Origin of the sequence: Propionivibrio limicola (assembly GCF_009469695.1) — a bacterium.
In the GTDB taxonomy this organism is placed as follows: domain Bacteria; phylum Pseudomonadota; class Gammaproteobacteria; order Burkholderiales; family Rhodocyclaceae; genus Propionivibrio; species Propionivibrio limicola.
The window spans coordinates 1-53,683 of record NZ_SSSR01000021.1 but is presented as its reverse complement, the minus strand read 5'-3'; the positions used below and the strand labels follow the sequence as shown (position 1 = coordinate 53,683).

Sequence of the window (53,683 nt, the reverse complement as noted above, 5' to 3'; positions counted from 1 at the left end):
GCCGAACATCCGGTCAATCGTGTCGACGAACTCCTGCCTTGGGCCGTGGCAACGCAGATCGCCTCGCCTGACAACGCTTCAGCCTGATTCCGGTTTCAATTTCAAGACGGCGTTGGCAGAACGCTTACCCGGCGCCTTGTTTACTTCAGGTTTTTCCCGAAGAAATCCGCCATTTTGTCGAACGGGATCTTGCCCGCCTTGTCGTCATACAAGTCAATGTGATTGGCGCCCTTGACGATCAGCAGTTCCTTCGGTTGCGCGGCGGCCGCATAAGCAGTTTCGCTGAAGTAGCGCGAATGCGCGTTCTCGCCATGGATCAACAACAAGGGCCGCGGCGAGATCTCCTTGATGTAGCTGAGGATGGGCATGTTCATGAAGGACAGCGGCGTGGTCTGCGTCCAGGCGTTGCCGGAGTTGACCGCACGCGGGTGGTAGCCGCGCGGTGTCATGTAGTAGTCGTGGTAATCAACCATGAACTGCGCTTCGCCGCCCTTCAGTTTGTTGTAGGGCGGCTGGTAGGCCGGGGCGCCCTTTTCCGCATCCTGCCAGCGCTGCCGGCTCAGTTGCTCCAGCGCTTGCGTGCGCTGTTCGAGCGTCACGCTGTCGTTGTAGCCCTTGGACATGACGCGGGTCATGTCGTACATGGTGCTGGCGACGACGGCCTTGATGCGCTTGTCCACGGCCGTGGCATTCAAGGCCATGCCACCCCAGCCGCAAATGCCGATGATGCCGATGCGTTCGCGGTCAACCGAAGCCTGCAGGCCAAGGAAGTCCACGGCCGCGCTAAAGTCTTCGGTGTTGATGTCCGGCGAGGCGACATTTCGCGGCTCGCCGCCGCTCTCGCCGGTGTAGGACGCGTCGAAGGCAAGCGTGACAAAGCCGCGCTCGGCCATCGTCTGCGCATACAGGCCGGAGGATTGCTCCTTTACCGCACCGAAGGGGCCACCCACGGCCAGCGCGGCCAGCCGTTGACTGCCACGGTTCTTCGGCAGATACAGATCGGCGGCCAGGGTGATGCCGTAGCGGTTTTTGAAGGTGACCTTCTGATGGTCGACCTTGTCGCTTCTGGGGAAGGTCTTGTCCCATTCCTGGGTCAGGTTCAGGGTATTGCCCGGGTTTGAAGCAGGATTGGTCTGCGCCAGAACGGCGGGGGCGCTGACGCACATCGCGACACAGGCGACGATGGCGCTTTGGAGGAATCTCTTGCGGGAAAGCAGCGTACTCATTTGGATTTCCTTCTGTCTTTCACGAATGGTGGTTACAGCGCATTTTTGAGAACGGCCATCACCACGTCCGGGGTATAGGTCTCGGCGATGCCGAAGATGCGCACATTCTTCTGTACGTTCTCGACGATGGCCGCCAGGTCGGTCTCCTTGATGCCCAGTTGCGACAGACACGTCGGCGTGCCGATCTTGTCGTACCACGCCTGCAGCGCGGCAATGCCCTGTTCGCCGCTTTCAACGCCAAACACGTTCCGGGCAAAGCGTTCGAACTGCGCCGGGTTGCGCTCACGGAACCACTTCATCCAGGCCGGGACGACTACCGACAAGCCAGCGCCGTGCGGCACGTTGAACAAGGCGGAGAGCGAGTGCTCGATGGCGTGGTTGGGATAGCTGAAACCGGCGGCGCCCGAGTAGGTCAGGCCGTTCAGCGCCAAGGTGGCCGCCCAGGCGAACTGACTGCGGGCGTCATAGTCCGCCGGGTCAGCCAGCAACGCCTCGGTCGTTTCGATCACGGTGTTGATCAGCGATTCGACCAGGCGCGATGGCAGCGTCGGATGCACAGTCGCGGTGAAATACGATTCGATCAGATGGGCGATGACATCCGACGCCGAATACACGAGATAGTCGCGCGACACGCCCTGCATCAGCGCCGGATTGACGATCGACACCTTGGGGAACAGGGGCGCGGCCGAGATGAAAAACTTTTCCTGGGTCTCATCGTTGGTAACCACCGCCGACGGGTTCATTTCGCTGCCGGTCGCGGCCAGCGTCAGGATGGCGAACAACGGCAGCGCCGATTCGACACGGGCCTTGCCGACAAACAGATCCCACACGTCGCCGTCGTAAAGAACTCCGGCGGCAATCGCCTTGACGCTGTCGAGTACCGAGCCGCCGCCCACGCTCAGGATGGCATCGACCTGATGCGCACGCGCCAGGGCAATGCCTTCGCGTACTTTCGAGAGAACGGGATTGCTGACGATGCCGCCGAACTCGACGAGTTCGATACCTTTACCAGCAAGACTCTGGCTGACAACATCGAACAGCCCCTCGCGCTTGATGCGCTCGCTGCCGTAGCAGAGCAGCACTTTCCTGATGCTGTGCTCAGCCAGATGCGGGCCGATCAACTGTTCCTTGCCGGTGCCGAATTCGATTTTGGTCGGATTGAAGAAGGTGAAGTTTTCCATGGGGCGGTCCTCAGTAAATGCAGGGAAGCATTTTTCGCGATCCAGACCGCGCATCGATAGATAAATCCGCCGCATTTCTTGCCTGATCCTCCACGGCCGAGGTTTTCTGGTTGGAATCAGCACTTCGAGCGGATATTCTTCGGACAGGATGTGTTTGGAGATTGCCATGCCGAATCAGGAACAGGCTGAACGCCACGAAGCCGGAACGCTCGACGCGCTGCGCGCAGCGATGGTCGACAGCATCGGGGGCCGGACGGTCGGCAACACCGACAGCCCGACCGCGATTCCACACCTCAGCCTCTTCCGGCGCGAGATGCCGATGGCTCCGTGCACTTGCCTCGTGGAAGCGAGCATCGTGCTTGTCGTGCAAGGGGAAAAACAGATGCTGGTGGGCGGCGAGGCCTACCCGTACAACATCAATCGCCTCCTGATCACGTCGCTTGATCTTCCCGCCAATTCGCAGATCGTATCGGCCAGCCCGGATCAGCCGTGTTTGGGACTGGTCCTGAAGCTCGATCTGCGCATCATGGCGGAGCTGATCGCGCAAGGCGGTTTGCCCTTACCGGCGGCGCATGCCAACGAGCGGGGCGTCGGCATCGGGCTTGGCGCCGTCACCCCTGTTTTGCTGGAAGCCTTCAAACGCCTGCTCGATTTGCTCGACGAGCCCGACACGATCCCGGTGCTGGCACCGCTGATCGAGCGGGAAATCCACTATCGCCTGCTCAAAAGCGACCAGGCCGCGCGCCTGTGGCAGATCGCCTCGGTGGGAAGCCAGGGGCATCGCGTCGCCAAGGCCATCGACTGGCTGAAAACGAACTACACCGCCCCGTTGCGGATCGAAGACCTCGCTGCCCATGTGCAGATGAGCCCGTCGAGCCTGCATCAGCACTTTCGCCAGCTCACCGCCATGAGCCCGTTGCAGTATCAGAAGTGGCTGCGACTAAGTGAAGCACGCCGCCTGATGCTGAATGAGAATCTGGATGCAGCGAGCGCCGCCTTCGAGGTCGGCTACGAGAGCCCATCGCAATTCAGCCGCGAATACACCCGGCTTTTCGGCGCGCCGCCCAAGCGGGATATCGGAGAACTGCGGGACAAGGCAAACAGCCCTCGCCCCGTTGTAACAAGCCAGTCCAATTGATCTGATGTAAAACGACGGCAACGTGATGCTGTGCCAATGCACCTGCGACCGAATGCAGCGACGAGCGCATAATCCGCACTCCCGAATCTTTCCGTTGCAACACGCATGAACATCACTCGCGCCCTCCTTTCCCTTGCAATTGCTCTTCTTGCGGGCAAAGCCATGGCTTTTCAGGTTTCTGAAACAGTCGTGAACCAGCTTGTTCAGAAACGGATCGCCGAGAAAAACCGGAAGAACCTGCAGTTGCTCAACCCGAAGCTGACGCTGCTCGATGGGTACGCCACTTTCTGTGCGGCAGCGCGATCGAAGCTGATCACGACAGACGTGGCGTTTTGCGCCAACCTGACGCCGAAATGGCAGGCGGAAAGCGGTGCCTTGCTGGCGACCAACCTCTCCCTGCTATCGCTTGAGGCGCCCGGCTATTCGCCAGCCGAAACCGAGTTGTTCCGCGCGTTCCTCAACAAAGCGGTGCTGCCGGGCATCGAAGGGATCGAGCTCTATCGGGCGGAAAACCAGATCGGAAAACAGATCAAGGACGTCAAAGTCCTGCCGGGGAAAATCGACCTCGATTTTTGACGCGAAACAAAGACTCCGCAGACTCGCGCTGCCTACCGTCCCGCCGTCAGTCTCTTCCGCAGCCAGCGCATGAGGCAGCCGATGACCGGCAGCTTCATGTACAACTCCTCGGCCGCATCCCAATAGTCGCGGTGGTAATTCACCCGGCCGGCCGCGTCGAATTTCAGATGCGAGACACCGCGCACGACCTGCGCCTCGCCGCGCCCCGTCCCCCGCCCCCACCCGCGCGGGCGAAAGCGGAATTCCCAGACGAGCATGGCGTTGTTCGCGTCGGCGAGGTGTTCGATGACGACAAAGCGCGGCGCATCCACCTGCCGGAACATGTGCGCGAAGATGCGCTGAATGGCCTCGACCCCGCGCACCTCGTTGAACGGGTCCTTGAAATAGGCGTCGGCGCTGTAGAACTCGGGGAAGCGCCCGACACTCTCCGGCGTCAGGTCGTGGAAGAAGGCAATCAAGCGGTCGAGATCCATTTCAGCCACCGGTCACGCGGCGAATCAGCGGGAAATACAGACGGTAGGGCAGCAGCGACAAAAACTTCAGCACGCGCGTAAACCGCTTGGGGAAATGGATCTCGAAACATCCTGTCCGGAAGCCATCCACCACCGCCACAGCCGCCTGTGCCGGGGTCAGCAGCGCCGGCATGGCGAAATCGTTCTGCGCCGTCAGCCGGGTCTGCACGAAGCCCGGATTGATCACCCATACGCCGATCCCCTGCGGCTCCAGATCGAGATGCAGGCACTCGGCAAAATGGATCAACGCCGCCTTGCCCGGCCCGTAGCAGAGCGCCTTGGGCAGGCCGCGATAACCGGCCACGCTGGCCACGAAGGCGATACCGCCGCCCGCGTGCAGGTCGGGCAGCACAGCAGCGGCGAGACGCATCGCGCCGTTGAAATTGACGGCGATGACCTGCTCGGCGCGCGCCAGATCGAAATCCTGCGCCCGCATCGGCACGTAATCGCCGGCCAGATACACCACCAGATCGACGCCGCCCCACGCCGCCAGCAAAGCCTGACGCGCGCCGCCCAGACTCGCCGCATTGGTGGCATCGCACGGCAGCATAAGGGCGTGATCGATGCCAAGCGCCTGCAATTTATCGAGCGACCGCGCGGAAAGCGCCAGCCGGGCGCCGCGCCGGGCAAGCTCCTGCGCCAGCGCCGCACCGATGCCGCTCGAAGCGCCGACCAGCCAGACGCGCCGGCCTTGCCAATCCACGATTTTCGGGTTCATCGCCAACTCCTTTCCGGCACTTCAGCGCTTGACGAAGGTGAGCGTCACTTCGCCGAGGCGGAATCCCCACTTCGACATGTAGGAACGATTGAGCATCACCTTGTCGTCCATCAGGAACATCCAGTCGTCGAAATCGACATGCCAGGTCCTGCCATCCACCGGCAACGCCAGCACATAGCGCCAGCGCAACGCATTGCCGGCCAGTTCGCCCACCGCCTCGCCGATCACATCGTCGGCCGTGCCGCGATAGGTGCCGTCCGGCTGCCGTTTCAGCGTCCACACCCGGCGCGATGTCGTGCCGTCGGACCACGCGAAATGCTCGTCGAGCACGCCGGTATCGCCGTCCCATTTGGCGTCGATGACGACGTGGAAACGCTTCTTCACTTCGCCGGAACGCCCTTGAAACATCCCCCACCCGTCGAGCGTGCCGTTCAGGTAGTGCTTGAGGTCGAGCACCGGTTGCTCGGCCTGGTATTGCTCGACGCCGGTCGAGGCGCAGGCGGAGAGGCCGAGGGCAAACAGGGTTGCGGTCAGCATTTTCATGATCGTATCTCCAGTGAATCGCGCCAGCGCCAGAGCAAACCGGCCGCCAGCAGCTTGAAGCCCAACGGCAGCAAGGCATAGGCAAAGACCAAGGCGCCCAGCCCGTGCTCACCGTAATCGACACCTTCGCCGCCCGGCTGGTAGCCGAGCACATCAAGCAGCGGCAGCGCCAGACCGGCGGCCAGCGCCAGATTGAGCTTGGCGACGAGATTCCACACGCCGAAACAAGCTCCGGACTGGCCTTGGCGCTCGCCCAGATCGGCGGCCATGGCCGCCGGCAACGCCAAATCGGCCCCCAACGCCAGCCCGGAGGCAAGACAAATCACCGCGAAGGCCGCCACATCGCCCCTGCCGAGCAAACCGGCACCGCCGAACGCCAACATGGCGACCACCATCGCCACGCCCCAAGCGCGCACCCGCCCGACGCGCCCGGCCAGTTTCACCCACAGCGGCAGCGAGGCGGCCCCGGCGACGAAATACAGGGCCAGCAAGGGGCCGCTCGCCGAAGACGCGCCCAGCACATCGGCGACAAAAAACAGGAACAGCGTGGCCGGCAGCGCCGCGGCAATGCCGTTGGCGACGAAAACGCCGAGCAGATGACGAAAATCGGCGTCGCTCAGCGCGCGACGCAAGCTCCGGCCGATCGGCTGGCCCGACGCCGGAACAAACCGGCCTCGCCCCACCAGCGAGAAAGTCGCGGCCGCGGCAACGAGCAACAACGGCGGTAACACCCACGCCAGACGCGCCGTGCCAACGCTCAGATCGCTGGCCAACACACCGGGCAAGGCCGCCGCCAGCACGACGCCAACCAGACCGAATCCCTCGCGCGCTGCCGTCAGCCGGGTGCGCTCCGCCGAGTCGGCACCGACGGCGGCGCCCCACGCCTGATAGGCCACCGAGGCCGCCGAAAAGCCGAGGTAAGTCAGCCCCAACGAGCCGAGCAGCCAGAGCGCGGAAAACTCGCGTGGCAGGTTGAACAAGGCGATAAAGCCGAGCGCGAACGGCGGCAGGGAGATCGCCAGCATCGGGCGGCGCGGCACCCGGTCCGCCAGCCAGCCGAGCCACGGATCGATGAAAGCATCGAACAAGCGGGCAACGAGCAGGATTGCGCCGAGCAGCGCCAGTTCCATGCCGACCGTTTCGGCGTAGTAGCGCGGCACATGGACATAGATCGGCAGCGCGGCAAAGGCGAGCGGCAGGCCCAGCGCCCCGTAAGCCAGCACCTTGCCGTTCGACATTTCACGCCTCCTTGCGCCCAAGCAGCGCCGAACGCAACTCCGGCGCGCTCGTCCGCGCATCGAGCCAGATGGCGAAGAAGGCGGCGGCAAATCCCGGCGAATCGATGACCCCGATCAGGCGATCACCCTGATAAAAGAGCGCCTCATCCGGCCGATCAACGATGCGCAAGTTCAAACTGGACGACATCGATATTTCCGGCTAGAAAGCCGGCCTCGCAGTAGGAAAGATAAAAGCGCCACAAACGACGGAAGGCATCGTCAAAACCCAGCTCCACAATCCGTGGCCAGTTGGCGTCGAAGGCGGCGCGCCATTCGGCGAGCGTGCGCGCGTAATCAAGGCCGAAGGCGAATTCGTCGACAACCTGCAACCCCTGCCGCCCGGCGGCCTGCCGGAAGGCGCTGCGCGACGGCAACATGCCGCCGGGAAAAACGTATTGCTGGATGAAATCGGTACCGCGCCGATAGGCGGCAAACAGATCGTCGCGCAGGGTGATGCACTGGATCACCGCCCGGCCGCCCGGCTTGAGCGCCCGAGCGACCCGGGCGAAATACGTCGGCCACCAGCGTTCGCCGACCGCCTCGAACATCTCGATCGACACCACATGGTCAAAGCGCTCACGCATGTCGCGGTAATCCTGCAGGCGCAGATCGGCCTGCGGCACGCGCGCTCGTGCCCACGCGAGCTGGGCCGGCGACAGGGTGAGCCCCGTCACATCGAGCCCATGCCGCACCGCCATTTCGGCAAACCCGCCCCAGCCACAGCCGATCTCCAGCACTTTTTCGCCCGGCGCGGCCTGCAAGCGGTCGAGGATGCGCCGGTACTTGGCGTGCTGCGCGGCGAGCAGCGAGCCGTCGTCCTCCGCCCGGAAAATCGCCGACGAATAGCTCATGCTCGGGTCAAGCCAAAGGCGGTAAAAGTCGTTGCCCAGATCGTAGTGCGCCATGATGTTGCGCTTGCTGCCGGCGCGGCTGTTGCGGTTGAACCAGTGGCGAAGACGGGCCGCCAGCAGTTGCCGCCAGGAACCGTAGATCGCCTTGGACAGCACAGCGCGATTGCGGGCGAGCAACGCGAGCAACCCGGTAACGTCGGACGAATCCCACTGGCCGTCGAGATAGGCCTCAGCCAGCCCGATGTCGCCACGCGCCAGCACACGGCCGAACATCCGCTCGTCGTGCACCTGCAGGGTGACGCCGCTCTCCCCCTCGCCGAACAGCACGCCGGAGCCATCCGGCAGACGGACTTCAAGCAGGCCGCCGGTCACTTTTTCGAGCAGGCCGAAAACGGTACGGGTGTCGCGCGCCAGCGATTCGGCGCCGCGCAGAACCTGTGCATGATTGATCGTCTGATTCATTTTGGCGATTCCTGTTGGGGACGGGAAACGGAGTTCGAAGAAGCGGGGGCCACACCGAGGAACGGCACGCCCTTGATCCAGAGCTTGAACGCCTGCCAGTGGATGCGAACCATGACGCCGAGCGTCAGGAATGGCATGCGCAGAAAAGCGGCAAGCAACGCACCGACCGACCATGGCCGCGGCTTGCCGGAAATGCAGGTGAGCAGCAGCTCGCCCTTGCCGTCCTCGTAGTCGATGTGTGCCCTCTGGACAGCGCAGTCGAGCTGGAAGCGGAAGCGGTAGCCGCCTTCGACGGTGTTGAAGGGCGACACATGAAAGACCTTTTCGGCACGCAACTCCTCGCCGTCGGCCAGCGGCTCGCCGTTCCGATGCAGCAGATAGCTGTGCGTGCCGCCGAAGGTGTTGTTCACCTCGGCGAGGATGGCGATCAACCGGCCGGCCCGGTCATGGCAAAACCAGAAGCTGACCGGGTTGAAGACGTAGCCCAGAACGCGCGGAAACGTCTGCAGCACGATTTCGCCGTCGGCGGGCAAGCCCTGCTCGGCCAGCAAACCTTCGATCCACGGCAACAGCGGGCTGCCATCGCGCCGGCCGTGGTCCTTGCGGTAGAAACTCAGCAGGTTGCGACGATCGACCGAGAACACGGCGCACTCCGCCGCTGCCAGGTCGCGCAACGGCAAGTGCACATAGAACACCGGATAGACGAAAGCATTGACCACCGGGCGCACGCGCCGGTGCATGACATGACCAAGGCAGAGTTGCGGGCGGGCGTTCATGGCGACGTCAGACGGTTTCTGCCTCGGGATTGAGTTCAGCCTCGCCGCGTTGCCAGGGCGCCTCGACGCCGAGGCCGTTGGCAACGCGCAGCGCCGATTTCAGACCGTCTTCGTGGAAGCCGTAGCTCCCCCAGGCACCGGCCAGCCAGAGACCGCCCACTCCCTGCACCGCGGCCAACCGTTGCTGGGCGGCAATGGCCGGGCCATCGAAAACCGGGTGAGCGTAGTCGAATTCGGCGATCACCCGGGCCGGCGCCGGTTCGCGCGCCGGATTGAGCGTCACCACCACCGGCGTCTGGAAAGGCAGCGGCTGCAGCTTGTTGATCAGGTAGGAAACGCCGACGGACTGTTTATTTCCAGCGGCCTCCGCCCCCACCCCGGCAAAGTAGTTCCAGGCCGACCATAACTTGCGGTCGCGCGGCAGCAGGGCCGGATCGGAATGCAGCACGGCGCGGTTCGGCTGATAGCGAATCGCCGCCAGCACCTCGCGCTGAGCAGCGCTCGCCGTTTCGCCAAGGATGGCAAGCGCCTGATCGCTGTGACAGGCCATGACGACTTGATCGAAGTGTTCGCCCCCGCCGGCGTGTCTCACGCACAGCCCGTCGGCGTCACGCGACACGGCAAGCACCGGACAGGCCTGACGCACATCATTGATGCCGGCCGCAAGCCTTTTCACATATTCCCGCCCGCCCCCCTGCACGGTGCGCCAAAGCGGGCGGTCGAACACCTGCAGCAGGCCGTGGTTGTGGCAGAAGCGGATGAAGGTGGCGAGAGGCATGTCGCGCATCTGCCCAATCGGGCAGGACCAGATCGCCGCCGCCATCGGCAGCAGATACCAGTTGGCAAAGGCGTCCGAATAGTGGCCCTCGGCCAGAAACGCCCCCAAGTGGCGCTCGTCATCCGGATGCGCGCGCAGCCAGGCCATGCTTTCCCGGTTGAAGCGCAGGATGTCGAAAAGCATGGCCCAGAATGGCCCGCGCACGAGATTGCGCTTCTGACCAAAAATGGTCGCCAAGTTGCTTCCGGCCCACTCCAAAGCGGGATTTTCCAGACTGACCGAGAAGCTCATCTCGGTTTCCTCGCTCGCCACCCCGAGGTGCTCGAACAAGGCAATCAGGTTGGGATAGGTGCGCTCGTTGAATACCAGAAATCCGGTATCGACCGGATGGGTCACGCCGTCCAGCGAGACATCGACGGTATGGGTGTGCCCGCCCAGATACGCGCCGGCTTCAAATAGCGTCACCTCATGCCGGGACGCCAGCAACCAGGCGGCGGCCAACCCGGAAATACCGGCGCCGACGACGGCGATACGCTGATTCGGGACGATGCGTGTTTCCATGCCAGCCTCCAGCCATTCGACAAATCAACCCCGTTGACCATCTCACTTTAGTTCGCCGCCGGCGATTTCGGCAGGCATTTCGACTATGCGAACACGATGACGCCTCGCTTGTAGAAGACAAAAACCTACTTTGTTTGTTCAGAATTTCGGCAATCGACCCAAAAACTGCTCGCCCCGAGTCCAATGCGCCGCACTTGACCCGGCGCACAACATTTCCATAATATTGGAAGCATGGAAAACAAAGACGCCGTAACCGCTTTTGCCGCGCTGGCTCAGGAGAGCCGGCTTTCCGTTCTTCGCCTGCTGATCCAGAACGGCCCGGAGGGGCTGACGCCGGGGGTAATCTGCGAACAGCTCGACCTGCCCGCGCCGACGCTGTCGTTTCATCTGAAAACGCTGGCACAGGCCGGGCTGGTCGTCGCCACGCAGGAAGGGCGTTTCGTGCGTTACCGGGCGGCGATGCCGGCGGTCAACGCGCTGATCGCCTTCCTGACCGAAAACTGCTGCCAAGGCCAACCGGCGCGCTGCGCTCCCAAGGAGAAAACTGAATGACCGAATCGAAACCGATCACCGTGCTCGTGCTATGCACCGGCAATTCCGCCCGCTCGATTCTCGGCGAGGCACTGTTCAACCATTTCGGCCAAGGCCGCGTGCGCGCCTTTTCCGCCGGCAGCCAGCCGTCGGGCAAAGTCAATCCTGTGGCGCTGGAGACGTTGGACAAGCACGGCGTGCCGCTGCCGGCGGAGGTGCGCAGCAAGTCGTGGGACGAGTTCGTCGCGCCCGGTGCGCTCGGCACCACACGCATCGATTACATCTTCACCGTCTGCGCCAGCGCGGCCGGCGAGACGTGTCCGGTCTGGCCGGGACATCCGACGACGGCGCACTGGGGCATCGCCGATCCGGCGCACGTGGAACCGATGGAAGCGCGGCGCGAGGCGTTTGAAGTCGCCTATCAGGCATTGGAGAAGCGCATCAAGGCGTTCCTCGCGCTCGATCTGGAGACGATGTCAGCTAAGGACGTGGCGACGGCTGCGCGCTTGATCCATGAAGCCGCCGCAGAGGGCGAGCAATGAGCGCGCAGTGCGAAGTAACGGCCAAAGTTGCCGCTGGCGAGCCGCTGAGCGTGTTTGAGCGCTACCTGACGGTGTGGGTTTTCCTGTGTATCGTCGCCGGCGTTTTGCTCGGCCAGACTTTGCCGGGTGTCTTTCAAGCGATCGGTCGCATGGAGTACGCGCAGGTCAACTTGCCGGTCGGGCTGTTGATCTGGGTAATGATCATTCCGATGCTGGTCAAGGTCGATTTTGGCGCGCTGCACGAGGTGCGCCAGCACGTGCGCGGCATCGGCGTGACGCTGTTCATCAACTGGCTGGTCAAGCCGTTTTCGATGGCTTTCCTCGGCTGGCTGTTCATTCGCCAGCTCTTCGCGCCCTACCTGCCGGCCGACCAGCTCGACAGCTATATCGCCGGGCTGATCCTGCTCGCCGCCGCGCCGTGCACGGCGATGGTCTTCGTGTGGAGCCGGCTGACCAACGGCGATCCGCTGTTCACGCTGTCGCAGGTGGCGTTGAACGACACCATCATGATCTTCGCCTTCGCGCCGCTGGTGGCCTTCCTGCTCGGCATCTCGGCGATCACCGTGCCGTGGGCCACGCTGTTCACCTCGGTGGTGCTGTACATCGTAATCCCGCTGATCCTCGCCCAGCTGTGGCGCAAGCAGTTGCTCAAGGGCGGGCAGGCGGCGTTCGACGCGGCGATGGAGAAGATCGGCCCGTGGTCGATCACCGCGCTGCTGGCCACGCTGGTACTGCTCTTCGCCTTCCAGGGCAAGGCGATCATCGAGCAGCCGCTGGTCATCGCGCTGCTCGCCGTGCCGATCCTGATCCAGGTGTTCTTCAACTCGTCGCTGGCTTACTGGCTGAACCGGAAGGTCGGCGAGAAGCATTCGGTGGCCTGCCCGTCGGCGCTGATAGGCGCGTCGAATTTCTTCGAACTGGCGGTGGCGGCGGCGATCAGTCTGTTCGGCTTTGAGTCCGGCGCGGCGCTGGCGACCGTGGTCGGCGTACTGATCGAGGTGCCGGTGATGCTGGGGGTGGTCAAGGTCGTCAATGCGAGCAAGGGTTGGTATGAGCGCGAACACACTTGAACGCACGATCACTCTCCGTCAATGGCTGACGCTGATCGCCGGCGCGGCGGTGCTCTGGCTTGCCGCCTATTGGCATCTGACCGCGTTTGCCGATGCCGTCATCGCCGCGCTCGGACTGACGCGCCAAACGCACTTTGGCGAGGCGGTGCATTTCTTCGTCTACGACACGCCCAAGGTGTTGCTGCTGCTCGCCGGCATCGTCTTTGTCATGGGCATCGTGCAGACCTTTTTCGCACCGGAGCGCACGCGCGCGCTGCTCTCGGGCAAGCGCCTCGGCGTCGGCAACGTGCTGGCGGCGACGCTGGGCATCGTCACGCCGTTCTGCTCGTGTTCGGCGGTGCCGCTGTTCATCGGTTTTCTCTCGGCCGGCGTGCCGCTCGGCGTGACATTCTCCTTCCTGATCGCCGCGCCGATGGTCAATGAAGTCGCGCTGGTGCTGCTGTTCGGTCTGTTCGGCTGGGAAGTGGCGGCGCTTTATCTGGGCATGGGGCTGCTGGTGGCGATCGTTGCCGGCTTCGTGATCGGTGAACTGAAGATGGAGCGCCACCTGGAGGACTGGGTGCAGAAGATCCACGCCGGCCAGGTCGATCCGACGGTCGGTCTCGACCTCGGCTGGGTCGAGCGCTTCGAGGCCGGTTGGAGCCACGTCAAGCAGATCGTCGGCAAGGTGTGGCCGTACGTCCTGCTCGGCATCGCACTCGGCGCCGGCATCCACGGCTACGTGCCGGAGGATTTCATGGCCTCATTCATGGGCAAAGACGTGTGGTGGGCGGTGCCGGCCGCCGTCGTGCTCGGCGTGCCGATGTACACCAACGCCGCCGGCATCATCCCGATCGTCGAGGCGCTGATCGGCAAGGGCGCGGCGCTCGGCACCGTGCTCGCCTTCATGATGGCGGTGATCGCGCTCTCGGCGCCGGAAATGATCATTCTCCGGAAGGCGCTCAAGCCGAGGCTGATCGCCACCTTCGCCGGTGTCGTGGCGACGGGCATCCTGCTCGTCGGTTATGTTTTCAACGCCGCGATGTAAAAGCGGTCGTTTCTGATTTTTTAAGGAGAAGCGCATGAAAGAAGTAAAAATTCTCGGCACGGGCTGTGCCAACTGCAAGAACACGCTGGCGATCGTCGAACAAGTCGCCAAGGAGAAAGGCGTGGAAATCAGGTTGGAAAAGGTCGAGGATCTGCCGGCGATCATGAGCTACGGCGTGATGTCGACGCCGGGTGTGGTCATCGACGGCACGGTCGTCCACGCGGGTGGCGTGCCGTCGAAAACGAAGGTCGAAAGCTGGTTCTGAGCGCCCGACCACGCGCCATGACGCCCGAAAACGCGGTTGTCTGCGGCCTGTATTGAACCATTCGATACCCGGCCAGTCACAGAACCCTTTACTGCCAGGGCGGCCAGACCATCGCCCCGGCAAGCCCGACGCCTTCGTCTAGAATGCAACGAGCGATTTGCAGCATCCGTAGCAACCGCGCTATCTCTCAACCAGGAGAAATTCATGGCACAACCAGAAGAAAACCAAAACGTCGCCACCAGCGACATTGACCCGCAGGAAACCCGCGAATGGCAAGACGCCCTGCATGGCGTCATCGAACACGAAGGCGCCGAGCGCGCCCACTTCCTGATTGAAGCGATGATCAATCAGGCGCGCGAAGAAGGGATCGACACCCCTTACAACGCCACCACCGAATACATCAACACCCTGCCGGTAACCAGCCAGGCCAATTATCCGGGCAATACGACGCTCGAAATCCGCATCCGCCACTTCATCCGCTGGAATGCGATGGCGATGGTCGTACGCGCCAACAAGCACACCAACGTCGGCGGCCACATCGCCTCGTTCGCCTCGCAAGCCGCGCTTTACGACGCCGGCTTCAACTGGTTCTGGCGCGCCGCCAGCGAGAAGCACGGCGGCGATCTGATTTTCTTCCAGGGGCACTCGATCCCGGGCGTGTATGCCCGCGCCCACCTGCTCGGCCGGCTGACCGACGAGCAGATGGACAATTTCCGCCAGGAAGTCGACGGCAAGGGCCTGTCGTCCTATCCGCACCCGTGGCTGATGCCGGACTTCTGGCAATTCCCGACCGTCTCGATGGGCCTCGGCCCGCTGCAGGCGATTTACCAGGCCCGCTTCATGCGCTACATGGAAAGCCGTGGCCTGCTCGAAGCCTCCGACCGCAAGGTCTGGGCCTTCCTCGGCGACGGCGAGACCGACGAGGTCGAATCGCTCGGCGCCATCGGCATGGCGGCACGCGAGAAACTCGACAACCTGATCTTCGTCATCAACTGCAACCTGCAGCGCCTCGATGGCCCGGTGCGCGGCAACGGCAAGATCATCCAGGAACTCGAAGGCACCTTCCGCGGCGCCGGCTGGAACGTCATCAAGCTGCTCTGGGGCCGCCATTGGGATGCGCTGTTCGAGCGCGACAAGAAGGGCATCCTCAAGAAGCGCATGATGGAATGCGTCGACGGCGAATATCAGACCTTCAAGGCCAAGAACGGCGCCTATGTCCGCGAGAATTTCTTCAACACGCCGGAACTCAAGGCGCTGGTCGCCGACTGGACCGACGCCGACATCTGGCAACTGAATCGCGGCGGCCACGACATCTTCAAGATTTTCAGCGCTTTCAAGGCCGCCGTCGAGCACCAGGGCCAGCCGACGCTGATCCTCGCCAAGACGATCAAGGGCTACGGCATGGGCGAATCGGGCGAGGCGATGAACATTTCGCACCAGCAGAAGAAGCTCGACCACGACTCGATCAAGCACTTCCGCGACCGCTTCAACCTGCCGGTGCCGGACGACAAGCTGGACGAAATTCCCTACCTCAAGTTCGAGGAAGGCTCGCCCGAACTGACCTACATGCGCGAACGCCGCGAAGCGCTCGGCGGCTATCTGCCGTCGCGCCGCCGCACTGCACCGCCGCTGGCCATTCCGCAACTGAGCGCCTTCGAGCCGCTGCTGCGCGCTTCGGGTACCGGCCGCGAAGTATCGACGACGATGTCGATCGTGCGCGCGCTGAACATCATGCTCAAGGACAAGGCGATCGGCCGCCACGTCGTGCCGATCGTCCCCGACGAATCGCGCACCTTCGGCATGGAAGGCCTGTTCCGCCAGATCGGCATCTGGAACCAGCAGGGCCAGAAGTACGTGCCGGAAGACCACGATCAGCTGATGTTCTACAAAGAATCGAAGACCGGTCAGGTGCTGCAGGAAGGCATCAACGAAGCCGGCGCGATGAGCGACTGGATCGCCGCCGCCACCTCCTACTCGGTGCATGGCGTGCAGATGATTCCGTTCTACATCTGCTACTCGATGTTCGGCTTCCAGCGCACCATGGACCTGTGCTGGGCCGCCGGCGACCAGCGCGCCCGCGGCTTCCTGATCGGCGGCACCGCCGGCCGCACGACGCTGAACGGCGAAGGCCTGCAGCACGAAGACGGCCACTCGCTGGTCCTCTCCGGCCTGATCCCGAACTGCGTCAGCTACGACCCGACCTTCGCCTTCGAGATCGCCGTCATCATGCAGGACGGCATGCGCCGCATGTTCCAGGAGCAGGAAGACGTTTATTACTACCTGACGGTGATGAACGAAAACTACGAGCATCCTGAAATGCCGCAAGGCGCCGAACAGGACATCATCAAGGGGCTGTACGCCTTCCGCAAAGGCGCCGAGTCCAAGGGGCCACGCGTGCAGTTGCTCGGCTCCGGCACCATCTTCCGCGAAGTCATCGCCGCCGCCGACTTGCTCAAGAACGACTGGGGTATCGACGCCGACATCTGGGGCTGCCCGAGCTTCAACGAGCTGGCCCGCGACGGTCAGGACGCGCAGCGCTGGAACATGCTCAACCCGCTCGAAACGCCGCGCCTGTCGCACGTCGAAAGCTGCCTCAACGACACGACCGGCCCGGTCATTGCCGCCAGCGATTACGTGCGTCTCTACGCCGACCAGATCCGACCGTTCATCAACCGTCGCTATGTGACGCTCGGCACCGATGGCTACGGCCGTTCGGACACGCGCGAATCGCTGCGCCATTTCTTTGAAGTCGACCGCCACTGGGTCACGCTGGCCGCGCTAAAAGCGCTGGCCGACGAGGGCAGCATCGAACGCGGCAAGGTCGCCGAAGCGATCGTCAAATACCGCATCGATGTCAACAAACCCAATCCACAATCGGTCTAAGGGAGCCCTCCATGAACCAGTCAATTGAAGTCAAGGTTCCGGACATTGGCGACTTCAGCGCCGTGCCGGTCATCGAAATCTGCGTCAAGGTCGGCGACACGGTCGCGGCCGAGGATTCGCTGATCACCCTCGAATCGGACAAGGCAACGATGGACGTGCCGTCGCCGGCCGCCGGCGTCGTCAAGGAAATCCGCGTCGGCCTCGGCGACCGGGTGTCGGAAGGCACCGTCATCGCCATCATCGAAGCCGTCGCCACGGCGTCGGCCGCACCGGCAGAGGTCGAAAAAGCGGCACCGGCGGCGCCGGTCGCTCCCGCAGCGGCCAGCGTGGCCGTAACGATTGCCCCGAAAGCCGCGCCGCAACCCATCCCGGCGCCGGTCGCTCCGCCCGCCGCAACCCTGGGCAACACACACGCCAGCCCGTCCGTCCGCCTGTTCGCCCGCGAGCTTGGCGTCGATCTGAGCCGCGTGCCGGCAACGGGGCCGAAAGGCCGCATCGTCAAGGAAGACGTCACCCAGTTCGTCAAGGGTGTGATGTCGGGGGCCGTTGCCGGCGCGGCAGGTGGCGCCTCGCTCGGCGGCGGGCTCGACCTGCTGCCCTGGCCGAAAGTCGATTTCGAGAAATTCGGCCCAGTCGACGTGCAGCCGCTGTCGCGCATCAAGAAGATTTCCGGCCAGAACCTCGCTCGCAACTGGGTGATGGTCCCGGCCGTGACCTATCACGAAGACGCCGACATCACCGAACTGGAAGCCTTCCGCGTCGCGCTGAACAAGGAAAATGAAAAGAGCAGCGAGAAAACCGGCAGCAAGGTAACGATGCTCGCCTTCATCATCAAGGCCTGCGAACTGGCGCTCAAGAAATTCCCCGAGTTCAACAGTTCGCTCGATGGCGACAATCTCGTTCTCAAGAAATATTTTCACATCGCCTTCGCCGCCGACACGCCGAACGGGCTGGTCGTGCCGGTCGTCAAAAACGTCGACCAGAAATCGGTCAGCCAGATTGCCGTCGAATGCGGCGAACTGGCGAAGAAGGCCCGCGACGGCAAGCTCGGCCCGGCCGACATGACCGGCGCCTGCTTCACCATTTCCAGCGTCGGCGGCATCGGTGGCACCTACTTCTCGCCGATCGTCAATGCGCCGGAAGTCGCCATTCTCGGCGTCAGCAAATCGGTGATGAAACCGGTGTGGAACGGCCAGGAATTCGTGCTGCGCCTTATACTGCCGCTCTCGCTGTCAGCCGACCACCGCGTCATCGACGGGGCGCTGGCGACGCGCTTCAACGTCCATGTCGCGCAGCTGCTCGCCGACATGCGCCGCGCCCTCGTATAAGAAGAAGGACACCATGAGCCAAATCATCGAAGTAAAAGTCCCCGACATTGGCGACTTCAAGGACGTGCCGATCATTGGCATCTGCGTTGCCGTCGGCAGCACCGTCAATCCGGAAGACGCCCTGATCACGCTCGAATCGGACAAAGCAACCATCGACGTGCCGAGCCCGGTCGGCGGCGTGATCAAGGAATTCAAGGTCAAGGTCGGCGACAAGGTTTCCGAAGACAGCCTGATCGCGCTGATCGAGATTGCCGAAACGGCTGCTGCCAGCGCGCCAGCGCCTGTCGCCGCGACCGCGGCTCCCACCCCGGCAGCGGCGGCAGTTGCCGCACCGGTTTCGGCGGCCGCACCTGATGCCGGCATCGCCACTGACATCGAGTGCGACATGCTCGTCCTCGGCGGCGGCCCGGGCGGCTACTCGGCCGCCTTCCGCAGCGCCGATCTGGGCATGAAAACGGTATCGGTCGAACGCTACGACACGCTTGGCGGCGTCTGCCTCAACGTCGGCTGCATCCCGTCGAAAGCGCTGTTGCACGTCGCCGCCGTGATCGACGAAGCGAAGCACCTCGCCGATGCCGGCGTCAGCTTTGCCGCGCCGACCGTCGACCTCGACAAGCTGCGCGAGCACAAGAAGAAGGTCGTCGGCCAGCTGACCAGCGGCCTCGGCCGCATGGCCAAGGGGCGCAAGGTTGAAGTCGTGCAGGGCTACGGCCGCTTCCTCGACGCGCACCGGCTCGAAGCCACGGCCAACGATGGCAAGAAGACGGTCATCGCCTTCAAACAGGCGATTATCGCCGCCGGTTCGCAAGCCGTCCGCCTACCCTTCATGCCGGACGATCCGCGCGTCATCGACTCGACCGGCGCCCTCGAACTGCCGCAGATTCCCAAGCGCATGCTGGTCATCGGCGGCGGCATCATCGGGCTGGAAATGGCCACCGTCTATTCGACGCTCGGCTCGAAAATCACCGTCGTCGAGATGCTGCCCGGCCTGATGCCCGGCGCCGACCGCGATCTGGTCAAGGTGTGGGAGAAGATGAACGCCCACCGCTTCGAGAAGATCCTGCTCAAGACCGGCGTCACCGCCGCCGTCGCCAAGCCGGAAGGCATCGAAGTCACTTACAGCACCGGCGAACAGGACAGCTTCGATCTGGTGCTGGTTGCCGTCGGCCGCACGCCGAACGGCAAGAAAATCGATGCCGAAAAGGCTGGCGTCGCCGTCACCGACCGCGGCTTCATCGAGGTCGATGGCCAGCGCCGGACCAACGTGCCGCACATCTTCGCCATCGGCGACATCATCGGCCAGCCGATGCTGGCGCACAAGGCGGTGCATGAGGCGCACGTGGCCGCCGAAGTCGCCAACGGCAGCAAGCGCGAGTTCGATCCGCTGCAGATTCCATCGGTCGCCTACACCGACCCGGAAATCGCTTGGGCCGGCAAGACGGAAGAACAGTGCAAAGCCGAGGGTATCGCCTACGGCAAGGGCGTGTTCCCGTGGGCGGCGTCCGGCCGCGCCATCGCCAACGGCCGCGACGAAGGTTTCACCAAGCTGATTTTCGATGAGCAAACGCATCGCCTCATCGGCGGCGGCATCGTCGGCACGCACGCCGGCGACCTCATCGGCGAAATCTGCCTAGCCATCGAAATGGGCTGCGACGGCGCCGACATCGGCCACACCATCCACCCACACCCGACGCTCGGCGAATCGATCGGGCTGGCCGCCGAAGCCTACGAAGGCACATGTACCGACCTGCCTCCGGCGAAGAAGAAATAACAGACTCTCGTTCGGGTATCCAGCGCGCAAGCGCGGATACCCGAAATTTCACGCGCCATAAACCACCATCGCGCGCCCCGGAAACAACACCGGATATCGCGCCGATTGCGGCATAATCCCGGCCCGGTTCAAACTACACAGCGCATAAGCACACTGCGTTCGGGAGGTAAGTCGATGTCAGGGCTCGGGAAAAGCATCCCTTCTTGTCTGTCCAGGCTGGTTGGCATAGTCAGCCTGATCGTTTGCTCGTTACTCCTGTCATCCGTCGCGCATGCGGCGGGCGTCACCGACATCAAACGCGCCGATCAACTGATGGCCACCGGGCGGCATGCCGAGGCCGAGCGGGAATACGACCGTATCCTCGCCGAAGGCATCGATGAATTCATCATCGGCACGATTCTCACCGACACCGCGCACATCAGTCGTGGCTATGCCCGTGTCGCGCAACGAAAGTTCGATGCAGCACTGGAAGACGCCGAGTGGGCGATCAAGCCGCAGAGTTCGATGCTGAATCCGGACGGCGGCTACGGCCTGCGTGCTTTCATCAAGCTGCAGCGCGGCGAACGCGACGGCGCTTTTGCCGATTACCAACAGGCAATCGACGCCGTCAGCCAGGGAATGGCGAGCGGCATGCGCAGCGGTACAGCCTTTGCCGGCCGTGGTTACGCCTACTTGGCCGGCGGCGACTATGCGGCCGCCAAGGATGACTTCGCCAAGGCCATCGCGGCGGACGGCGCGATGATGGGCACCGATTATCTGCGCGTACAAAAACAATTCTGGGCGGCTATCGTCAACGAAGTGATTCCGGCTCTGGCAGCCGGCGACAGCGCACGCAGCCGCGCCGTCATCGATGACACCGTGCGCCGGCTCGGACTCAACGAAAAGGCCTGGCGAGAACCCACTGGCGCGGATGCGGCCGCGGAGATCGGCGGCGCCAAGTCCATCCTGCTTTACGAGGTGAATGGCGCCGCGCTCGCACTCACTCAGCGGCTCGATACCCAGTTGGCTGGCGAACGCGCCCAGCGCTCCGCCACCGTTCTTGCCGAGGCCCAGAAAGCGCTGCTCGAAGGCAACCGCCGGCAGGCGTTCGACAGTTTTGCCCAGGCTTACCGCAACGCGCGGGACACCAAGGAACGCACCCAGGCCATCCAAGGGTTGGCAACCGTCATGCGCGGGCTGCCTCAGCGCCCAGAGATCGGCGAAGACGTCCGCCGTCTGCTGGTCAAGGCGCAAGTGCTTGCCGAGGAGAAGGACTATGCCGGAGCTATCGACACCTATTGGAAAGCGATTGAAATTGCCCCGTGGTACGCGCAGCTGCATTACGACCGCGCCATCCTCATCGCCCAACCCACCGCCGCTCCGGGTGATTTCGATGTCGCTATCGAAGAAATGAATCGCTTTTTGCTGCTCGCCCCCGATGCCAAGGAAGCGCGCACGGCCAAGGATTTGATCTACCAATGGGAAATCCGGCGCGAACGGGCGCAGCAGCGGCGACATGCCGAGGCGACCGCCATCCACGCGCGCGGTCTGTCGGCGACGGCTGCCGGCAACTCGGATTGCTTCATCGCCACGGCGGCGTACGGTTCCGGTCTTGATCCGCACGTCGATTCGCTGCGCGCCTTCCGCGATCGCCACTTGCTGCCCAACGCGGCCGGCCGCTGGTTCGTCGAGCGCTACTATCGTTATTCGCCACCGATCGCCGACGCCATCCGCGGCAACGATGAAATGCGCGCACTCACACGCCTCCTGCTCGCGCCCCTCGTGCTGACTATCGAATATCCGCTGGGCGTGCTCGCACTGGCGCTGCTGTCGGCCACGCTTCTCTTGGCCCGGCGCCGCCGGAATCGCGCCACGGGAGTCGGGGCGTGAGGCGCTTCAGCCCCCTCAGCCACCTTCTCGTCGGCGCGTTGCTGGCTTGCCCAGCGGCTTCCGCATTTTCGGGGGCGCTCGATCAAGCAACGCAATGGGCTGGCCCCAACTATCGGCCATCCTCGATCCCCATGCCGACGCCGGAATGCGTGGCGAATTGCGGTGGCGCGCGACAGGCCATCACTCCGCGTACTCAGACCGTGAAATCGTCCACCTATGGCTACAAACCGTCGATGGCCGTCGGCACGGCCGTCTTCGGCTCGCTGCTGGAAAGCGTCCTCTTTGCGCCGCCCGTACAAGCGCCGGACCCGGAAGTTCTGCGCCAACAGGAGGAGCAACGCCGGCTGGCTGAGGAGGAGGCGAAGCGCCGCGCCGAGGAAGAGCGGATACGGCACGAACATCTGCTGGGCTCGCTCAAGTCTCTCCCTCTATCGCGTTCGTTCACGGCCACGCCGGGTACGCAGGGCACGACCGAGCTCGGCCTCACGGCGCTGCGTTCGCTCGACGCGCCGGACGCGCCCGGCAGTTCGATCAGCGGCCCGCTCGACGGCGAAGCGGAAAAACTGCGCAGCGCTGCCTCGCAGGGGTGGGATACGGCGGCAGACACGCGCTTCGCCGTGCGCTGGCAGCCGTTGCCGCTGGCCAAAACGGCGGCCCCATCGATCCCGCGCCCGCTCTGTCAGAACAAGCGCTGCACTTGGCCGGCCGACGAAGGCGCCAAGCTCCCAGCCCTCGCCAAGACGAAGAGCACGACGCATACCCTTGACCGCAACGCCGTCGTACAACTCCTGCGCAAACAGGGAACGGCCGGACTCACCCCCGATGCGGCGCTGATCGCCGGATTGATGACGCGCGAGTCCGACCCGCCCGGACTGGTCGGACGCTACGTGCTCAGCGAGCGGCTCAAGAAGTTTTCGCGCGAGGCGGCCAAGGAACTCATCTGGGTGTTCGTCGCCCGCCTGCTCGAAGAAAAGGGCGGCACACTCGGCAAGGGCATTACCCTGATGCGCGACGTACATGAACTGGCAACCACCGACATGAAGGATGCGATCGCCGTCGCCGGCTGGCTCGGCTCGGCCAATACCGAAGACCCGCCGGAAATCACTTCGCCCGAGGAGGCCGCCGTGCCCTTCCTCAACCGCGCCCTCGGCACGAGCACGGTGTTCGGCGAAAGCGCCGCCAACTATGCCTCGGCCGCCGTCGACGCCACCCAGCTCGCCAACAAAATGCTCGCCCTGTGGAAGGAGGCGCAATGAGAAAGCTGCTGACCGCAATCCTTCTCGCGCTGGCCGTTGCTGCCCACGCCGGGGAGCCGATGCATATTTTGCCCGGCCTCGCCGTCGAGAAGATTCCGGAGCCGTTGACCGCTCCCATTCCCTGGCCAGCGCGCACTGAACTGATCGCTGCGCCCGGCCAGCTCTGGCTGCTCGCCAAAGGCAACGTCTGGCGCGTCGGCGCGGCGAGCGGCGCTTTCGCCACACCACTTGAAGTCGCCTCCTTTGCCCGCAGCGATGCCGGAACCCTGGCTGTCCTCGCTGGCGGCAAACTCGGGCTTGTTTCCAGCGGCATGTTCCTGCCGGCGATCGCGACACCGGAGCCGGAAATGCGCGTCGCCGGCGGTCCAGGCGACACCCTTTACCTCTATGGAACGCGCTCGCCTTCGCGAATTTTTCGCTTCGACGGCGAACAGGTGGCCGTGCTCGCGACGGTTCCCGAGCCGGTCACGGCGCTCACGCATGTCGGCGAAACGGTGATCTTCGTGACGGCCGAAGGCGTGTTCGCCCTGCGCCCCGGCCAAGCCCCCGGCCTGATCTTTCCGCTGGCCGGGCACGCCCCGCTGATCTCGCTGGCGGTTAACGCCGACACCGCCGAACTGTTCGGCGCGACCGAGGATGCGGTCTATCAGATCGACGAAGGACGCATGACGCAGATCGCGCAGGGGCTCGGCGGCGCCGTGGCGGTGACCGGAAAGGACATTCTCGTCGCCGATCCCCGCCGGCCGGGAATTTTCCGGCTGCGGCCCAGCACGGCACAGGAGGCCGACGCTCGCCCGATAACGCGCGCGCCCTGACGGCGGTGCGGCAATGAGGCAACTTTCCATTCGCCCCGAACACCGGAGCCTCTTTCTTCCTGTGCAATAATTCGCCCCCTGACCAACCTTACTCGACCAAGGGGCTCGCATGACGTACAAAGTTTTCGTGGACGGCCAAGAAGGCACCACCGGTTTGCAAATCAACGAATATCTGGCCAAGCGCGCCGACATCGAGGTGCTGAAGATCGACGCCGACAAGCGCAAGGATCTTGCCGAACGCAAACGCCTGATCAACGCCTCCGATATCACGTTCCTCTGCCTGCCCGACGACGCCGCAAAGGAGTCGGTGTCGCTGGTCGACAACCCGAAGACGTGCATCATCGATGCCTCGACCGCTCATCGCGTCAATCCCGACTGGACGTTCGGCCTGCCCGAACTGGCCAAGGAACAGCGCGCGAAAATCCGCGCCAGCAAGCGCATCGCCAACCCCGGCTGCCACGCCAGCGCGTTCATCCTCGGTCTCAAGCCGCTCGTCGCCGCCGGACTGCTGCCGGCTGATACGCAAATCGCCGCCAACTCCATTACCGGCTACTCCGGCGGCGGCAAGAAGATGATCGAACACTACCAAAGCCCGCAGCGCATCGACGCACCGCGCCCTTACGCGCTCAATCTCACCCACAAGCATCTGCCGGAAATGTGCGCGTACACCGGGCTGACCACCGCCCCGATTTTCCAGCCCATCGTCGGTCCCTTCTACAAGGGACTGGCCGTAACCGCCTACCTGCACCCGCAACAATTCACCCGCCAAGCGACGCCGGCCGACGTACAGAAAATTCTTGCCGACTACTATGCCGGTGAAGAATTCATTCGCGTCGCTCCCTTCGATCTTGAGGCCAACACCGACGGCGGCTTCTTCAACGTCGAAGCCAACAACGACACCAATCGCGTCGATCTCTTCGTCTTCGGCAACGAAGAGCGCATGCTCATCGTCAGCCGGCTCGACAACCTTGGCAAGGGAGCTTCGGGCGCCGCCGTGCAAGCGATGAACGTACACCTGGGAGTCGAGGAAAACGCCGGTTTAGTCTGAAACTTGAGCCATCGGCACAAGTTACCGGCAGAATCACCTAGAACCGCCGCACGACTCAAATCGAATCGAATCGACCATCAGCAGGTTAGCCCGCCCTTGCGGCGGGCTTTCTATTCCTCGCCTTCGTCAGAACCGGCAACCGCCCGGACACCTGCCGCCGCCACATCGACAGTCGTGCCAACAACCGTAGCCCCGACCTTGACGCCGGTCGCTACTACCGACACCGCCGCGTCAGCAACGGTCACCACCGCGCAGCCGCTGCAGGCAAGGCAAACAAAAACGGCTATAAGAAAAAAACGCATCCGGCTATATCTGAGAACAAGAGGTTTTGATTGACTGGGTAATCCCCCCATTTTTAGCAGCGGTCAGAAGTAGAGTTGGTTAAAAGAACTGACTTCTGTTTCGGGGTAATGCCGCCGAGCGCCATGTTGGGGCGCTCGTGATTGTAGGTCCACATCCAGTCGGTCGCATAGTTCTGCACCTCCTCAATCGACTCGAACAGGTAGTGGCTGAGCCAGTCGTAGCGGACCGTCCGGTTGTAGCGTTCGATATAGGCACCACTAATTGCTACTAAAAGTCACAGCTTTTAGTAGCAAAGAAGGGCAATGCCTACTAACATTTACTAATCAAAGCCGAAATTAGTAAACATGAAATTACCGATGCTCCCTCCTCCCGCCCAGAAGTTACTGGAAGGGATTACGTCCGACGACTTACTGGCGTTGCTGCAAAACGCTTCACCGTTGCCCACAGGAAAATATCTTCACTGGGACGAACTGCGGCACAGAACGCCCCCACGGGGAATTTCACACGAGCAATGGTGGTTGTCTGTCTGGTTAGCGCGCAACTCGATGCTTCAAGAGCTCCCATTCACCGACAAGGAGGGCGCGCCGTTCCGCCTTGCCAAGCCCGAACCTCTGTTGATTCATTTGCACCATATCGACCGTGATGCAGCAGGACAAATACGAACACCCGAATCAGCCCCGATCCACGAAAACAAGGAGCGATTTCTTCTTCACTCATTGATCGAAGAAGCCATCACCTCCAGCCAACTAGAGGGCGCATCAACTACACGAAAAGTTGCCGAGGCGATGCTCCACGAAAGGAGAAGGCCGCGCGACCGCAGCGAAACCATGATTTTCAACAACTATCGGGCGATGGAGCAGATTCGCAACCTGAAGTCGGAGAAAATCACACCGGACAGCATTCTTGAGCTTCATCGCACCCTGACACTCGACACGCTCGACGACCCCAACGACGCAGGGAGATTGCGCGAAACGAACGACGTCAACGTCGTAGACAACCGGGATGGGACACTGCTGCACCAGCCGCCACACCACACCGAACTACCAGAGCGACTTGAACGCCTGTGCGCCTTTGCAAACGCTGACACGGACTCAACGCCCTTTGTTCATCCCGTTGTCAGGGCAATTTTGCTGCACTTCATGATGGGATACGACCACCCGTTTGCCGACGGGAACGGACGAACGGCTCGAGCGCTGTTCTACTGGTCGATGGCCCGTAGCGGCTATTGGCTGATGGAATTCCTGTCGATCTCGCAATTTTTGCGAAAAGCACCCGCCCAGTACGTGCAGGCTTTCCTCCATACTGAAACCGACCAAAACGATACGACCTATTTCGTTCTTCACCAACTCAGCATCATCCGCCGCGCAATTGCAGAGTTACATGACTATCTAGCTCGAAAGACGCAAGAACAGCGCGATGCCGAACGTTTGCTGATCAAGGCAGGACAACTCCGCTCCAAGCTGAATCACCGACAAGTAGCATTACTGACCCATGCGCTGAAACACCCCGGCGAAATCTACCGGGTTGCCAAACATCAAGTAGTGCATAACGTTGTTTACCAAACAGCGCGCGCAGACCTTCTCAATCTTGAGCAACTGGGTTTGCTTTGCAAGACAAAACACGGGAACGCCTTTGTTTTCCACGCAACGGAGGATCTTGCCGAGAAGATCGAGCACTTGAATCGGCCTTGAGCATGGCACACATGGGGAATGTCATGAACAGAACGGCGAGAACGATTTTCTTCATCGACACATTTTTCTGAGTATAAAAAGAAAATCGACGGCTACCCCAGAGCGTAAACGAAAGCGGCCTCCATCGCTGGAGGCCGCTTGAATACTGGTGGTGATGGGCAGAATTGAACTGCCGACCTGCGGGTTATGAATCCGCCGCTCTAACCAACTGAGCTACATCACCAAAGAGCCCATAATTATAAATATCCCTACCAGCTCAGGTCAAGCATTTGATCACACAAAATTTGAAAGCTTGTCTATAATCGTTTCATGCCAATCCCAACCTCCCTCGTCGCCTCGATTATTAGCGCTGTCATCGAAACGGCGGTACAAGGCGGGAGTGTCGACACGACGAAATATCAGTCTTACGTCACCAACCGTTCCTTGCCTCCCGAGGCCAAGCAAGGCGTCATGTTGCCGCCGAAAGGAGATGGGTATGTCTCTATCAATGGTAAATCCCTTGTGCTGTCGCCTGCGGCTCAATTCCGCAATCAGCAAAACCTGATCGTCTTGCCGATGACAATCAAGAATTCGTCGGACGTGGTCTACCTTGTCGACTCATTTGGGAACGTAAACCGCGTCTGGCTGCTGACACCGGCCTGAACTTCACCACTTTCAACGAACTGAATCCGCAACAATGGCAAAAAAACTGTTCATCCGCACTTTCGGGTGCCAGATGAACGAGTACGACTCGGACAAGATGGCCGACGTGCTCGCTGCTTCTGAAGAAATCATCAAGACCGACTCACCTGAAGACGCTGACATCATCCTCTTCAACACCTGCTCGGTGCGCGAAAAGGCGCAGGAACGCGTCTTTCACGATCTCGGCCGGGTGCGCCTGCTGAAAAAGGAAAAGCCCGACCTGATCATCGGCGTCGGCGGCTGCGTCGCCAGTCAGGAGGGCGAGGCGATCGTCAAGCGCGCGCCGTACGTCGATGTCGTCTTTGGCCCGCAGACCCTGCACCGCCTGCCGCAACTGATCGCCGAAAAGCGCCGCCAAGGCAAATCGCAGGTCGACGTCTCCTTCCCGGAAATCGAGAAGTTCGACAACCTGCCGCCGGCCAAGGTGGAAGGCGCAGCAGCCTTCGTCTCGATCATGGAAGGCTGCAGCAAGTTCTGCACCTACTGCATCGTGCCCTACACGCGCGGACAGGAAGTTTCCCGCCCATTCGAGGACGTACTGACCGAAGTGGCCGGCCTGGCCGCGCAGGGCGTCGGCGAAATCACGTTGCTCGGCCAGAACGTCAATGCCTATCGCGGCGCCATGGGCGATTCGGACGAAAAAGCCGACCTCGCCCTGCTCATCGAGTACATCGCCGAAATCCCCGGCATCGAGCGCATCCGCTACACCACTTCGCACCCGCGCGAGCTGACGCAGCGGCTGATCGACGTCTACGCGAAGATGCCGAAGCTCGTCTCGCACCTGCACCTGCCGGTGCAGTCCGGTTCTGACCGCGTGCTGGCAGCGATGAAACGCGGCTATACGGTGCTTGAATACAAGAGCCTCGTGCGCAAGCTGCGCGCCGTTCGGCCCGACCTCTCGCTGTCGTCGGACTTCATCGTCGGCTTCCCCGGCGAGACGGCCGAGGATTTCGAAAAGACGATGAAGCTGATCGACGACATCGGTTTCGACGCCTCGTTCTCCTTCCTCTACAGCGCCCGCCCCGGCACGCCGGCCGCCGAACTCACCGACGACACGCCGCGTGAAGTGTTGACCGAACGCCTGATGCGCCTGCAAGCCCGCATCGAAGAGCTGGCGCAAGCCGTTTCGCAATCGATGGTCGGCACCGTCCAGCGCGTGCTGGTCGAGGGGCAGTCCAAGAAAGATGACAAGGAACTGGCCGGCCGCACCGACAACAACCGCATCGTCAACTTCGAAGGCAATCCGCGCCTCGTCCATACATTCATCGACGTGCGCATCACGGCCGCGCTGCCGCACTCCTTGCGCGGCGAAATTCTTACTAGGGAATCATGAGCGCCAAAGCCCCCGCCAAGCCGAGAGCCATCGAGCTGTTGCTCTCGCCCGTCAATAACAGCCAGTTGGCCAATTTGTGCGGTGCGCTCGACGAGAACCTGCGCCAGATCGAAACGGCCTTTGACGTTTCCATCGCCCGCCGCGGCGAGCATTTCACCCTGCGCGGCGACAAGGACCAGACGGCACGCGCCTCCGAAGCGCTGCAAATGTTCTACGCCAAGGCGAAAAACACGCTCACCGTCGACGAAATCCAGCTCGGCCTGATCGAGCTGATCAACCGGCCGGCGCGCAAGGATGCCCCGGTCGGCGGCAACACGCCGTCGCTGATGACGCGCAAGAGCGAACTGCACGGCCGCACGCCGCGCCAGGTCGAATACCTCAAGCACATCCAGGAACACGACATCACCTTCGGCATCGGCCCGGCCGGCACCGGCAAGACGTATCTCGCCGTGGCCTCGGCCGTCGATGCCTTCGAGCGCGAACTGGTGCAGCGCATCGTGCTGACCCGTCCCGCTGTCGAAGCGGGCGAGCGCCTCGGTTTCCTGCCCGGCGACCTCGCGCAGAAAGTCGATCCGTATCTGCGCCCGCTCTACGACGCGCTCTATGACCTGATGGGCTTCGACAAGGTCAGCAAGCTGTTCGAGCGCGGCGCCATCGAAATCGCTCCGCTCGCCTACATGCGCGGCCGGACGCTGAACCACGCCTTCATCATCCTCGACGAGGCGCAGAACACGACGCCGGAGCAGATGAAGATGTTCCTCACCCGCATCGGCATCGGTGCCAAGGCCGTCGTCACCGGCGACGTCACCCAGATCGACCTGCAACGCGGCCAGAAGAGCGGCCTCATCGAAGCGCGCAAAATCCTTCGGGAAGTACGCGGCATCGCCTTCACCGAATTCCAGAAGGAAGACGTCGTCCGCCATCCGCTGGTGGCACGCATCGTTTCAGCTTATGAGGCCCACGCCGCCGCCCTCGAAGAAAAGGAAAGCAAAAAGGAATGAGCCTTATGACCTCGCGGCGTCTTAATCTCAGCGTGCAATATGCCTGCGCCACCGACGGCCTCCCCTTGCGCCATCAGATCCGGAGCTGGGCGCGAACCGCACTGAACATCGACGGCATGCGTGGCGGCCAGATCACCATCCGCTTTGTCGACGCCGAGGAAGGCCAGTCGCTCAACCGTGACTATCGTGACAAGGATTACGCGACCAACGTACTCTCCTTCCCCTACGACATCACTCCGATCGTCTGCGGCGACCTCGTCATTTGCGCTCCGGTCGTCGCCCGTGAAGCCGCCGAACAGGAAAAGACGCTGGAAGCGCATTACGCCCACCTGATCGTGCATGGCATGCTGCATCTGCAAGGCTACGACCACGAAACCGGCGAAGACGATGCCCGCCTGATGGAAGATAAAGAGCGCGACATTCTGGCATCATTGGGCTTTGCCGATCCGTACATCGACCGGGAAGAGTAACGGATCCGCCGTCTCTTCACTCAAAATGGACACTGACAGACCTACTTTTTTCGAACGCCTCTCCTCGCTTCTTCTCCGCGAGCCGGAAGACCGGGAACAACTGATTCAACTGCTGCATTCGGCTCACGAACGGCAACTGCTCGACGCCGACGCCCTGTCAATCACCGAAGGCGCGCTCGCCGCCTCCGAGGTCAGCGTGCGCGATGTCATGGTGCCGCGCGCACGAATGGAAATCGTCGACATCGACGATCCGCTAGACAAGATCATCGAGCAAATCAACCGTACCGCCCACTCGCGCTTTCCGGTCATCGACGACAACCGCGACAACGTGATCGGCATCCTGCTCGCCAAGGACCTGCTCCGCATCAAGAGTGGCGCCGCTTTCAACCTGCGCGACTGGCTTCGGCCCGCCGTCTTCATCCCCGAATCGAAACGCCTGAACGTGCTCCTGCGCGAATTCCGCGTCTCGCACAACCACATGGCCATTGTCATCGACGAATACGCCGGCGTCAGCGGCCTCGTCACCATCGAAGACGTGCTCGAACAGATCGTCGGCGAGATCGAGGACGAATACGACTTCGACGAAACCGAGGACAATATCCGCCGCGACCAGTTCGGCCGTTACCGCGTCAAGGCACAAACGACCATCGAGGACTTCAACGCTGAACTCGGCACGAATTTCAGCGACGAGGAATGCGACACGGTCGGCGGACTGATTCTCAACCATCTGGGTCACGTTCCGAAACGCAAGGAAGAGCTCGACATCGGCGATCTGCATTTCCAGGTGCTGCGCGCCGACCGGCGACGGCTCTACACCCTGCTCGTCAGTCACCATCAGCCGCCGGATGAGCTGGCCTGAGACCTTGCCGCTCCGCTTGCTGATCGCCCTGCTGCTGGGCGCGGCCAGCGTCGCCGCCTTCGCCCCGCTTGGCTGGTTCCCGGTCATTTTTCTGACGCTCGGCGGCCTGTTCGCCCTGCTTGGCCGCACGGCAGACGAACAACGCGGCTGGCGGAACGGCGCGCTCATCGGCGGCGCCTTCGGCTTCGGCCTCTTCATCACCGGCGTTTCCTGGATCTACGTCAGCCTCAGTGTGTTCGGCGGCATGCCGGCACCGGTCGCCGGCCTCGCCACGATCGCTTTCTGCGCCTTCATCTCGCTCTACCCAGCACTGGCCGGTGCCCTCTTCGTCCGCTTTGCGCCGACTACCGGCCTGCGGCGCGGGCTTTTGTTCGCCGGGTTGTGGACGCTCAGCGAATGGCTGCGCGGCTGGTTTTTGACTGGCTTTCCCTGGCTGGCCGTCGGCTACACGCAAACACCGCCCAGCCTGCTCGCCGGCTTTGCACCGATCTTCGGCGTTTATGGCGTCACGCTGCTCACGACGCTGATCGCCGCGCTTTTCCACGAAACGCTGCAGCGCGGCGGTTGCCGCCTGTGCGGGCAAATCAGCACTGGCCTGCCGATGCTCATCCTGGCCATTTTTCTGGCGGGCGGATTCCTGCTTGACCGCCCGTGGACGACGCCGCAAGGCGACCCCACCCGCGTCGCGCTGCTGCAAGGCAACATCGCGCAAGACATGAAATGGCGGCCGGAAAAGTTTCAGGAAACGCTGCTCACCTACTACCGCCTGATGCGCGACCATCCGGCGCAACTGACGATTCTTCCCGAAACGGCGCTGCCCGTTTTTTTCGACCAGGTTCCCGCCGGCTATCTTGACGAACTGCAGGAACTCGCCGCGCGCCAGGATGGCGACCTGTTGTTCGGCATCGTCACCGGCGATCTGGCGAGCTATGCGAACAGTGCGATCAGCCTCGGCGCATCGGGCGAGCAACGCTACGCCAAATCCCACCTCGTCCCGTTCGGCGAATTCATCCCGCCCGGTTTTTCATGGTTCATGGCGATGGCCAACATTCCGATGTCCGACTTCACGCCCGGCGGCACGCATCAAGTCCCGCTGCGTCTCAACGGGCAGAAGGTGGCCGTCAACATCTGCTACGAGGACGCCTTCGGCGAAGAAATCATCCGCGCCCTGCCGGAAGCCACCCTGCTCGTCAACATTTCCAACGTTGCCTGGTTCGGCGACTCGCTGGCGCCCGCCCAACATTTGCAGATCGCCCGCCTACGCGCCCTGGAAACCGGTCGCATGATGCTGCGCGCCACCAACACCGGCATGACCGCCATCATCGACGTCGACGGCACCGTGCGCGCGGCCCTGCCGCCCTTCACGCGCGGCGCGCTGACCGGCGAGGTCATGGCCTATACAGGCAGCACGCCTTATGTGCGCTGGGGCAACACGCCGGTCATCGTCGCCTGCCTGCTCATCGTAGGCATCGCCGCTTTCGCCCGGCGCCGTGAAAAGCTATGCTGACGGCGTCCTTCACCGGAGAAGCCTTCCATGACGCTGCTCAGTTGGTCACCTGAATACTCGATCGGCAACGACCTCGTCGATAGCGAACACGAACACCTTTTCCTCCTGGTCAACAGTTTCCACTCGCACTGGCAAGAGGCGCACGACCGGCATACCATCGCCCGCCTGCTGACCCTGCTCGTGGCCTACGCCGAAACGCACTTCCAGCACGAAGAACAGGTCATGGAAGCCGCCGGGTTTCCGGACCTCGAAGAACACCGGCAAGTTCACAGCCGCATGGTCGACACGATATTCGCGCTGCAACAGTCGTTCGAAGACGGCAGTCTGCGGCTCGAAATGGAGACGATGAAGTTCATCAAATCGTGGCTGCTCGAACACATCCTGCAAGCCGACTACCGCTTCCGTGATTTTCTGGCGAAGAAAAAGACGGTCGTTGAGACGGCACCCCAACCGCCCACCGCCAAAGCCGACGAGCAAAGCGTCGAGACAACGCAGCAATGACCAATACGCTCATCACCCCGCGCCTTGCCGAAGCCGCCGGCGTCCGACAGCAAAACTCCCGCGAACTCTACCCCTCGCAGCATGCCGCCGACGATGCAGGCCTGCCCATGCTCGTCATCGACAACCCGCACGCGCGTGCCGTCATTTCATTGCAGGGCGGTCAACTGATGGCTTTCCGCCCGGCCCGCGAACGCGAGTTGCTCTGGGTGTCCCCCTGCTGCGCCTTCAAACCGGGCAAGGCACTGCGCGGCGGCATCCCGCTCTGCCTGCCTTGGTTCGGCCCGACTGCCGACGGCCAGGGTCCGCAGCACGGCTTCGCCCGCACCAGCCACTGGTCACTGGTCGACGCAACCGTCACCGACCACCGGGAAACGCACATCACCCTTGAACTGGCGAGCGACACACCGCTCTGCGCACAGTGGCCGGTCCCGTTTGTTTTCCGCCTCGACATCGTCGTCGGTCGGACTCTATCGTTGCGCCTCGCCGCAACCAACCGGGGCCAGCAAGCGGTGCCACTTTCCTTCGCCTTCCACACCTATTTCGCCGTGCCGAATGTCGCCGACGCACGCACTTCCGGACTGGACGGACTGACCTTCATCGACAAGATGGATCGCGCGGCGCGCAAACGGCAGCAGGGCGACGTCGTCATCACGAGCGAAACCGACCGCGTCTACCTCGACGCACCATCGCCGGTGATCCTGCACAGCGCGCCGGGGCCGGTCACCATCGAAGCCGACACGCGCGATGTCATCGTCTGGAACGCCTGGACAAACGACAGGAACATCGCCGATCTCGGGGCCGGCAATCATCAGGGTTACCTTTGCGTCGAGTGCGGCAATGTCGGCGAGCATGCGGAAATTCTGCCGGCGGGCGGCACCTTCGCTGCGCAGATGTCCCTGAGCCTTTGAAGAGAAAGAGCAAGCACGGCGGAGCGGAAAACCCCTCCGCAGATTCCCCGCGCTTCCGTGTCCGGCGCAAAAGCAAGTAAAATCAGCGTTTCCTCCGCTTTCACGAAGTCATCCATGCCAACTTTTCAGGAAGTCATTCTGCGTTTGCAGAATTTTTGGGACAAACAGGGGTGCGCCCTGCTCCAGCCTTACGACATCGAGGTTGGCGCCGGCACCTTCCACACCGCCACCTTCCTCCGCGCCATCGGCCCCGAGCCGTGGAACGCGGCCTACGTGCAACCGTCGCGCCGCCCGAAGGATGGCCGTTACGGCGAAAATCCGAACCGCCTGCAGCACTACTACCAGTATCAGGTCGTCCTGAAACCGTCGCCCGCGAACATCCAGGAACTTTACCTGCAGTCGCTCGAAGCGCTCGGCATCAACCTCCAGGAACACGACGTCCGCTTTGTCGAGGACGACTGGGAATCGCCGACGCTCGGCGCCTGGGGCCTCGGCTGGGAAGTCTGGCTCGACGGCATGGAAGTCACCCAGTTCACCTATTTCCAGGAAGTCGGTTCGCTGACCTGCAAGCCGGTGCTCGGCGAAATCACCTACGGCCTTGAGCGCCTCGCCATGTACCTGCAGGGCGTCGAGAACGTCTATGACCTCGTCTGGGCCGAAGGACCGGGCTACCGCCTGACCTACGGCGACGTCTATCACCAGAACGAAGTCGAGCAGTCGAAGTACAACTTCGAGCATTCGAACGTCGAAATCCTGTTCCGCCACTTCAACGACCACGAGTCGGAAGCCAAGCGCCTGATGGGACTGCAACTCGCGCTGCCGGCCTTCGAGCAGGTGATGAAGTGTTCGCACTGCTTCAACATGCTCGACGCACACGGCGCCATCTCGGTCACCGAGCGCGCCGCCTACATCGGCCGCGTCCGCGCCCTGGCACGCGAAGTCGCCCAAGCCTATTACAACTCCCGCGAAGCGCTCGGATTCCCGATGTGCAAGGATCGCGCGCTGCCCACGGGAGAAAGCAAATAACATGAACGCCACCCTACTCGTTGAACTACTCACCGAAGAACTGCCGCCCAAGGCACTCTCCCGCCTCGGCGAAGTCTTCGCCAACCAGATTCTGCTCGGCTTGTCCGACCGCAACCTCGTCGCCGCGAACAGCGCCTACCGCTGGTTCGCCACTCCTCGCCGCCTGGCCATTCAGGTACCGCACGTGCAGGCAACAGCGCCGGATGCAACCGCCTTCGAGAAAATCATGCCGGTCTCCGTCGCCCTCGACGCCAGCGGCCAACCGACGCAGGCGCTGAAGAAAAAGCTCGAAGCAAAAGGCATCGCGCTTTCCGAAGTGGGAAAGTTCGAAAAACGCATGGACGGCAAAGCCGAAGCCTTTTTCTACAAAGCCACCGTCAAGGGGGCGAAGCTCGATGAAGTGCTGGCCGGCATCGTCGCCGAGGCGCTGAAGAAGCTGCCGATTCCGAAGGTCATGCGCTGGGGCGACACCGATCATCAGTTCGTACGCCCGGTGCACGGCCTCGTCCAGTTGCACGGCGACCGCGTCGTTCCCGGGGAACTGCTCGGACTGACCAGCCGCAATACCACGCGCGGCCACCGCTTCCTGTCCGCCGGCGACATTACGCTGCCAAACGCCGACAGCTACGCCGAGGTGCTGAAGAGCCCGGGCAAGGTTGTCGTGGAATTCGCCGAACGCCGCGCCTCGATCGCCGCGCAACTCGACGCCAAGGCCAAGGAGCTGAACGCAACGATCAACCCGTCAGAAGGTCTGCTTGACGAAGTGACGGCGCTGGTCGAATGGCCGGTCGTCTATGTCGGCGAATTCGAGTCGGAATTCCTCGAAGTGCCGCAGGAATGCCTGATCCTGACCATGCAGCAGAACCAGAAATATTTCCCGCTGCTCGACGCGTCGAAGAAACTGATCAACAAGTTCCTGATCGTCTCCAACATGCAGGTCGACGATCCGAAGCACATCGTCGGCGGCAACGCACGCGTCGTCCGGCCACGCTTGTCGGACGCCCGTTTCTTCTTCAACCAGGACCGCAAAGCGACGCTCGCCTCGCGTCTCGACAAGCTGGCCAGCGTCGTTTATCACAACAAGATCGGCTCGGTGCTGCAACGCGTCGAGCGCCTTGAAGCGCTGGCCCAGAAGATTGCCGTGCATCTGAACGCCAATGCCTCGCTTGCCGCCCGCGCCGGCCGTCTGGCCAAGGCCGACCTCGTCACCGACATGGTCGGCGAGTTCCCCGAGCTGCAGGGCATCATGGGCCGCTACTACGCGCTGCACGACGGCGAGGATGCCCACGTCGCCGACGCGATCCAGAGCCACTACCAGCCGCGTTTTGCCGGCGACGCGCTACCGGCCGGCAACATCGCCTGCGCCGCCGCGCTGGCTGACAAACTCGATGCCCTCGTTGGTTTCTTCGGCATCGGCCAGATTCCGACCGGCGACAAGGACCCCTTTGGTCTGCGCCGCGCCGCCCTCGGCGTGCTGCGCATCCTGATGGAAACACCGCTGCCGCTCGATCTCGCGACGCTGATCGCCGATGCTGCCGCCGGTTTCCCGGCCAACGTATTGACGCAACCGGTCGCCGAACCACTGCTCGACTTCATGCACGACCGCCTCCGCGGCCTGCTCAAGGACGCCGGCCACGCCCAGGACGCCATCGAAGCCGTCCTCGCCCAGCGTCCGACGCGCATCGACCTCGTCCCGGCCAAGCTCGACGCGGTGCGCGACTTCCTGCACCTGCCGGAAGCACTCGCGCTGGCGGCCGCCAACAAGCGCATCGGCAACATCCTGAAGAAGGCGGAAGGCAACCTGCCCGAGCCCGACGTCGCCCTGTTGCAGGAACCGGCGGAAAAGGCGTTGTTCGAGCGCGTCGTGCTGCTCGCCCCGCTCGTCCACTCGCATGTCGCCAACGAAGACTACGGCGACGCGCTGAAGGTGCTGGCCTCGGTACGCGCCGAAGTTGACCAGTTCTTCGAGGACGTGATGGTGAACGTCGATGAGCCGCTGATCCGCGGCAACCGTCTCGGCCTGCTGAAATCGCTGTTCGACCAGCTCAACGCAGTCGCTGACATTTCGAAACTGGGCGTATGAAACTCGTCATCCTCGATCGCGACGGCGTCATCAACTTCGACTCCGACTACTTCATCAAGTCGCCGGCCGAATGGAAACCCATCCCGGGCAGCCTGGAAGCGATTGCCAAGCTGACCCAGGCCGGCTACCGGGTCGTCGTTGCCACCAACCAGTCGGGCATCGGGCGCGGCCTGTTCGACATGGACACGCTCAACGCCATCAACGACAAGATGTACCGTGCCGCGCAACTGCTCGGCGGCCGCATCGACGCGCTGTTCTACTGCCCGCACTCGGCCGATTCCAATTGCGACTGCCGCAAGCCGAAGCCGGGGATGTTCGAACGCATCGCCGGCTGCTTCAACGCCGACCTGAGCAAAGCCTGGGCGGTCGGCGACTCGCTGCGCGACCTGCAGGCCGCCGCCTCGGTGGGTGCCAAGCCGATGCTGGTCTTGACCGGCAAGGGCCAGAAGACGCGCGCCGAAAATGAACTCCCGGAAGGCACGCAGATTTTCGACAACCTCGCCGCCGCCGTTGAGTTCATCCTCGCGTCCGAATAGCCAACCGAGAAGGGCCGTTGTCATGGCAGTCGTTGCTTTCCTGCGTTCCGTTGTTTTCCTGCTGCTGGCCACGCTCATCACCGCACCGGCCGGTCTTTTCGTCACCCTCGCCGTCATCCTGCCGATGCGCGTCCGCTTCCAGATCATCGCGGTCTGGCGCGCCCTTTTCATGGGGCTGTGCGCACAGGTGCTCGGCTTGCGTTATCAGGTCGTCGGCCGCGAAAACATCCCGGCGGTGCCCTCGGTGATTCTCGCCAAGCACCAGTCGGCGTGGGAAACGATCGGGCTGCAGGCGATCTTCCCGCCCCTCGTCTTCGTGCTCAAACGCACCCTGCTGCTGATCCCGTTCCTGGGCTGGGCCTTTGCCGCCGTCAAGATGATCTCGATCGACCGCAACGCCGGCAAGAACGCGCTGCGGCAGGTGCTCAAGCAAGGCAAGGAGCGCCTCAAAGCCGGCTACTGGGTGATCATTTTCCCGGAAGGCACGCGCATTTCTCCCGGCAAGAAAGGCAACTACAAAACCGGCGGCGCCATGCTCGCGGTCAGCGCCAAAGTTCCGGCCGTGCCGGTTGCCCATAACGCTGGCGAGTTCTGGGCCAAGAACGCCTTCGTCAAGAAGCCGGGGCTGATCACGGTCAGCATCGGTCCGGCCATCGACACAACCGGCAAGACGGTGGAACAAGTCAGCCGGGAAGCCGAACAGTGGATCGAAACCGAAATGCGCCGGCTGTCGCCGCACCGCTACCCGGCCGCCGATGCCACGGCTCGCTGACCCAGTCTTCAACGCCCAACCGCTGCGCGCCGACGAGACCCTGCGCGCCATTGAATTCGACGGCCGGGCCATCCAGTACATCCTGCGCCGCAGCCGGCGGCGCACCATCGGCCTTTCGATCGATCAACGCGGTCTGCGGGTCGGCGCTCCGCCGCGGACGCCGCTCAGCGATATCGAAGCACTGATCCTGCGTCACCGCGACTGGGTGTCGCAAAAACTCGACGAATGGACGACGCGACGCGAGACCGAGCGCGTGGCGATCGAAGACGGCGCCTCGTTACCTGTACTCGGAAAAACGCTCCAGCTCCAACTCGCCGACGGCCGCAACCGCGCCATCTGGAACGAATTTGCCGAGCCGCCCCGCCTCACCCTCTGCTTGCGAGCCCCGGAAGAAGCAGGCCGGATTCTTGAAACGGCCCTGCGGCGCAAGGCCTTGGAACTGTTTGCCGAACGGCTTGAGCATTTTGCGGCCCGGATGGGGCTGACCGCGCCGCGCCTTTCGCTCACCTCGGCGCGCACGCGCTGGGGCAGTTGCAGCCAGCGGACCGGCATTCGCCTCAACTGGCGGCTGATCCATTTCCCGCTGCACGTCATCGACTACGTCGTCGTGCATGAACTCGCGCACCTGCGCGAAATGAACCACAGCCCGCGCTTCTGGGCCGTGGTCGAAGCCATTTGCCCGAACTACCGGCAGATCCGGCGCGAACTCAAGGCCAGCGCCGGCACCTGCCCGCGCTGGTAAAACGAGTCAAAGCCGGGCCTTTTCAGGCGCCGGACGTTCCCTTCTGGATGAACTCGATGGCATAACCATCGGGATCGCGGACGAACGCAATGACCGTCGTTCCATGCTTCATCGGCCCCGCCTCGCGCGTCACCGTGCCGCCGCGCCGCTTGACCTCGGCACAAGCCGCCGCCGCGTCATCGACCTCGATCGCGATATGGCCGAAACCGTTGCCGAGCTCGTACTGCTCGACGCCCCAGTTGTAGGTCAGTTCGATGACGGTGTTCGACTTCTCGTCGCCGTAGCCGATGAACGCCAGCGTGAATTTGCCCTCCGGGTAATCCGTGCGGCGCAAGAGCTTCATGCCGAGCACGTGGGTATAGAAATCGATCGACCGGTCGAGATTGCCGGTGCGCAGCATCGTGTGCAGCAAACGCATATCAGTCCTTTGCAAGTTGGTCAGTCATGTCGGACGAAAGACGGCAGGAGCGATCGCCCGTCCGAACGGCGCATTTTCCCACGGAGACGCCGAAACTTGCTCTAATAGCCGCCATTAAAAGCAGGTGGAAACCACCATGGATCAAACGAAGCGCTACGTCGATCTCACGCGCACTGAGGACGAACTCATCGCCGCCGGCCAGCACATTCTGGTCGCCTACCGCATGCAGCCGAAAGCCGGCTACGGCTACCTGCAGGCCGCCGCCCACTTCGCCGCCGAGTCGTCGACCGGCACCAACGTCGAAGTGTGCACGACCGACGATTTCACCAAGGCGCTCGACGCCATTGTCTATCGCGCCGACGAGGCGAGCGGCGACCTGCGCATCGCCTTCCCGCTCGAACTGTTCGACCGCAACATGCTCGACGGCCGCTACATGCTCGTTTCCTTCCTGACGCTGACGATCGGCAACAATCAGGGCATGGGCGACATCGAATACGCCAAGATGCTCGACTTCTACGTCCCCGAGTCCGTCATCCGCAATTTCGACGGCCCAGCCATGAACATCGCCGAGCTCTGGCGCATTCTCGGCCGCCCGGAAACCGACGGCGGCTACATCGCCGGCACCATCATCAAGCCGAAGCTCGGCCTGCGCCCGGAACCGTTCGCCAAGGCCGCCTACCAGTTCTGGCTTGGTGGCGACTTCATCAAGAACGACGAGCCGCAGGGCAATCAGGTCTTCGCGCCGATCCGGGAAACACTGCCGCTCGTCTACGACGCGATGAAGCGCGCCATGGACGAGACCGGCGAGGCCAAGCTGTTCTCGATGAACATCACGGCCGACGACCACTACGAAATATGCGCCCGCGCCGACTTTGCGCTGGACACCTTCGGCAAGGACGCCGACAAGCTGGCCTTCCTCGTCGACGGCTACGTCGGCGGCCCGGGCATGGTCACCACCGTCCGCCGCCAGTATCCAAACCATTTCCTGCACTACCACCGCGCCGGCCACGGCGCCGTCACCTCGCCCAACTCGAAGCGCGGCTACACCGCCTTCGTCCTCGCCAAGATGAGCCGCCTGCAGGGCGCTTCCGGCATCCACGTCGGCACCATGGGCCACGGCAAGATGGAAGGCGAGCGCGACGACCGGGTGATCGCCTACATGATCGAGCGCGAGGAATGCCAGGGGCCGATCTACTTTCAAAAGTGGTACGGCATGAAGCCGACGACGCCGATCGTCTCGGGCGGCATGAATGCGCTGCGTCTGCCCGGCTTTTTCGAGAACCTCGGCCACGGCAACGTCATCAACACTGCCGGTGGCGGCGCCTACGGTCATCTCGACTCGCCGGCCGCCGGCGCCCGCTCGTTGCGCCAGGCCTACGAATGCTGGAAGGAAGGCGCCGACCCGCTCGCTTGGGCCAAGGAGCACCAGGAGTTCGCCCGCGCCTTCGAATCGTTCCCCGAAGATGCCGATGCGCTGTTCCCCGGCTGGCGGGAAAAACTCGGCGTTTCGTAAGCCCATCGGCAAGGCACGCCGAGCACCGTACCGCCAGTCCTTGCCAGCCCGCCGCTTTTGGCCGACCATGGCCGCTTGATTTATTTGTCGTTTTCCCGAACCCGCCATGTCGCCCCTGCTCCGCCGCTCGCTCATCGCCCTCGCTATCATCGCCGCGCTCGCCAGCCTGTTCTGGTGGTTCACCCGCCCCAAACCGATTGCCGTCGTCGTCAAGGAAATCGAACGCGGCAAGGTCGAGTCGAGCATCGCCAACACGCGCGCCGGCACCGTCGAAGCCTGCCTGCGCACCAAGCTGTCGACAATCACCGGCGGCCGCATCGAACTGCTGAGCGTCAAGGAAGGCGACCGCGTCAAGAAGGGCCAACTGCTGATGAAGCTGTGGAACGACGACCAGCAGGCGCAAAGCACGCTGGCGCAGACGCAAGTAACGACAGCCAGACAGCGCGTTAACGAAGCCTGCGCGCAAGCCGCCAATGCCGAACGCGAAGCCGGCCGCCAGAGCGCCTTGCGCGAAAAAGGCTTCATCTCCACCTCGCGCGAGGAATCGGCGCGGACCGAAGCGCTGGCCCGCCGCGCCAGTTGCGACGCCGCCAAGGCCGATGTCGCGCAGTTCGAGGCCAAGGTCAACGCCACCCGCGTCGAACAGGGGCGCACCGTGCTCTATGCGCCGTTCGACGGCATCGTCGCCAAGATCGTCGGCGAAGTCGGCGAATATTCGACGCCATCGCCCCCCGGCGTGCAAACGCCGCCAGCCATCGACCTGATCGACGATTCCTGCCTCTACATCGAGGCGCCGATGGACGAAGTCGATGCGCCGAAAATCAAGCCCGGCCAGCCGGTGCGCATCAGCCTCGACGCCTTGCCCAAGCAATCGTTCGCCGGCACGGTCAAGCGCGTCGCACCCTACGTTTCCGCCGTCGAAAAACAGGCGCGTACCGTCGATATCGAAGCCACTTTCGAGAAGCCCGATGAACCGGGCAAACTGCTCGTCGGCTACAGCGCCGACGTCGAAGTCATCCTCGCCGTGCGCGACAACGTCGTGCGCGTGCCGACAGCGGCGTTGCTCGAAGGCGGCCGCGTGTTGGTCGCCGGCAAGGACGGCACACTCGAAGAACGCACGATAAAGACCGGGCTCGCCAACTGGGAATTCACCGAAGTGCTCGAAGGGCTGGAAGCCGGCGAACGCGTCGTCACTTCGCTGGAGCGCGTTGGCGTCAAGGCCGGCGCGGCTTACACGGCGGAACCGGAGAAGTCCGGAAAATGAACGAACAGGCGGGGCTAGAGCGCATGTGGAACGAAAAAGCGAACCGCTTTCAACACAGAGAGCGCAGAGGCGCAGAGCTCGCAGAGAAAAACGAGAGGGTCGGATGGTTTGCCTTTCTCTGCGCTCTCTGTATCTCTGCGCTCTCTGCGTTGAAGGCGTTTGCTCTTGCATTCCTTGAGGAGCCTTCCCCGTGCCCGCGCTGATCGAGCTTTCCGGCATCGAGCGGGTTTTCCTGCTCGGCGACAGCGAGGTGCATGCGCTGCACCAGCTCGACCTGCGCATCGACGCCGGCGAATACGTCGCCGTGATGGGCCCGTCCGGCTCCGGCAAATCGACGCTGCTCAACCTGCTCGGCCTGCTCGACCGCCCCAACGTCGGCACCTACCGGCTGGAGGGCCGCGACGTCACGACGCTGTCGCCGGAAGAACAGGCGCGCGTGCGCAGCGAACGCATCGGCTTCGTCTTCCAGAGTTTTCATCTGGTGCCGCGCCTGACCGCCGCCGAAAACATCGCCTTGCCGATGATGCTGGCCGGCATCGCCCCGGCCGAGCGCAACAAGCGCGTCGAGCAGGCGCTCAAGGACTACGGCCTGACCAACCGCGCCAATCACCGCCCGAACGAACTCTCCGGCGGCCAGCGCCAGCGCGTCGCCATCGCCCGCGCTACCATCATGCAGCCGGCCGTCATCCTCGCCGACGAACCGACCGGCAACCTCGACCGCGCCACCGGCGAAGAAGTCATGCGCCTGCTCGAAGCGCTCAACCAGAGCGGCGTCACGCTGATCATCGTCACCCACGACACCGTCCTTGGCGCCCGCGCCGGCCGGCAACTGCGCATGGAAGACGGCGAGTTGCGGCACGACAGCGCCAGCCGCGGCACCGTTTGATTGAAGATGCGCGCCCCTGACCTGCTCCGTTTTGCCCGCGACGCGGCGACCGGCAACCCGCTGCGCACCTCGCTGCTGGTGCTGGCGATGGCCATCGGCGTCGCCGCCGTCGTCGTACTGACGGCGCTCGGCGACGGCGCCCGGCGCTATGTCATCAACGAATTTTCGTCGATCGGCACCAACCTCGTCATCGTCCTGCCCGGCCGCTCGCAGACGGGCGGCTTCAACCCCGGCAACGCCATCACCAACACGCCGCGCGACCTGACCATCGACGACGCGCAAGCCCTGCTGCGCGCCAGCGCCGTGCGCCGGGTCGCCACGCTCGCCATCGGTACCTCGGAGATCAGTGTCGGCGGCAAGTTGCGCGAAGTCGTGGTCGCCGGCACCAATGCGCAATTTGTCGACGTACGCCGGCTGGCGCTGGCGCAAGGACGCTTTCTGGCCGATGGCGACTGGCGACGCGGCGCCGCCGAGGCAGTGATCGGCGCCAAGATCCGCGACGAACTGTTCGGCCGCGAATCGGCACTCGGACAACGGGTGCGTATCGGCGACCGCCGTTTCCGCATCGTTGGCGTCATGGCCTCGACCGGGCAGGGGCTCGGCATGAACACCGACGAAACCGTGATCGTCCCGGTCGCACTGGCGCAGGCAATGTTCAACAGCAACACCCTGTTCCGCGTCCTCGTCGAGGCCAACAGCCGCGAAACCATTGAGCAGGCCAAAACGCAGGTCACCGAAATCATCAAACTGCGCCACGAAGGCGAGGAGGACGTGACGGTGATCACCCAGGACGCCGTGCTCGCCACCTTCGACAAGTTGCTCGGCACGCTGACGCTGGCGGTCGCCGGCATCGCCGCGATCAGTCTCGCCGTCGCCGGCATTCTGGTGATGAACGTGATGCTCGTCTCGGTGACGCAACGCACGGCGGAGATCGGCCTCTTGAAGGCACTCGGCGCCACCGGCCGCACCATTCGCACGGCCTTTCTGGTCGAAGCGGCGATGCTTTCGCTGGCCGGCGCCGTGCTCGGCTTCCTGCTCGGACACGCCGGCGCCGCCGCCATCCGCCTGCTGTACCCGGCCTACCCCGCCTACCCGCCCGACTGGGCGGCCATCGCCGGCCTCGGCACGGCACTGGTCACCGGCATCCTGTTCGGCGTCCTGCCCGCCCGCCGTGCGGCGCAGCTCGACCCGGTCGAGTCGTTGGCGAAACGGTAGCAGGCAGCCCCACGATGAATCCAAACGACCTTATAGAATCCGTCATTCCGGGCTTGACCCGGAATCCTGTGATGCACCTCTGGATTCCGGCTTTCGCCGGAATGACGTGGCTATTCGTTGTTTTTGACTCGGCAGTCTGGAAAGCATGATCCGCCCCACCGACTCCCTCCTCCTCGCCCTGCGCGCCATCACCGCGCACCGGCTGCGCAGTTTCCTGACGCTGCTCGGTATCGCCGTCGGCATCGCGGCGGTCATCCTGCTGACCTCGATTGGCGAAGGCATTCACCGTTTTGTGCTGGCCGAATTCACCCAGTTCGGCACCAACCTGCTCAACATCGCGCCGGGCAAGGTCAAGACCTCCGGCCCGGCGCCGACCGGCATTCCGAGTTCGGTGCGGCCGCTGACGCTCGACGATGCGCGCACGCTGGCCCGTCTGCCGCATATCACCGGCATGACCGGAGTCGTCTGGGGCAACACCGAAATCAAGGCCAACGGCCGCCTGCGCCGCTCGATCGTCTATGGCGAAAGCGCCGACATGCCGAAGGTGTACCGGATGAAGCTGAGCAGCGGCCAGTTCCTGCCCAAGGACGAGTCGGAAAACGCCCGCGCCTTCGTCGTCCTCGGCGCCAAGCTGAAGACCGAACTGTTCGGACCGGAAAGCGCGCTCGGCGCCCGCGTCACGATCGGCAATTACCAGTTCCGCGTGATCGGCGTCATGGAGCCGAAAGGCCAGTTCCTCGGCATCGACCTCGACGATTCGGCCTACATCCCGACGGCGCGCGCCCAGGAACTGTTCAACCGCGATGGCCTGATGACCATCGATCTGGCCTACGAGGAAGGCGTCCCGGCATCGCGCATTGCCGCGCTCGTCACCAGCACGCTGAAGGCCCGCCACGGCCGCGAGGACTTCACGATCACCACGCAGGAGGACATGCTGCGCACGCTCTCCAACATCCTCGACGTGCTGACCATGGCCGTCGGCGCGCTCGGCAGCATCTCGCTGCTGGTCGGCGGCGTCGGCATCGTCACCATCATGACCATCGCGGTGACGGAACGGACGAGTGAGATCGGCCTGCTCGTCGCCCTCGGCGCGCCGCGCCGGACGATCCTGATGCTGTTTCTCGGCGAAGCCGTCGCCCTCTCGGCGCTCGGCGGTCTCGTCGGCCTCGTCATCGGCATCGGCCTCGCCCAACTGATTCACCTGCTGCTACCGGCGCTGCCGGTGCACACCCCCATCGCCTTTGTCCTCATCGCCGAAGCCATCGCCATGGCCATCGGCCTCTTGGCCGGCGTGCTGCCGGCAAGACGAGCGGCGCGGCTTGATCCGGTGGAAGCGTTGCGCGCCGAGTAGCGCGGCGCGCTCCCCGCAGCTCTCGCCGCCGCCCCCGGCCTCTGCCACAATGCGCAGACGGGGCTGTCGCTTCGGCCATTTACCTGCGGGGAGTTTTCATCATGTTTTCGCTTTACGGAATCAGCGGCCCGATCGTTCAGGGAACGGTGGAGAGTCTCGCCCGCCTGCCCGCTGTTCGGCGACGCGGACCGGTGACCGGCACGCCGCCGGTGGGCGGAGAATATGACGAATCCCTCCAGCGCGCGACACTCGCCGGATTGGCGAGCACGCAGACTACGGCGACGCCGGGCGACCAGGCCACCGCCGCGTACCGGTCAATGCTGCCGGAGAGCCTCGAACGCGGCCCGCTTTATCACGCCAATCAGATCATGCAACCGGAAGTGATTACGTTGAATGCCGACGATGACGTGACACGCGCCTGGCGGATGCTGGTCCGCCACAAAATCCATCAAGCCCCGGTGCTTGACCGGGAGAACCACCTGATCGGAATCGTCAGTGAGCGCAACCTGCTGACAACGCTCAATGTCGAGGGGGGAGAAGTCCGCGATGCGCTGGCCAGGCGCGTCGGCGACGTCATGACAACGCCGGTGGTCGCCGCCAGCCCAACCACCGATATCCGGCGGATTGCGCAGGTGATGGTCGACTACGGCGTCGATGGCGTCCCCATCGTCAATGAAACCGGCCACCTGCTCGGCTTCATCTCGCGCACCGACATCCTGAACGCGGTCGTCACCGACCCGCCGCTCAGTGTCTGGCGCTGATCAAAGCATGCGCGGAATCTGCGACGAGTGATGCTGGACGATCGGTTTGGCGCGATCGAGATCGAGGACATAGCTGAAGCGCGCCTCGAAACTCAGCATCTCGCCGTCGATGGCAAAACGCCAGCAATAGATCCCGCTCAGTCCGTAAATCGGCCCGTGAATCTGCTGCACGGCGAAGGTTTTCTCATGCAGGGCGATGCTCAACTCTTCGCGCAAACAGACTTTTGAGAAGTAGTCGCGGATGTTTTCCGGTGTTTGCAGCAAGCGATTGGAGAAGGTCGGAATCAGCACGGCCTTCTCGTCGTAGAGCGCCATCAGCGCTTCGAGATCGCCCGTGTTGATCGCCTGCATCCAGTCTTTGAGAATCTGATCGGGCTGTTTCATGGTGTCTTTTTTCCTTATATTTCGCACGCTCGGTTTTCATCGACAGCAACGACGCGCACGAATTCAACCGCGATTCGCCGATTTCGCATCGCAGCGTAACGAACAAGTGTAACAGCCTTGAAGAAGGCGCCCCCGTGTCGGAAAATGCGGTCTTTGAATTTTGTCGGGAATTGACGATGGCCGCCGGTGGATGGGGATGCCCGCACGAACTTGACGGGCAATGCAACAAAGTCCCGGGGCAACCGTGCGATCCCGGGATGAAAGGCTGCGAGCTGTATGGGCGCTACGTATTTTTCGACGCCAGCAAAAACGCGCGGCTGGAGCAAAAGAAAGCCCGCGCGGAAACAAGCGGCGATGAAAAAAGCGAAGGCCTGCCAAAGGGCGAGTAGTCAGTCATGTTGAAGCACATGACTAAATGCCTCACCACCAGACACCAAGAGCACAAGGATTCACCAAGAAAACAGGGTGTTAACTTGGTGCTCTCTTGGTGTGCTTGGTGTCTTGGTGGTTCGCCTTTTCCGTTGACTGACGACTAAAACACCTCGTCATCGCGCAGATAGCGCCACTGTCCGAGCGGTAGATCGCCCAGACGCACCTTGCCGATCCGTACCCGCTTGAGCCCGACCACGCGCAATCCGACCAGTTCGCACATCCGGCGAATCTGGCGCTTCCGTCCTTCGATCAGCACGAAGCGCAACTGATCGTCGTTGAGCCATTCGACCGTAGCCGGTTTGAGTTGCTGGCCGTCCAGGGAAAGCCCGTGGTTGAGCAGGGCCAAGCCGTTGGCATCGAGCGTGCCTTCGACACGGACCAGATACTCTTTGTCGACGGTCGAGTTTTCCCCGATCAGTTGCCGTGCCACACGCCCGTCCTGGGTCAGGACGAGCAATCCCGTCGAGTCGATATCGAGCCGCCCGGCCGGTGCCAAGCCCTTGAGCTGAGCCGGATGGAAGGCCGGCGAATCCGGCGTCTGGTACAGGTTTTCCGGCTGAACCAGGGTTACGGCGGGAGTAAACCCGGGTTCCGGCTGACCGGATACGTAACCGACCGGCTTGTGCAGCAAGATGGTCACCTGACGCTGTTGCGCCACGCGCGCCTGCTTGTCCAGCGTGATTTTCGCGGAGGGATCAACGCGGCTGCCCAGCTCCGTCATCCGGACACCGTCAACGAACACCCAACCGCGTTCGATATAAACGTCCGCCTCGCGGCGCGAGCACAGACCACGCTCAGCCATCAGTTTGGAAACGCGAACGCCAGCTTGCGCCGAACTGGCGACGGGCGCCACGGCAGGCTTCCGTGCAGGAGGAGAGGGCGGCTGCGACGCCGTGCGTGGTGTCGATTGAGCACCATTTCTGGCGGACATTGGTTTGGGCGCAGAACGGGGATTTTGCACATCGGCTCGTACGGGCTTGCTCCCCGCCTTCGCATTCCGATAGTCCTTCTTTTTTTCCACCGGCGCCGGAGGGGTTTCGGAAACGGGAGCCGCGGTGCTGGCGCGGCGGGCTGTCGGTGCATGGCCGCGAACCGGTTTGCGGCGCGGATTGACCGGCACCGACTCGCCTTCGGCGCGAGCCGGCAAACCAAGGGTTTTACGCGTGCGACCAGTCATCAAAGGATGCCAAGCAGCTCGACTTCAAAAACCAGCGTCGCATTCGGCGGGATGACCCCACCGGCACCACGGGCGCCATAGCCGAGATGGGCCGGAATCGTGAGCTTCCGCACGCCGCCGATCCGCATCCCCTGCACACCTTCGTCCCATCCGGCGATCACGTGCTGCGCCCCGAGCGGAAACTGAAACGGCTGGTTGCGATCCTTGCTTGAATCGAATTTTGTTCCGTTCGTCAGCCAGCCGGTGTAATGCACGCTGACAAACTGCCCGGCCTTCGCCTCATCGCCGTCCCCGACGTTGACGTCTTCAATCTGCAGGCCGCTTTCGGTAGTAATGGTGGACATGGTTTTCCTTTCAAAAAGAGGGTGAAGTGTAGACGACTCGTGCTGGGGAGAATAGGGAGCTTTGACAACCGGGAGCACCGGCCAAGCTCCTTTCGCGCAGCGAAGCGGCGCACCGACGATGCCAACCGCCACGGTAGGAGCCCGGCTCCGCCGGGCGATCCGGATGCGTCATTACCCGGCTTCCGTTAAACTTCCCGGATAAATCAACAACAGGGAGAGCGTCATGGATATTCGCGCCATCATCTCGCCGATGATCAGCGACGAGGCGGCACTGGACGAATTCGTCGAGTCGCTTGACGACCTTGCCCCGAATGTTGAACGTGACATCGCGCTGCTACGGAATACGCCCAACGCGTCCAACGCGTCCAATGTTGTCGCCAGCCTGTTTCGCTCCGTACACAACATCAAGGGCGACGGCGCCCTGTGCAAGGTCGATTTGGCGGTCGCCATTGCCCACCCGATCGAAACCGTACTCGCCCGTCTCAGAAACGGCGAAATATCCTTGAGCGACACCGTGGCGGAAACAATCCTGCTGGCCATCGACCGCCTCGAACTGGCCGTTGAAAGCCTCCAGCACAAAAAGCCGCTGGAAAACCTGCGCCTCCTCAGCCTCGTTCAAGGACTGGAAAAACTGGCGCTTGCCGCGCCGGATGAGATGGACGCATGCGCCGCCCGCATCATTGAGGCGGTGACCGGCTTCCCGCCCGCCGCGCAACACTCTTCATTGCTGCAACCGAGCATACCTCCAGCCGCTACTCGCTCGGACAACCAGACAGTGGACGATTTGCGCTTCTTCCGTTCGCTGGCCGACCTGCTTGAAGCCCGCTCGCCGCTGTTCAAGGGCAGAACCCAGCGCCTCTTGCGACTGGCGCTCGAAACCAACCAACTCAAGGGAACACCGGTCGATCCGGTTCAACTCGAAGCGGCCATTTACATGCACGATATCGGCATGATGTTTCTGCCCGAATCGGTGTGGCTGAAGCTCGACCGCATGACGACCGAGGAAAGAATGGCGCTCCGCCGCCATCCGGGCTACGCCGCACAAATCCTCTCGCGCATGCCGGGCTGGGAGAGCGCCGCCCGGATTGTCGCCCAGCACCATGAAATGCCCGACGGCGGCGGCTACCCCGAGGGCATCCATAACGGGCAAATTGCGGATGGCGCCAAGATCCTCGCCATCGTGGACGCCTTCGAGGCCGTCATGCTCAAGCATATTCATCGCGGCAAGAACCGCTCCGTCCTGCATGCCGTTGCCGAAATCAATGCCTGTAACAACCAGTTCGCCCCGGAATGGATCGATCCGTTCAATCAGGTCATCCGGCGAACTGTCGAAAGCTGACCCAATTTTCCTGAAATGCGAACAATAGATAACTCCGCCGATTTACAGCGCCGCTTTGGCGGCGTCGCCCGACTCTACGGCCCGGCCGCTCTCGAAAAATTCCGGCAAGCCCACGTCGCGATCATCGGTATTGGCGGTGTCGGATCATGGGTCGCCGAAGCACTGGCGCGCTCCGCCATCGGCCAAATCACCCTCATCGACCTCGACATGGTCGCCGAATCGAACGTCAATCGGCAAATTCACGCGCTTGGCAATGCGTTCGGCAAAGCCAAAACGGACGCCATGGCCGAACGGATCTTGGCCATCAACCCGTCCTGCAAGGTCACGACCATCGAAGATTTCGTGTCGCCGGACAACCTCGAGCAGATGCTTGGCAGTGGTTTCGACTATGTCGTCGACGCCATTGATCACGTCCGTACCAAGGCGGCGATGATCGCCTGGTGCACTCGCCGAAGGATTCCCCTCGTTACGGCCGGCGGCGCCGGTGGCCAGATCGACCCGACGCGCATCCGCATCGCCGATTTGAGCCGTACCGTTCAAGACCCGTTGCTCTCCAAGGTTCGCGCCCTGTTGCGCAAGGAATACGGCTTCTCCCGCGACATCAAGAAAAAGTTTGGCGTTCTGGCCGTTTTTTCCGAAGAGCCCTTGCGCTACCCGGAAACCGGCGCCGCCTGCGACGAACCGCCCACCCTGGCCGGCCTTAACTGCGCCGGCTACGGCTCCGCCGTCTGCGTCACCGCCGCCTTCGGACTGTTCGCGGCCGGCGAAGTACTGAAATCGCTTTCCGGACTCAAATAACGGCGAGTACCACGCCGTGGCCATCTAACGTACAGCCTTCCAATCCACCGCCATTTCATCACCCGGAAACATTCGACCGCCATCATCCTGCCTTTTTTCGAGGAGACCACCATGGATTTGTTGCTCTGGCGTCACGCCGAAGCCGAAGACGGCATCCCCGACCTCAAGCGCAAACTCACCGCGCGCGGCGAAAAACAGGCGCAGAAAATGGCCGCCTGGCTCAAGCAACACGCCCCGGAAAACCTGCGCATTCTCGTCAGCCCTGCCAAACGCTGCCAGCAAACCGCGCAAGCGCTCGGCCTGCCCTTCGAAACCGACCCGCGCCTCGGCCCCGACAGCGACGTATCCGCCCTCCTCGCCGCCATCAACTGGCCCGACGGCGGCGAGCGTGACCCGGAAAAGAGCGGCCGCCTCGCCGTCCTCGTCGTCGGCCACCAACCCACCCTCGGCCAGACCGCCGCCCTGCTGCTCTCCGGCGAAGAAGCCTACTGGACAATCAAGAAAGGCGCCGTCTGGTGGTTCACCAACCGCACGCGGCAAGGCGAAACGCAGACGGTGTTACGAGCGGTGGTGCCGGCTGAGTTTCTGTAACAAAGAGGATGTCGCCACACCAACCGCCACCGTAGGAGCCCGGCTCCGCCGGGCGATCCGAATCGCGCGTCAACGACACCATGAGCAGACCAAAGTATGCGCCCTCCTCCCAGCGCAATAACTGGCGCTTGATCGGCAAAGGAATCGGCGTCTATTGGCCCGAAATTGATGAAAACATCGCCGTCAGCCCCCTGCTGACCAGCCAGTAGCCCAAGCTCAGCCCGCCACCGCTCAACTCAGCCCCGTTGGGGCGCACCCGAATTCGCCGGATAGCGTCGACAAAAAACCCCGCCGAAGCGGGGTCTTGGTTTAATCGGGGTCCGACCCGATTGATCTTATTATCTTATTGTTTACAGACTGTCGCAGGACACGTGCCGCCGATTGTAAAATTCACCGTCGAGTCCCCAGCCGCAGGCGCGGCAGGCGTCAACGTATAGGTATAGCCACCAGCTGCTGGTGTACCAGTTGCAGTTATTACAGCAGAAGTTGCGGTAATAGCAACAGATGCCAAATCATTAGTCGCCGCCGGCAATGTAAGTCCCAGCTTAGCTGCTGTATCGCAGGAGGCCGTGGCGCCATTTACTTGCAAGCACTCAGCCATTGCTGTCTTCACCGCATGCGTGGACGAAATCACATTGGACATACGTGCCTTCACTGTGTAATCACGGTAAGCGGGAAGTGCCACTGCAGCCAGAATACCGATGATCGCCACCACGATCATGAGTTCGATCAGGGTAAAACCTTGCTGAACCTTTTTCATCTTCTCTCTCCTTGGATGGACTAACGGAAAACCCGTTGATTCTCCTTAATCAACTTCCATGCCAAGGCGCAAACAACGCAATTTCGCAGGAAAAATCCCGAACACACGGCCCTCTTTACGCCGTTTGCGTCACCCCGCTGACAAAAATCGTCACCAGCCCCGCCATTCGCCGAACCACTTTTGAACCTCGCCGCGCCCGCCGTTGTCGTGTGCTATGTTGCCCTCTTCGATTTCCCGACACCCGCCATGGCCGAAAGCAGGAAATACCAGATCGCCGTTTCCGTCTTCCCCGAGTACCTCGCCGACCAGTCCGATCCGGTGAGCGACCGCTACGTGTTCGCCTACACGATCCGCATCGAGAACACCGGCTCGCTGGCGGTACAGCTGATTTCCCGTCACTGGTTCATCACCGACGCGCATCACCACGTGCAGGAAGTGCAGGGTCTGGGCGTCGTCGGCGAGCAGCCGCTCATCGCACCGGGCGACACCTTCGAATACACCAGCGGCTGCCAGCTCGACACGCCCGTCGGCACGATGCGCGGCACGTATCAGATGGCAGCGGATGACGGAACGCTGTTCGAAGCCGAAATTCCGCAATTCACACTCGCGATCCCGCGGGTGTTGCATTGAGGCGACCACTCCTCTTCTATGCAAGAAGCGCTCACGGACGACACCAGCATCCTCCCAAACACTCCCGCTTCGTTCGATGTGGAACGAACGGACGCATACAACCCGACCACATTGAACGCAGCAAGAAAGCTTGGGAGCATAGTGTCCACTAATTTTTGGTGAATACTATGCTCCCAACGACACAAGCCCCACGGCGCCGTCGCCGTTATCACAGCCCCGAATTCAAATCGCAGGTCGTCACCGCCTGTCAGGTGCCCGGCATTTCAGTGGCCGCGATTGCGCAGCGGAATCAACTCAACGCCAACGTAAGCGTTCTGCCAACGCCGTCTTGAGCCGATGTGACTGATCGTCGAAGCTGGATTTAGCAGACGCCGCTGGGGTGTCTGTCTGATTCGATAGCGGG

At 62.8% G+C, this 53,683-nt stretch carries 55 protein-coding genes, 1 tRNA gene and 1 pseudogene; 39 read left to right on the top strand and 18 right to left on the bottom strand.

The window, feature by feature from the left end; translation table 11 throughout:
* Positions 1-140: 140 nt before the first annotated feature.
* Positions 141-1,226 carry an alpha/beta hydrolase gene (locus GH659_RS12780; RefSeq protein WP_153111820.1) on the bottom strand — a complete coding sequence of 362 codons (1,086 nt, stop codon included), beginning with the start codon at positions 1,224-1,226 and terminating at the stop codon, positions 141-143.
* 32 nt (positions 1,227-1,258) lie between these two features.
* Positions 1,259-2,407, bottom strand: a complete 1,149-nt coding sequence (locus tag GH659_RS12775) for an iron-containing alcohol dehydrogenase (RefSeq protein WP_153111819.1) — start codon at positions 2,405-2,407, stop codon at positions 1,259-1,261.
* A gap of 166 nt (positions 2,408-2,573) precedes the next feature.
* On the opposite strand from GH659_RS12775, the gene GH659_RS12770 reads away from it, so the two are divergent.
* Positions 2,574-3,545 (top strand): AraC family transcriptional regulator, encoded by a 972-nt coding sequence (locus GH659_RS12770; RefSeq protein ID WP_153111818.1) that lies wholly within the window; start codon positions 2,574-2,576, stop codon positions 3,543-3,545.
* A 189-nt stretch (positions 3,546-3,734) separates the two neighbouring features.
* Complete coding sequence (locus tag GH659_RS12765) at positions 3,735-4,121, top strand: hypothetical protein (protein WP_153111817.1); 387 nt, start codon at positions 3,735-3,737, stop codon at positions 4,119-4,121.
* Between the two features lie 32 nt (positions 4,122-4,153).
* On the opposite strand, the gene GH659_RS12760 is transcribed toward GH659_RS12765, so the two are convergent.
* From GH659_RS12760 to GH659_RS12725, 8 genes are read right to left on the bottom strand one after another with little or no spacing between them, the layout of a single operon-like run.
* Positions 4,154-4,594 carry a nuclear transport factor 2 family protein gene (locus GH659_RS12760; RefSeq protein WP_153111816.1) on the bottom strand — a complete coding sequence of 147 codons (441 nt, stop codon included), beginning with the start codon at positions 4,592-4,594 and terminating at the stop codon, positions 4,154-4,156.
* Between the two features lies 1 nt (position 4,595).
* A complete protein-coding gene (locus tag GH659_RS12755; RefSeq protein ID WP_153111815.1) occupies positions 4,596-5,351 on the bottom strand; it encodes an SDR family NAD(P)-dependent oxidoreductase in 756 nt (251 codons plus the stop codon).
* A gap of 21 nt (positions 5,352-5,372) precedes the next feature.
* A complete protein-coding gene (locus GH659_RS12750; protein WP_153111814.1) occupies positions 5,373-5,894 on the bottom strand; it encodes a DUF3833 domain-containing protein in 522 nt (173 codons plus the stop codon).
* Positions 5,891-7,132, bottom strand: coding sequence for an MFS transporter (locus GH659_RS12745; RefSeq protein ID WP_153111813.1), 1,242 nt, complete (start codon positions 7,130-7,132; stop codon positions 5,891-5,893). The genes GH659_RS12750 and GH659_RS12745 overlap by 4 nt, the downstream gene beginning before the upstream one ends.
* Before the next feature lies 1 nt (position 7,133).
* Positions 7,134-7,319, bottom strand: a complete 186-nt coding sequence (locus tag GH659_RS12740) for a chalcone isomerase family protein (RefSeq protein WP_153111812.1) — start codon at positions 7,317-7,319, stop codon at positions 7,134-7,136.
* The gene (locus GH659_RS12735) at positions 7,288-8,484 is read right to left on the bottom strand and encodes an SAM-dependent methyltransferase (RefSeq protein WP_153111811.1); all 1,197 of its coding nucleotides are present in this window, start codon (positions 8,482-8,484) and stop codon (positions 7,288-7,290) included. The genes GH659_RS12740 and GH659_RS12735 overlap by 32 nt, the downstream gene beginning before the upstream one ends.
* Positions 8,481-9,260 (bottom strand): DUF1365 domain-containing protein, encoded by a 780-nt coding sequence (locus GH659_RS12730; protein WP_153111810.1) that lies wholly within the window; start codon positions 9,258-9,260, stop codon positions 8,481-8,483. Before GH659_RS12730 ends, GH659_RS12735 begins: the two co-directional genes overlap by 4 nt.
* A 7-nt stretch (positions 9,261-9,267) precedes the next feature.
* Positions 9,268-10,599: an NAD(P)/FAD-dependent oxidoreductase gene (locus GH659_RS12725; protein WP_153111809.1), complete on the bottom strand. Its 1,332-nt coding sequence runs from the start codon at positions 10,597-10,599 to the stop codon at positions 9,268-9,270.
* A gap of 231 nt (positions 10,600-10,830) precedes the next feature.
* Here GH659_RS12725 and GH659_RS12720 point away from each other — a divergent pair, with 231 nt between their 5' ends.
* The 12 genes from GH659_RS12720 (at position 10,831) to argC (ending at position 25,004) form a co-directional block, all read left to right on the top strand.
* Entirely contained in the window at positions 10,831-11,151 is a 321-nt protein-coding gene (locus GH659_RS12720) for an ArsR/SmtB family transcription factor (RefSeq protein ID WP_153111808.1), read from the top strand.
* The gene (locus tag GH659_RS12715; protein WP_153111807.1) at positions 11,148-11,672 is read left to right on the top strand and encodes an arsenate reductase ArsC; all 525 of its coding nucleotides are present in this window, start codon (positions 11,148-11,150) and stop codon (positions 11,670-11,672) included. The genes GH659_RS12720 and GH659_RS12715 overlap by 4 nt, the downstream gene beginning before the upstream one ends.
* Positions 11,669-12,742 (top strand): ACR3 family arsenite efflux transporter, encoded by a 1,074-nt coding sequence (gene arsB / locus GH659_RS12710; RefSeq protein ID WP_153111806.1) that lies wholly within the window; start codon positions 11,669-11,671, stop codon positions 12,740-12,742. The genes GH659_RS12715 and arsB overlap by 4 nt, the downstream gene beginning before the upstream one ends.
* Complete coding sequence (locus tag GH659_RS12705; RefSeq protein ID WP_153111805.1) at positions 12,723-13,769, top strand: permease; 1,047 nt, start codon at positions 12,723-12,725, stop codon at positions 13,767-13,769. Before arsB ends, GH659_RS12705 begins: the two co-directional genes overlap by 20 nt.
* Before the next feature lie 34 nt (positions 13,770-13,803).
* Positions 13,804-14,034 (top strand): thioredoxin family protein, encoded by a 231-nt coding sequence (locus GH659_RS12700; protein WP_153111804.1) that lies wholly within the window; start codon positions 13,804-13,806, stop codon positions 14,032-14,034.
* A 204-nt stretch (positions 14,035-14,238) separates the two neighbouring features.
* The gene (aceE, locus tag GH659_RS12695) at positions 14,239-16,917 is read left to right on the top strand and encodes a pyruvate dehydrogenase (acetyl-transferring), homodimeric type (protein ID WP_153111803.1); all 2,679 of its coding nucleotides are present in this window, start codon (positions 14,239-14,241) and stop codon (positions 16,915-16,917) included.
* An 11-nt stretch (positions 16,918-16,928) separates the two neighbouring features.
* Positions 16,929-18,245, top strand: a complete 1,317-nt coding sequence (gene aceF, locus GH659_RS12690; protein ID WP_153111802.1) for a dihydrolipoyllysine-residue acetyltransferase — start codon at positions 16,929-16,931, stop codon at positions 18,243-18,245.
* Positions 18,246-18,258: 13 nt separating this feature from the next.
* Positions 18,259-20,016 (top strand): dihydrolipoyl dehydrogenase, encoded by a 1,758-nt coding sequence (gene lpdA, locus GH659_RS12685; RefSeq protein WP_153111801.1) that lies wholly within the window; start codon positions 18,259-18,261, stop codon positions 20,014-20,016.
* Positions 20,017-20,190: 174 nt separating this feature from the next.
* Positions 20,191-21,885: a CFI-box-CTERM domain-containing protein gene (locus GH659_RS12680; protein ID WP_153111800.1), complete on the top strand. Its 1,695-nt coding sequence runs from the start codon at positions 20,191-20,193 to the stop codon at positions 21,883-21,885.
* The gene (locus tag GH659_RS12675) at positions 21,882-23,141 is read left to right on the top strand and encodes a hypothetical protein (protein WP_153111799.1); all 1,260 of its coding nucleotides are present in this window, start codon (positions 21,882-21,884) and stop codon (positions 23,139-23,141) included. The genes GH659_RS12680 and GH659_RS12675 overlap by 4 nt, the downstream gene beginning before the upstream one ends.
* Entirely contained in the window at positions 23,138-23,956 is an 819-nt protein-coding gene (locus GH659_RS12670) for a hypothetical protein (RefSeq protein WP_153111798.1), read from the top strand. Before GH659_RS12675 ends, GH659_RS12670 begins: the two co-directional genes overlap by 4 nt.
* Before the next feature lie 109 nt (positions 23,957-24,065).
* Positions 24,066-25,004: an N-acetyl-gamma-glutamyl-phosphate reductase gene (gene argC, locus GH659_RS12665; protein WP_153111797.1), complete on the top strand. Its 939-nt coding sequence runs from the start codon at positions 24,066-24,068 to the stop codon at positions 25,002-25,004.
* Between the two features lie 110 nt (positions 25,005-25,114).
* Here the strand turns inward: argC and GH659_RS15110 are convergent, their stop codons facing one another.
* Both GH659_RS15110 and GH659_RS12655 read right to left on the bottom strand, forming a co-directional pair.
* The gene (locus GH659_RS15110; RefSeq protein ID WP_281349756.1) at positions 25,115-25,249 is read right to left on the bottom strand and encodes a hypothetical protein; all 135 of its coding nucleotides are present in this window, start codon (positions 25,247-25,249) and stop codon (positions 25,115-25,117) included.
* A gap of 110 nt (positions 25,250-25,359) precedes the next feature.
* Positions 25,360-25,560, bottom strand: a pseudogene (locus GH659_RS12655) (integrase core domain-containing protein); the annotation flags it as partial.
* A 91-nt stretch (positions 25,561-25,651) separates the two neighbouring features.
* Between GH659_RS12655 and GH659_RS12650 the strand changes: the two are divergent.
* Positions 25,652-26,998 (top strand): Fic family protein, encoded by a 1,347-nt coding sequence (locus GH659_RS12650; protein WP_153111795.1) that lies wholly within the window; start codon positions 25,652-25,654, stop codon positions 26,996-26,998.
* Between the two features lie 146 nt (positions 26,999-27,144).
* On the opposite strand, the gene GH659_RS12645 is transcribed toward GH659_RS12650, so the two are convergent.
* A tRNA-Met gene (locus tag GH659_RS12645) sits at positions 27,145-27,221 on the bottom strand.
* Between the two features lie 86 nt (positions 27,222-27,307).
* Between GH659_RS12645 and GH659_RS12640 the strand changes: the two genes are divergently transcribed.
* From GH659_RS12640 to GH659_RS12580, 13 genes are all read left to right on the top strand, one after another.
* Complete coding sequence (locus GH659_RS12640) at positions 27,308-27,640, top strand: hypothetical protein (protein ID WP_153111794.1); 333 nt, start codon at positions 27,308-27,310, stop codon at positions 27,638-27,640.
* Between the two features lie 34 nt (positions 27,641-27,674).
* Positions 27,675-29,012: a tRNA (N6-isopentenyl adenosine(37)-C2)-methylthiotransferase MiaB gene (gene miaB / locus GH659_RS12635; protein ID WP_153111793.1), complete on the top strand. Its 1,338-nt coding sequence runs from the start codon at positions 27,675-27,677 to the stop codon at positions 29,010-29,012.
* Positions 29,009-30,013: a PhoH family protein gene (locus GH659_RS12630; RefSeq protein WP_153111792.1), complete on the top strand. Its 1,005-nt coding sequence runs from the start codon at positions 29,009-29,011 to the stop codon at positions 30,011-30,013. The genes miaB and GH659_RS12630 overlap by 4 nt, the downstream gene beginning before the upstream one ends.
* Positions 30,010-30,483: an rRNA maturation RNase YbeY gene (ybeY, locus tag GH659_RS12625; RefSeq protein ID WP_211364240.1), complete on the top strand. Its 474-nt coding sequence runs from the start codon at positions 30,010-30,012 to the stop codon at positions 30,481-30,483. Before GH659_RS12630 ends, ybeY begins: the two co-directional genes overlap by 4 nt.
* Positions 30,484-30,508: 25 nt before the next feature.
* On the top strand, positions 30,509-31,342 hold the full coding sequence (locus GH659_RS12620) for a CorC family transporter (protein WP_153111791.1): 834 nt from the start codon (positions 30,509-30,511) through the stop codon (positions 31,340-31,342).
* Positions 31,329-32,849 (top strand): apolipoprotein N-acyltransferase, encoded by a 1,521-nt coding sequence (gene lnt / locus GH659_RS12615; RefSeq protein WP_211364239.1) that lies wholly within the window; start codon positions 31,329-31,331, stop codon positions 32,847-32,849. Before GH659_RS12620 ends, lnt begins: the two co-directional genes overlap by 14 nt.
* Positions 32,850-32,876: 27 nt before the next feature.
* Entirely contained in the window at positions 32,877-33,350 is a 474-nt protein-coding gene (locus tag GH659_RS12610) for a bacteriohemerythrin (RefSeq protein WP_153111790.1), read from the top strand.
* Positions 33,347-34,258, top strand: a complete 912-nt coding sequence (locus GH659_RS12605) for a D-hexose-6-phosphate mutarotase (RefSeq protein ID WP_153111789.1) — start codon at positions 33,347-33,349, stop codon at positions 34,256-34,258. The genes GH659_RS12610 and GH659_RS12605 overlap by 4 nt, the downstream gene beginning before the upstream one ends.
* 114 nt (positions 34,259-34,372) lie before the next feature.
* Positions 34,373-35,284, top strand: a complete 912-nt coding sequence (glyQ, locus tag GH659_RS12600) for a glycine--tRNA ligase subunit alpha (RefSeq protein ID WP_153111788.1) — start codon at positions 34,373-34,375, stop codon at positions 35,282-35,284.
* A gap of 1 nt (position 35,285) precedes the next feature.
* Complete coding sequence (gene glyS / locus GH659_RS12595) at positions 35,286-37,367, top strand: glycine--tRNA ligase subunit beta (protein ID WP_153111787.1); 2,082 nt, start codon at positions 35,286-35,288, stop codon at positions 37,365-37,367.
* A complete protein-coding gene (gene gmhB, locus GH659_RS12590; protein ID WP_153111786.1) occupies positions 37,364-37,903 on the top strand; it encodes a D-glycero-beta-D-manno-heptose 1,7-bisphosphate 7-phosphatase in 540 nt (179 codons plus the stop codon). The genes glyS and gmhB overlap by 4 nt, the downstream gene beginning before the upstream one ends.
* Positions 37,904-37,925: 22 nt before the next feature.
* Positions 37,926-38,675: a lysophospholipid acyltransferase family protein gene (locus GH659_RS12585; RefSeq protein ID WP_153111785.1), complete on the top strand. Its 750-nt coding sequence runs from the start codon at positions 37,926-37,928 to the stop codon at positions 38,673-38,675.
* Positions 38,659-39,417, top strand: coding sequence for a M48 family metallopeptidase (locus GH659_RS12580; RefSeq protein WP_153111784.1), 759 nt, complete (start codon positions 38,659-38,661; stop codon positions 39,415-39,417). Before GH659_RS12585 ends, GH659_RS12580 begins: the two co-directional genes overlap by 17 nt.
* Positions 39,418-39,439: 22 nt before the next feature.
* Here the strand turns inward: GH659_RS12580 and gloA are convergent, their stop codons facing one another.
* Positions 39,440-39,835, bottom strand: coding sequence for a lactoylglutathione lyase (gloA, locus tag GH659_RS12575; protein WP_153111783.1), 396 nt, complete (start codon positions 39,833-39,835; stop codon positions 39,440-39,442).
* 136 nt (positions 39,836-39,971) lie between these two features.
* Here gloA and GH659_RS12570 point away from each other — a divergent pair, with 136 nt between their 5' ends.
* The 6 genes from GH659_RS12570 to GH659_RS12545 all read left to right on the top strand — a co-directional run bounded on the left by GH659_RS12570 (position 39,972) and on the right by GH659_RS12545 (position 46,825).
* On the top strand, positions 39,972-41,348 hold the full coding sequence (locus GH659_RS12570) for a ribulose-bisphosphate carboxylase (protein ID WP_153111782.1): 1,377 nt from the start codon (positions 39,972-39,974) through the stop codon (positions 41,346-41,348).
* Between the two features lie 106 nt (positions 41,349-41,454).
* Positions 41,455-42,612, top strand: coding sequence for an efflux RND transporter periplasmic adaptor subunit (locus GH659_RS12565; protein WP_153111781.1), 1,158 nt, complete (start codon positions 41,455-41,457; stop codon positions 42,610-42,612).
* A gap of 190 nt (positions 42,613-42,802) precedes the next feature.
* Positions 42,803-43,498 (top strand): ABC transporter ATP-binding protein, encoded by a 696-nt coding sequence (locus GH659_RS12560; protein WP_153111780.1) that lies wholly within the window; start codon positions 42,803-42,805, stop codon positions 43,496-43,498.
* A 6-nt stretch (positions 43,499-43,504) separates the two neighbouring features.
* Positions 43,505-44,713 carry an ABC transporter permease gene (locus GH659_RS12555; RefSeq protein ID WP_153111779.1) on the top strand — a complete coding sequence of 403 codons (1,209 nt, stop codon included), beginning with the start codon at positions 43,505-43,507 and terminating at the stop codon, positions 44,711-44,713.
* 148 nt (positions 44,714-44,861) lie between these two features.
* A complete protein-coding gene (locus GH659_RS12550) occupies positions 44,862-46,064 on the top strand; it encodes an ABC transporter permease (RefSeq protein WP_153111823.1) in 1,203 nt (400 codons plus the stop codon).
* A gap of 101 nt (positions 46,065-46,165) precedes the next feature.
* Positions 46,166-46,825 carry a CBS domain-containing protein gene (locus GH659_RS12545; RefSeq protein ID WP_153111778.1) on the top strand — a complete coding sequence of 220 codons (660 nt, stop codon included), beginning with the start codon at positions 46,166-46,168 and terminating at the stop codon, positions 46,823-46,825.
* On the opposite strand, the gene GH659_RS12540 is transcribed toward GH659_RS12545, so the two are convergent.
* From GH659_RS12540 to GH659_RS12530, 3 genes are all read right to left on the bottom strand, one after another.
* The gene (locus GH659_RS12540) at positions 46,826-47,209 is read right to left on the bottom strand and encodes a nuclear transport factor 2 family protein (RefSeq protein WP_153111777.1); all 384 of its coding nucleotides are present in this window, start codon (positions 47,207-47,209) and stop codon (positions 46,826-46,828) included.
* A gap of 532 nt (positions 47,210-47,741) precedes the next feature.
* The gene (locus tag GH659_RS12535; protein WP_246167843.1) at positions 47,742-48,818 is read right to left on the bottom strand and encodes a pseudouridine synthase; all 1,077 of its coding nucleotides are present in this window, start codon (positions 48,816-48,818) and stop codon (positions 47,742-47,744) included.
* Complete coding sequence (locus tag GH659_RS12530; RefSeq protein ID WP_153111776.1) at positions 48,818-49,162, bottom strand: FKBP-type peptidyl-prolyl cis-trans isomerase; 345 nt, start codon at positions 49,160-49,162, stop codon at positions 48,818-48,820. Before GH659_RS12530 ends, GH659_RS12535 begins: the two co-directional genes overlap by 1 nt.
* Positions 49,163-49,385: 223 nt before the next feature.
* Here GH659_RS12530 and GH659_RS12525 point away from each other — a divergent pair, with 223 nt between their 5' ends.
* The 4 genes from GH659_RS12525 to GH659_RS14820 all read left to right on the top strand — a co-directional run bounded on the left by GH659_RS12525 (position 49,386) and on the right by GH659_RS14820 (position 52,099).
* On the top strand, positions 49,386-50,501 hold the full coding sequence (locus GH659_RS12525; RefSeq protein WP_153111775.1) for an HD domain-containing phosphohydrolase: 1,116 nt from the start codon (positions 49,386-49,388) through the stop codon (positions 50,499-50,501).
* Between the two features lie 15 nt (positions 50,502-50,516).
* Positions 50,517-51,299, top strand: a complete 783-nt coding sequence (gene tcdA, locus GH659_RS12520; protein ID WP_153111774.1) for a tRNA cyclic N6-threonylcarbamoyladenosine(37) synthase TcdA — start codon at positions 50,517-50,519, stop codon at positions 51,297-51,299.
* Between the two features lie 111 nt (positions 51,300-51,410).
* A complete protein-coding gene (locus GH659_RS12515; RefSeq protein WP_153111773.1) occupies positions 51,411-51,890 on the top strand; it encodes a SixA phosphatase family protein in 480 nt (159 codons plus the stop codon).
* A gap of 80 nt (positions 51,891-51,970) precedes the next feature.
* Positions 51,971-52,099 (top strand): DUF2442 domain-containing protein, encoded by a 129-nt coding sequence (locus GH659_RS14820; RefSeq protein WP_170285887.1) that lies wholly within the window; start codon positions 51,971-51,973, stop codon positions 52,097-52,099.
* 134 nt (positions 52,100-52,233) lie between these two features.
* Here the strand turns inward: GH659_RS14820 and GH659_RS12510 are convergent, their stop codons facing one another.
* The gene (locus GH659_RS12510) at positions 52,234-52,650 is read right to left on the bottom strand and encodes a pilin (protein WP_153111772.1); all 417 of its coding nucleotides are present in this window, start codon (positions 52,648-52,650) and stop codon (positions 52,234-52,236) included.
* A 246-nt stretch (positions 52,651-52,896) separates the two neighbouring features.
* Between GH659_RS12510 and apaG the strand changes: the two genes are divergently transcribed.
* Positions 52,897-53,280, top strand: coding sequence for a Co2+/Mg2+ efflux protein ApaG (apaG, locus tag GH659_RS12505; protein WP_153111821.1), 384 nt, complete (start codon positions 52,897-52,899; stop codon positions 53,278-53,280).
* Positions 53,281-53,683: the final 403 nt, after the last annotated feature.

What these genes read in the sequence shown, in the direction of transcription:
- GH659_RS12780 (WP_153111820.1), bottom strand. Translation starts at nt 1,226, where the DNA reads ATGAGTACGCTGCTTTCCCGCAAGAGATTCCTCCAAAGCGCCATCGTC.
- GH659_RS12775 (WP_153111819.1), bottom strand. Translation starts at nt 2,407, where the DNA reads ATGGAAAACTTCACCTTCTTCAATCCGACCAAAATCGAATTCGGCACC.
- GH659_RS12770 (WP_153111818.1), top strand. Translation starts at nt 2,574, where the DNA reads ATGCCGAATCAGGAACAGGCTGAACGCCACGAAGCCGGAACGCTCGAC.
- GH659_RS12760 (WP_153111816.1), bottom strand. Translation starts at nt 4,594, where the DNA reads ATGGATCTCGACCGCTTGATTGCCTTCTTCCACGACCTGACGCCGGAG.
- GH659_RS12755 (WP_153111815.1), bottom strand. Translation starts at nt 5,351, where the DNA reads ATGAACCCGAAAATCGTGGATTGGCAAGGCCGGCGCGTCTGGCTGGTC.
- GH659_RS12750 (WP_153111814.1), bottom strand. Translation starts at nt 5,894, where the DNA reads ATGAAAATGCTGACCGCAACCCTGTTTGCCCTCGGCCTCTCCGCCTGC.
- GH659_RS12745 (WP_153111813.1), bottom strand. Translation starts at nt 7,132, where the DNA reads ATGTCGAACGGCAAGGTGCTGGCTTACGGGGCGCTGGGCCTGCCGCTC.
- GH659_RS12740 (WP_153111812.1), bottom strand. Translation starts at nt 7,319, where the DNA reads ATGTCGTCCAGTTTGAACTTGCGCATCGTTGATCGGCCGGATGAGGCG.
- GH659_RS12735 (WP_153111811.1), bottom strand. Translation starts at nt 8,484, where the DNA reads ATGAATCAGACGATCAATCATGCACAGGTTCTGCGCGGCGCCGAATCG.
- GH659_RS12730 (WP_153111810.1), bottom strand. Translation starts at nt 9,260, where the DNA reads ATGAACGCCCGCCCGCAACTCTGCCTTGGTCATGTCATGCACCGGCGC.
- GH659_RS12725 (WP_153111809.1), bottom strand. Translation starts at nt 10,599, where the DNA reads ATGGAAACACGCATCGTCCCGAATCAGCGTATCGCCGTCGTCGGCGCC.
- GH659_RS12720 (WP_153111808.1), top strand. Translation starts at nt 10,831, where the DNA reads ATGGAAAACAAAGACGCCGTAACCGCTTTTGCCGCGCTGGCTCAGGAG.
- GH659_RS12715 (WP_153111807.1), top strand. Translation starts at nt 11,148, where the DNA reads ATGACCGAATCGAAACCGATCACCGTGCTCGTGCTATGCACCGGCAAT.
- arsB (WP_153111806.1), top strand. Translation starts at nt 11,669, where the DNA reads ATGAGCGCGCAGTGCGAAGTAACGGCCAAAGTTGCCGCTGGCGAGCCG.
- GH659_RS12705 (WP_153111805.1), top strand. Translation starts at nt 12,723, where the DNA reads ATGAGCGCGAACACACTTGAACGCACGATCACTCTCCGTCAATGGCTG.
- GH659_RS12700 (WP_153111804.1), top strand. Translation starts at nt 13,804, where the DNA reads ATGAAAGAAGTAAAAATTCTCGGCACGGGCTGTGCCAACTGCAAGAAC.
- aceE (WP_153111803.1), top strand. Translation starts at nt 14,239, where the DNA reads ATGGCACAACCAGAAGAAAACCAAAACGTCGCCACCAGCGACATTGAC.
- aceF (WP_153111802.1), top strand. Translation starts at nt 16,929, where the DNA reads ATGAACCAGTCAATTGAAGTCAAGGTTCCGGACATTGGCGACTTCAGC.
- lpdA (WP_153111801.1), top strand. Translation starts at nt 18,259, where the DNA reads ATGAGCCAAATCATCGAAGTAAAAGTCCCCGACATTGGCGACTTCAAG.
- GH659_RS12680 (WP_153111800.1), top strand. Translation starts at nt 20,191, where the DNA reads ATGTCAGGGCTCGGGAAAAGCATCCCTTCTTGTCTGTCCAGGCTGGTT.
- GH659_RS12670 (WP_153111798.1), top strand. Translation starts at nt 23,138, where the DNA reads ATGAGAAAGCTGCTGACCGCAATCCTTCTCGCGCTGGCCGTTGCTGCC.
- argC (WP_153111797.1), top strand. Translation starts at nt 24,066, where the DNA reads ATGACGTACAAAGTTTTCGTGGACGGCCAAGAAGGCACCACCGGTTTG.
- GH659_RS12650 (WP_153111795.1), top strand. Translation starts at nt 25,652, where the DNA reads ATGAAATTACCGATGCTCCCTCCTCCCGCCCAGAAGTTACTGGAAGGG.
- GH659_RS12640 (WP_153111794.1), top strand. Translation starts at nt 27,308, where the DNA reads ATGCCAATCCCAACCTCCCTCGTCGCCTCGATTATTAGCGCTGTCATC.
- miaB (WP_153111793.1), top strand. Translation starts at nt 27,675, where the DNA reads ATGGCAAAAAAACTGTTCATCCGCACTTTCGGGTGCCAGATGAACGAG.
- GH659_RS12630 (WP_153111792.1), top strand. Translation starts at nt 29,009, where the DNA reads ATGAGCGCCAAAGCCCCCGCCAAGCCGAGAGCCATCGAGCTGTTGCTC.
- ybeY (WP_211364240.1), top strand. Translation starts at nt 30,010, where the DNA reads ATGAGCCTTATGACCTCGCGGCGTCTTAATCTCAGCGTGCAATATGCC.
- GH659_RS12620 (WP_153111791.1), top strand. Translation starts at nt 30,509, where the DNA reads ATGGACACTGACAGACCTACTTTTTTCGAACGCCTCTCCTCGCTTCTT.
- lnt (WP_211364239.1), top strand. Translation starts at nt 31,329, where the DNA reads ATGAGCTGGCCTGAGACCTTGCCGCTCCGCTTGCTGATCGCCCTGCTG.
- GH659_RS12610 (WP_153111790.1), top strand. Translation starts at nt 32,877, where the DNA reads ATGACGCTGCTCAGTTGGTCACCTGAATACTCGATCGGCAACGACCTC.
- GH659_RS12605 (WP_153111789.1), top strand. Translation starts at nt 33,347, where the DNA reads ATGACCAATACGCTCATCACCCCGCGCCTTGCCGAAGCCGCCGGCGTC.
- glyQ (WP_153111788.1), top strand. Translation starts at nt 34,373, where the DNA reads ATGCCAACTTTTCAGGAAGTCATTCTGCGTTTGCAGAATTTTTGGGAC.
- glyS (WP_153111787.1), top strand. Translation starts at nt 35,286, where the DNA reads ATGAACGCCACCCTACTCGTTGAACTACTCACCGAAGAACTGCCGCCC.
- gmhB (WP_153111786.1), top strand. Translation starts at nt 37,364, where the DNA reads ATGAAACTCGTCATCCTCGATCGCGACGGCGTCATCAACTTCGACTCC.
- GH659_RS12585 (WP_153111785.1), top strand. Translation starts at nt 37,926, where the DNA reads ATGGCAGTCGTTGCTTTCCTGCGTTCCGTTGTTTTCCTGCTGCTGGCC.
- GH659_RS12580 (WP_153111784.1), top strand. Translation starts at nt 38,659, where the DNA reads ATGCCACGGCTCGCTGACCCAGTCTTCAACGCCCAACCGCTGCGCGCC.
- gloA (WP_153111783.1), bottom strand. Translation starts at nt 39,835, where the DNA reads ATGCGTTTGCTGCACACGATGCTGCGCACCGGCAATCTCGACCGGTCG.
- GH659_RS12570 (WP_153111782.1), top strand. Translation starts at nt 39,972, where the DNA reads ATGGATCAAACGAAGCGCTACGTCGATCTCACGCGCACTGAGGACGAA.
- GH659_RS12565 (WP_153111781.1), top strand. Translation starts at nt 41,455, where the DNA reads ATGTCGCCCCTGCTCCGCCGCTCGCTCATCGCCCTCGCTATCATCGCC.
- GH659_RS12555 (WP_153111779.1), top strand. Translation starts at nt 43,505, where the DNA reads ATGCGCGCCCCTGACCTGCTCCGTTTTGCCCGCGACGCGGCGACCGGC.
- GH659_RS12545 (WP_153111778.1), top strand. Translation starts at nt 46,166, where the DNA reads ATGTTTTCGCTTTACGGAATCAGCGGCCCGATCGTTCAGGGAACGGTG.
- GH659_RS12540 (WP_153111777.1), bottom strand. Translation starts at nt 47,209, where the DNA reads ATGAAACAGCCCGATCAGATTCTCAAAGACTGGATGCAGGCGATCAAC.
- GH659_RS12535 (WP_246167843.1), bottom strand. Translation starts at nt 48,818, where the DNA reads ATGACTGGTCGCACGCGTAAAACCCTTGGTTTGCCGGCTCGCGCCGAA.
- GH659_RS12530 (WP_153111776.1), bottom strand. Translation starts at nt 49,162, where the DNA reads ATGTCCACCATTACTACCGAAAGCGGCCTGCAGATTGAAGACGTCAAC.
- GH659_RS12525 (WP_153111775.1), top strand. Translation starts at nt 49,386, where the DNA reads ATGGATATTCGCGCCATCATCTCGCCGATGATCAGCGACGAGGCGGCA.
- tcdA (WP_153111774.1), top strand. Translation starts at nt 50,517, where the DNA reads ATGCGAACAATAGATAACTCCGCCGATTTACAGCGCCGCTTTGGCGGC.
- GH659_RS12515 (WP_153111773.1), top strand. Translation starts at nt 51,411, where the DNA reads ATGGATTTGTTGCTCTGGCGTCACGCCGAAGCCGAAGACGGCATCCCC.
- GH659_RS14820 (WP_170285887.1), top strand. Translation starts at nt 51,971, where the DNA reads ATGAGCAGACCAAAGTATGCGCCCTCCTCCCAGCGCAATAACTGGCGC.
- GH659_RS12510 (WP_153111772.1), bottom strand. Translation starts at nt 52,650, where the DNA reads ATGAAAAAGGTTCAGCAAGGTTTTACCCTGATCGAACTCATGATCGTG.
- apaG (WP_153111821.1), top strand. Translation starts at nt 52,897, where the DNA reads ATGGCCGAAAGCAGGAAATACCAGATCGCCGTTTCCGTCTTCCCCGAG.